Annotated in this window: 38 protein-coding genes and 1 pseudogene (1 of these 39 cut by a window edge); 14 read left to right on the forward strand and 25 right to left on the reverse strand. The window is 72.0% G+C overall.

The features are described from left to right. The 3 genes from ACH4B3_RS02820 to ACH4B3_RS02830 form a co-directional block, all read right to left on the reverse strand. Positions 1 to 691: the 5' portion of an ABC transporter substrate-binding protein gene (locus ACH4B3_RS02820; RefSeq protein ID WP_398460912.1), read on the reverse strand. The gene continues 974 nt to the left of window position 1, outside the view; the window shows 691 of its 1,665 coding nt (coding positions 1-691); it begins with the start codon at positions 689 to 691; its stop codon lies off the left edge, out of view. 263 nt (positions 692 to 954) lie between these two features. Further along, positions 955 to 1,593 (reverse strand): NAD(P)-dependent oxidoreductase, encoded by a 639-nt coding sequence (locus ACH4B3_RS02825; RefSeq protein ID WP_398460913.1) that lies wholly within the window; start codon positions 1,591 to 1,593, stop codon positions 955 to 957. Between the two features lie 41 nt (positions 1,594 to 1,634). Next, positions 1,635 to 2,621, reverse strand: a complete 987-nt coding sequence (locus ACH4B3_RS02830; RefSeq protein WP_398460914.1) for an EamA family transporter — start codon at positions 2,619 to 2,621, stop codon at positions 1,635 to 1,637. Between the two features lie 73 nt (positions 2,622 to 2,694). Here ACH4B3_RS02830 and ACH4B3_RS02835 point away from each other — a divergent pair, with 73 nt between their 5' ends. Continuing rightward, positions 2,695 to 3,192, forward strand: a complete 498-nt coding sequence (locus ACH4B3_RS02835; RefSeq protein WP_398460915.1) for a MarR family winged helix-turn-helix transcriptional regulator — start codon at positions 2,695 to 2,697, stop codon at positions 3,190 to 3,192. Between the two features lie 529 nt (positions 3,193 to 3,721). Next, entirely contained in the window at positions 3,722 to 3,871 is a 150-nt protein-coding gene (locus ACH4B3_RS02840; protein ID WP_398460916.1) for a hypothetical protein, read from the forward strand. Here ACH4B3_RS02840 and ACH4B3_RS02845 read toward each other — a convergent pair. The 3 genes from ACH4B3_RS02845 to ACH4B3_RS02855 form a co-directional block, all read right to left on the reverse strand. Then, a complete protein-coding gene (locus ACH4B3_RS02845) occupies positions 3,868 to 5,469 on the reverse strand; it encodes a transposase (protein ID WP_398461561.1) in 1,602 nt (533 codons plus the stop codon). The two genes, ACH4B3_RS02840 and ACH4B3_RS02845, sit on opposite strands and share 4 nt — an antisense overlap. After that, entirely contained in the window at positions 5,355 to 6,611 is a 1,257-nt protein-coding gene (locus ACH4B3_RS02850) for a DUF4158 domain-containing protein (protein ID WP_398460917.1), read from the reverse strand. The genes ACH4B3_RS02845 and ACH4B3_RS02850 overlap by 115 nt, the downstream gene beginning before the upstream one ends. Before the next feature lie 169 nt (positions 6,612 to 6,780). Continuing rightward, positions 6,781 to 7,383, reverse strand: a complete 603-nt coding sequence (locus ACH4B3_RS02855) for a TetR/AcrR family transcriptional regulator (RefSeq protein ID WP_398460918.1) — start codon at positions 7,381 to 7,383, stop codon at positions 6,781 to 6,783. Between the two features lie 113 nt (positions 7,384 to 7,496). Here ACH4B3_RS02855 and ACH4B3_RS02860 point away from each other — a divergent pair, with 113 nt between their 5' ends. After that, positions 7,497 to 9,131 (forward strand): protein kinase, encoded by a 1,635-nt coding sequence (locus ACH4B3_RS02860; protein ID WP_398460919.1) that lies wholly within the window; start codon positions 7,497 to 7,499, stop codon positions 9,129 to 9,131. A 210-nt stretch (positions 9,132 to 9,341) separates the two neighbouring features. Here ACH4B3_RS02860 and ACH4B3_RS02865 read toward each other — a convergent pair whose 3' ends face one another. The 8 genes from ACH4B3_RS02865 to ACH4B3_RS02900 form a co-directional block, all read right to left on the reverse strand. Then, positions 9,342 to 9,818 (reverse strand): cupin domain-containing protein, encoded by a 477-nt coding sequence (locus tag ACH4B3_RS02865; protein WP_398460920.1) that lies wholly within the window; start codon positions 9,816 to 9,818, stop codon positions 9,342 to 9,344. Positions 9,819 to 10,138: 320 nt separating this feature from the next. Next, entirely contained in the window at positions 10,139 to 11,296 is a 1,158-nt protein-coding gene (locus tag ACH4B3_RS02870) for an ABC transporter ATP-binding protein (protein WP_398460921.1), read from the reverse strand. Then, positions 11,289 to 12,347: an ABC transporter ATP-binding protein gene (locus tag ACH4B3_RS02875; protein WP_398460922.1), complete on the reverse strand. Its 1,059-nt coding sequence runs from the start codon at positions 12,345 to 12,347 to the stop codon at positions 11,289 to 11,291. The genes ACH4B3_RS02870 and ACH4B3_RS02875 overlap by 8 nt, the downstream gene beginning before the upstream one ends. Before the next feature lie 11 nt (positions 12,348 to 12,358). Beyond that, entirely contained in the window at positions 12,359 to 13,297 is a 939-nt protein-coding gene (locus ACH4B3_RS02880) for an ABC transporter permease (protein ID WP_398460923.1), read from the reverse strand. Next, the gene (locus ACH4B3_RS02885; RefSeq protein WP_398460924.1) at positions 13,290 to 14,213 is read right to left on the reverse strand and encodes an ABC transporter permease; all 924 of its coding nucleotides are present in this window, start codon (positions 14,211 to 14,213) and stop codon (positions 13,290 to 13,292) included. Before ACH4B3_RS02885 ends, ACH4B3_RS02880 begins: the two co-directional genes overlap by 8 nt. 125 nt (positions 14,214 to 14,338) lie before the next feature. Further along, positions 14,339 to 15,985, reverse strand: a complete 1,647-nt coding sequence (locus ACH4B3_RS02890) for an ABC transporter substrate-binding protein (RefSeq protein ID WP_398460925.1) — start codon at positions 15,983 to 15,985, stop codon at positions 14,339 to 14,341. A 923-nt stretch (positions 15,986 to 16,908) separates the two neighbouring features. Continuing rightward, the gene (typA, locus tag ACH4B3_RS02895; protein WP_398460926.1) at positions 16,909 to 18,810 is read right to left on the reverse strand and encodes a translational GTPase TypA; all 1,902 of its coding nucleotides are present in this window, start codon (positions 18,808 to 18,810) and stop codon (positions 16,909 to 16,911) included. A 545-nt stretch (positions 18,811 to 19,355) separates the two neighbouring features. Beyond that, on the reverse strand, positions 19,356 to 21,626 hold the full coding sequence (locus ACH4B3_RS02900) for an ABC transporter substrate-binding protein (RefSeq protein WP_398460927.1): 2,271 nt from the start codon (positions 21,624 to 21,626) through the stop codon (positions 19,356 to 19,358). Between the two features lie 329 nt (positions 21,627 to 21,955). Between ACH4B3_RS02900 and ACH4B3_RS02905 the strand changes: the two genes are divergently transcribed. The 4 genes from ACH4B3_RS02905 (at position 21,956) to ACH4B3_RS02920 (ending at position 26,061) form a co-directional block, all read left to right on the forward strand. Next, positions 21,956 to 22,267 carry a hypothetical protein gene (locus tag ACH4B3_RS02905; protein WP_398460928.1) on the forward strand — a complete coding sequence of 104 codons (312 nt, stop codon included), beginning with the start codon at positions 21,956 to 21,958 and terminating at the stop codon, positions 22,265 to 22,267. Between the two features lie 109 nt (positions 22,268 to 22,376). Beyond that, entirely contained in the window at positions 22,377 to 23,204 is an 828-nt protein-coding gene (locus ACH4B3_RS02910) for a hypothetical protein (RefSeq protein WP_398460929.1), read from the forward strand. Positions 23,205 to 23,221: 17 nt separating this feature from the next. Beyond that, positions 23,222 to 25,219: a fumarate reductase/succinate dehydrogenase flavoprotein subunit gene (locus ACH4B3_RS02915; RefSeq protein ID WP_398460930.1), complete on the forward strand. Its 1,998-nt coding sequence runs from the start codon at positions 23,222 to 23,224 to the stop codon at positions 25,217 to 25,219. After that, positions 25,216 to 26,061 carry a succinate dehydrogenase/fumarate reductase iron-sulfur subunit gene (locus tag ACH4B3_RS02920; protein ID WP_398460931.1) on the forward strand — a complete coding sequence of 282 codons (846 nt, stop codon included), beginning with the start codon at positions 25,216 to 25,218 and terminating at the stop codon, positions 26,059 to 26,061. The genes ACH4B3_RS02915 and ACH4B3_RS02920 overlap by 4 nt, the downstream gene beginning before the upstream one ends. 277 nt (positions 26,062 to 26,338) lie before the next feature. Here ACH4B3_RS02920 and ACH4B3_RS02925 read toward each other — a convergent pair whose 3' ends face one another. The 6 genes from ACH4B3_RS02925 to ACH4B3_RS02950 all read right to left on the reverse strand — a co-directional run bounded on the left by ACH4B3_RS02925 (position 26,339) and on the right by ACH4B3_RS02950 (position 33,526). Further along, positions 26,339 to 28,999 carry a SpoIIE family protein phosphatase gene (locus ACH4B3_RS02925; protein WP_398461562.1) on the reverse strand — a complete coding sequence of 887 codons (2,661 nt, stop codon included), beginning with the start codon at positions 28,997 to 28,999 and terminating at the stop codon, positions 26,339 to 26,341. Positions 29,000 to 29,222: 223 nt separating this feature from the next. Then, positions 29,223 to 29,651, reverse strand: a complete 429-nt coding sequence (locus ACH4B3_RS02930; RefSeq protein WP_398460932.1) for an ATP-binding protein — start codon at positions 29,649 to 29,651, stop codon at positions 29,223 to 29,225. A 292-nt stretch (positions 29,652 to 29,943) separates the two neighbouring features. Next, positions 29,944 to 30,345: a (deoxy)nucleoside triphosphate pyrophosphohydrolase gene (locus ACH4B3_RS02935; RefSeq protein ID WP_398460933.1), complete on the reverse strand. Its 402-nt coding sequence runs from the start codon at positions 30,343 to 30,345 to the stop codon at positions 29,944 to 29,946. Between the two features lie 108 nt (positions 30,346 to 30,453). After that, positions 30,454 to 30,639 carry an SPOR domain-containing protein gene (locus tag ACH4B3_RS02940; RefSeq protein WP_398460934.1) on the reverse strand — a complete coding sequence of 62 codons (186 nt, stop codon included), beginning with the start codon at positions 30,637 to 30,639 and terminating at the stop codon, positions 30,454 to 30,456. 191 nt (positions 30,640 to 30,830) lie between these two features. Beyond that, positions 30,831 to 32,534: an APC family permease gene (locus tag ACH4B3_RS02945; RefSeq protein ID WP_398460935.1), complete on the reverse strand. Its 1,704-nt coding sequence runs from the start codon at positions 32,532 to 32,534 to the stop codon at positions 30,831 to 30,833. Between the two features lie 242 nt (positions 32,535 to 32,776). After that, entirely contained in the window at positions 32,777 to 33,526 is a 750-nt protein-coding gene (locus ACH4B3_RS02950) for a GntR family transcriptional regulator (RefSeq protein ID WP_398460936.1), read from the reverse strand. A gap of 320 nt (positions 33,527 to 33,846) precedes the next feature. On the opposite strand from ACH4B3_RS02950, the gene ACH4B3_RS02955 reads away from it, so the two are divergent. Continuing rightward, positions 33,847 to 35,259, forward strand: coding sequence for a M1 family metallopeptidase (locus tag ACH4B3_RS02955; protein ID WP_398460937.1), 1,413 nt, complete (start codon positions 33,847 to 33,849; stop codon positions 35,257 to 35,259). Between the two features lie 438 nt (positions 35,260 to 35,697). Continuing rightward, a complete protein-coding gene (locus ACH4B3_RS02960) occupies positions 35,698 to 37,323 on the forward strand; it encodes an MFS transporter (protein ID WP_398460938.1) in 1,626 nt (541 codons plus the stop codon). Here the strand turns inward: ACH4B3_RS02960 and ACH4B3_RS02965 are convergent. Beyond that, on the reverse strand, positions 37,247 to 39,841 hold the full coding sequence (locus ACH4B3_RS02965) for a SpoIIE family protein phosphatase (RefSeq protein ID WP_398460939.1): 2,595 nt from the start codon (positions 39,839 to 39,841) through the stop codon (positions 37,247 to 37,249). The genes ACH4B3_RS02960 and ACH4B3_RS02965 overlap by 77 nt on opposite strands. A 376-nt stretch (positions 39,842 to 40,217) precedes the next feature. Between ACH4B3_RS02965 and ACH4B3_RS02970 the strand changes: the two genes are divergently transcribed. After that, positions 40,218 to 40,502 carry a hypothetical protein gene (locus tag ACH4B3_RS02970; RefSeq protein ID WP_398460940.1) on the forward strand — a complete coding sequence of 95 codons (285 nt, stop codon included), beginning with the start codon at positions 40,218 to 40,220 and terminating at the stop codon, positions 40,500 to 40,502. Positions 40,503 to 40,760: 258 nt separating this feature from the next. Here the strand turns inward: ACH4B3_RS02970 and ACH4B3_RS02975 are convergent, their stop codons facing one another. Then, positions 40,761 to 41,231 (reverse strand): Lrp/AsnC family transcriptional regulator, encoded by a 471-nt coding sequence (locus ACH4B3_RS02975; RefSeq protein ID WP_398460941.1) that lies wholly within the window; start codon positions 41,229 to 41,231, stop codon positions 40,761 to 40,763. 241 nt (positions 41,232 to 41,472) lie between these two features. On the opposite strand from ACH4B3_RS02975, the gene ACH4B3_RS02980 reads away from it, so the two are divergent. Next, entirely contained in the window at positions 41,473 to 42,198 is a 726-nt protein-coding gene (locus tag ACH4B3_RS02980) for a HEAT repeat domain-containing protein (RefSeq protein ID WP_398460942.1), read from the forward strand. Positions 42,199 to 42,251: 53 nt separating this feature from the next. Continuing rightward, on the forward strand, positions 42,252 to 42,833 hold the full coding sequence (locus ACH4B3_RS02985; RefSeq protein ID WP_398460943.1) for a Uma2 family endonuclease: 582 nt from the start codon (positions 42,252 to 42,254) through the stop codon (positions 42,831 to 42,833). A gap of 112 nt (positions 42,834 to 42,945) precedes the next feature. On the opposite strand, the gene ychF is transcribed toward ACH4B3_RS02985, so the two are convergent. Further along, positions 42,946 to 44,034, reverse strand: a complete 1,089-nt coding sequence (gene ychF, locus ACH4B3_RS02990) for a redox-regulated ATPase YchF (RefSeq protein WP_398460944.1) — start codon at positions 44,032 to 44,034, stop codon at positions 42,946 to 42,948. Positions 44,035 to 44,465: 431 nt separating this feature from the next. On the opposite strand from ychF, the pseudogene ACH4B3_RS02995 reads away from it, so the two are divergent. Then, positions 44,466 to 44,705: pseudogene (locus ACH4B3_RS02995) on the forward strand (DUF6542 domain-containing protein); the annotation flags it as partial. A 61-nt stretch (positions 44,706 to 44,766) separates the two neighbouring features. Here the strand turns inward: ACH4B3_RS02995 and ppgK are convergent. Both ppgK and ACH4B3_RS03005 read right to left on the reverse strand, forming a co-directional pair. Continuing rightward, positions 44,767 to 45,636, reverse strand: coding sequence for a polyphosphate--glucose phosphotransferase (gene ppgK, locus ACH4B3_RS03000; RefSeq protein WP_398460945.1), 870 nt, complete (start codon positions 45,634 to 45,636; stop codon positions 44,767 to 44,769). A gap of 139 nt (positions 45,637 to 45,775) precedes the next feature. Beyond that, entirely contained in the window at positions 45,776 to 46,777 is a 1,002-nt protein-coding gene (locus tag ACH4B3_RS03005; RefSeq protein WP_398460946.1) for a 4-hydroxy-3-methylbut-2-enyl diphosphate reductase, read from the reverse strand. A 103-nt stretch (positions 46,778 to 46,880) separates the two neighbouring features. Here ACH4B3_RS03005 and ACH4B3_RS03010 point away from each other — a divergent pair, with 103 nt between their 5' ends. Next, positions 46,881 to 48,248 carry an APC family permease gene (locus tag ACH4B3_RS03010; protein WP_398460947.1) on the forward strand — a complete coding sequence of 456 codons (1,368 nt, stop codon included), beginning with the start codon at positions 46,881 to 46,883 and terminating at the stop codon, positions 48,246 to 48,248. Positions 48,249 to 48,404 lie beyond the last annotated feature (156 nt).

Here is a 48,404-nt window from a genome sequence, read left to right on the forward strand (position 1 = left end):
TGTACGAGTCCACCAGGTACGGCCCGTTGCCGACCGGCTTCTTCACCCACGCGTCGTGGTCGTCGAAGAACGCCTGGGGCAGCGGGGCGAAGGCGTTGTACCCCAGTGTCTCGGGCCAGGTGGAGAACTTCTGGGTGAGGGCGACGGTGAAGGTCCGGTCGCCCGTCACCCTGAGGCCGGAGAGGGTCTTGGCGGTCGGCTTGCCCTCGGCGGGGTGGACCTTGTCGTAGCCCTGGATGTACTCGAAGAAGTAGGCGTTGCGCTGCTGGTTGTCGAGGTAGGCGCCGTAGTTCCAGGCGTCCACGAAGGACTTCGCGGTGACCTTCTCACCGTTGCTGAAGGTCCAGCCGGGTTTGACGGTGACGGTGTAGTTCCGCTGGTCGGCGGTGTCGATGCGCTCGGCCAGCATGTCCTTGGCCTCGCCGGTCTTCGGGTCGTAGCGCTTGAGCCCCCGGAAGATCATGTCGAGGACCTTGCCGCCCTGGACCTCGTTGGTGTTGGCCGGCTCCAGAGGGTTCTGCGGGTCGCCCCAGGAGGCCCGGACCGTGCCACCGTCTCCGCCGGAACCTCCGCCGTCCCCGCCCCCGCAGGCGGTGGCCGCCGCGGCCACCGCCACCGCGCAGGCGGCCCACTTGGTGCGCACGCTGGCACGTGGGCGGGTTCGTGCGCCGGTAGGCGTGGCTCCGCGCATGGAGTGCCTCCTCAGGTCCCGGGTTCGTACGGTGCTCAGAACCCACATGAGACCTTAAAAAGGTATGAAATGCACCCTTATCAGACAGGTGCGGCGGGTGTTGCCCCCGTTGGACCAGCAGACGGCCGGGGCGTCCGCCGCGACCGGTCCGCCGGGGCGGCGGTCCCCGGGAGGGGCGGACGACCCGCCCCTCCGGTGGCTCACGCGCCCCCGGCGGCGCTCACTCCCCCGGCGGACCGGCCGGCCCGCGGCCCCGGCCGGGGTCAGTAGCCGACCGTGAACCGGGTCCGGTGGTGACGGGGCCGCTCGGCCTCGTCGATCAGCGCGACCGCCAGGTCCTCCATGGATATGGACGAGTTGCCGTCCGCGTCGACCACCAGCTCATCGGCGCCCAGCCGGTACGCGCCGGTGCGCACCCCCGGCTCCAGGAGGGCGGCCGGGCTCAGATAGGCCCAGTCGGCCCGGGTGTCGGCACGGCAGGCCGCGAGCTGGTCGTTGCAGGCGAGCGCGATCCCCCGCCAGCTCGGCGGGAAGTCGGGGGCGTCGACCACGGTGGCTCCTCCGGTGCCCGGCACCACCAGGCTGCCGGCACCGCCGACCACCAGCAGCCGCGCCCCGGCCGTCGCCGCGCCGGCCAGCAGCGCCCCGGCGACCGCGACCAGCTCCCGCTCACTGCCGGGCGCCGGCCGGGTGGCCCCGATGACCACGTCCTGACCGGTGCTCAGTCCGGCCACCACCGCGGCGTCCGAGGCGTCGCCCACCCGGGCCGCGGCCCCGGCGGGCAGCTCGCCGAACCGGGCCGGGTCACGGACCACCGCGGTCACCTCGTGCCCGCGGGACAGCGCCTCGGCCACCACCCGGCTTCCCACACTTCCCGCCGCTCCGAACACGACGATACGCACAGCTCTCAGCTCCTCGATGACGATGCAGACGTTGCAGACGATTAAGTCGATGAAGTCGATGAAACGGACGGGGTGCCACCCGACGGACCGGCACCGGACGGCACCTCACCGGACGGCTCCGGGGCCGGCTCCGGGACGGACGCCGCCACCGGGACCGACTCCGGCGCCCGGGCCGGCTTCCTGCCGGTCTGCGCCGAGACCAGCGCCGCCAGCACCACCAGGCCGCCCAGCGCCTGCGGCACGGTCAGCCGCTGGTCGAGGGCGAGCCAGCCGAGCGTGGTGGCGACCAGCGGGCTGAGCAGCCCCAGGAAGGTGACGTCGGTCGGAGAGAGGGCGCGTATGCCGCGGAACCACAGCGCGTAGGCCAGGGCCGCGCCGATGGTGGCGAGGTAGGCGTATCCCGCGAGGTTCTCCCCGGTGAGCCCGGCCGGCGGCGGCCCCTCCACCAGCAGGGTGACCGGCAGCAGCAGCAGCCCGCCGGCGACCAGCTGCCAGCCGGTGGTGGCCAGCAGCGGCGCGGGCGACGTCCACCGCTTGCTCAGTACGACCCCGGTGGCCATGACGACCGCGCTGCCGAGCGCGGCCGCGACGCCGAGGGCGTCCATCCGGGCGTCGGCCCGCAGCACCAGCACGCTGACCCCCGCCACTCCGGCGAGACCGGCGAGGACGATGCGCCGGGTCAGCCGCTCACCGAGCAGACCGGCGGCGAGACCGGCCACCAGCAGCGGCTGGAGCGCGGTGATGGTCGCGGCGACCCCGCCGGGCAGCCGGTAGGCGGCGACGAACAGCAGGGCGAAGAAGACCCCGATGTTCAACGCGCCGAGCACCATGGCCCGCCACCACCAGGCGCCCTGCGGCAGCCGCCGGGTGAGCAGCACGAGCAGCAGGCCCGCCGGAAGGGCGCGCACGGTCGCGGCGAGCAGCGGCCGGTCCGGTGGCAGCAGCTCGGTGGTGACCAGATAGGTGGTGCCCCAGATGGCGGGCGCCAGCGCGGTCACCAGGATGATCCCGATCCGATTACTTAGCACTAAGATAAAGTACCTCATCGCTAAGACGTCTGACTAGTCCCTCATCGCTAAGACATCTGGTTAGACTGCGCCGATGACCGATCACGTCGACCGCGTACTGGAGCAGTGGCACGCGCAGCGCCCGGACCTGGATGTGTCGCCGATGGCGGTGCTCGGCCGGATGAAACGGCTCGCCCGGCTGGTCGACGCCGCGCAGCGCCGCACCTTCGCCGAGCACGGCCTCGACCCGGCGTCCTTCGACGTCCTGGCCACGCTGCGGCGCAGCGACCCGCCGCACGGGCTGACCGCCGCCGAGCTGATGCTGGCGTCGATGGTCACCTCGGGTGCGATCACCCAGCGGCTGGACCGCCTGCAGGCCCGCGGCCTGGTGACCCGCTCCCCCGGCGAGACGGACCGGCGGGTCGTCCTGGTCACCCTCACCGAGGAGGGCCGCGCGCTCATCGACGCGGCGCTGCCCGACCACGTCGAGACCCAGGAACGCCTGCTCGCCGCGTTGGGCGGCGCCGAGCGGGAGTCGCTCGCGGACGTTCTGCGCACGCTGCTGGAGTCGCTCGGCGACCGGCTGGACTGAACCCCGCGCCGCGGGCGGCGGGTGCCTCTGGACGGTCGCCGCCCGCGGGACACCGGGAGCCGGCCGCCCCCGGCCACCACCCGGTCACGGCGCCTGTTCACGACACCCGGTCACAGCGCCCGTTCACACCACCCGATCACGGCGCCCGTTCACACCACCCGATCACGGCGCCCGTTCACACCACCCGGTCAAGGCACTCGGTCACGGCACCCCGGGCGGCACCGGAGCGGACCGGGCGGCACGGGAGCGGACCCGGACGGCACCGGAGCGGACCCGGACGGCGGCCTGGGCCGACCGGGCGCCGCCCCGGGCCGGACGGGGGGTCCGAGTAGGAACGGACCAGGAAACCGGTGTTGCTGTCAGAAGTTTTGACAGGCCTTGATCCGGGCGGCCAGGGTGTGCGGGTGAGCAATGACCCGACGATCGGTTTCCTGAAGGCGGACGTGGCGCGGTTCTGCGCAGGTCTGGATGAGCTGGCGCCCCGATCCGGCTGCGGCTGGTCGTTCAGCTGCGGGAGGCGCTGGGCGAGGTGACGGACGAGGCCCTGGACAGTGGGATGGCCGCGGCGAAGGCGGAGGGCTGGGGGCTGCGGCAGATCGGCGCCCAGACGGGCCTGTCGCACGAGAAGGTCCGCTACCGGCTCGCCCGAGTGTCGGACGAGCCGGCCGGGCCTGCCTAGATCGTGGTGCTGGCGCCCTCGGGCTTGCGTGTGGAGCGGAGCTGTCCGTCCTGGACCTCGGTGGGCAGGGCGAAGCTGTAGCGGCCGTGGAAGTTGATGTGGGCGAACTTCAGCGGTGAGAGTCGGGCGACGTCCTCGTCACGGACGTGGATGCCCTCAGCCCGCATCTCTTCGATGATCTTCTGGAAGTAGACCGTGTTCCACAGGACGACGATGTTGAGCATCAGTCCCAGTGCCCCGAGCTGGTCTTCTGGCCCCTCCCTGTACGCCTGCCTGAGTTCGCCCTTCTGTCCGTGGAAGATCTTCCGGGCGAGTTCGTGGCGGGATTCCTGCCGGCTGAGCTGGGTGTTGACCCGGCGTCGCAGGAGTTCGTCGGTGAAGTACGAGGACAGGTAGGCGCTGCGGTCCAGGCGGCCGAGTTCCATGACGGCCCTGCCGGTGGGGGTGGGCTTGCCGCCGGGGGTGAGGACGCGCAGGACCTCGGAGGCTTTGATGGTGCCGGAGTGCAGGGAGCCGGCGACGCGCAGGACGTCGTCCCAGTGGCTGGTGATCTGCTTGAGGTTGACCTTGTCGCGGGTCAGCGGGTCGAGCGGTCCGTAGTCGGCGTCCGCATCCGCCCGGTACAGGGTGGCGCTGCCGGAGTCGGCCAGGCGCGGGGAGAACTGGTAGCCCAGGAGTCGGAAGAGCCCGAAGACGATCTCGGATGAACCGTGCGTGTCGGAGGTGATCTCGACCGGGCGCAGCGCGGTCTCCTGCTCCAGGAGGCCGTCGAGGATGTAGAAGGAATCGCGCTGGGTGCCGGGGATCAGGATGCCGTGCAGGCCGCTGAACTGGTCGGAGAGGAAGTTGTAGAACGTCACGCCGCGTCGGCGGGTGCCGAAGTATTTCGGGTTCGGCCCGGAGTTCAGGGTGCGGATCGGGGTGATGAAGCGCAGGCCGTCGGCGGAGGCGAGTTCCCCGCCGCCCCATGCCTGCACCAGCGGCAGGCGCATGTGGTACTCGACGAGGCGGGCGTTGGCCCGGGAGAGGGTCTGGGCGCGCAGGTAGTTCTGTTCGACCCAGAACAGCCGGTCGCGGCTGAGCGCGTCGACGCCGTCGTGGACGATCGGCTCGACTCCGACGTTCGTGGCCTCGGCGGTGAGAACGGCGGCCACAAGGCGATCGGTCCAGCCCTCCAAGATCCTGTCCGGCTTCACATCGAGGTCGAGCTCCTCGCAGACGCGGGAACGGGCCGCCTCCCACGCGGTGTCGTTCAGCAGCTGGGCGTTGGGGTCGCCCCACTTGCGCAGGCCCGGCACGTACACCTCGTGCCGGTGCAGGGCGGTGCGCAGGGCCTCGGTGGAGGCGACGATCAGGGCGCGCTTCTCGACGCTGCCCACGGGCATCGGCGGGGGCGGGAAGACCAGGCGCCGCCAGGCTGGGTTGAGGAACTTCGCCGGTACCTCCCGCCCCTGGATGGGGCGGCGCCGTCCCTTGAGGGATTTCACGAACGCGAGCGCGTCCAGCACCGGCTCGCCGGCCGGGCTGGAGGCGAACTCGAACGTCTTGAGCAGGTCGGGCAGGAACCGGGCGATGGTGTTGTAGCGGGCGGCCAGCATCTGCTCGGCGCCGTCGTCGGGCTCCTGCGCGAGGAGCTTGAGCGTCTCCGCGGCGGCGTGGAACGGGCCGACGTCCATGGTGTCGAGCATCGCCCGGATGTCGCCCTCGGGTCGGCGGCCGTCCCGCACACCGCGATCCACGCCTGGCGCAGCAGGATCCCGGCGGCGTCCAGGTCCTTCAGCGTCCGCAGCCGCTGCTTGGTCATCTTGGTACTGGACGAGCGGATCAGGTCGCCCATCACCAGGTCGAACACCTCGATCGCCTCATCCGCGGCGATCTGCGGCATCACCACGGCGAACGCCACCAGGGTGGCCAGACGCCGGTCCCCGGCGAGGTCGGAGACGGCCTGCGCGCGGGCCGCCCGCGCGAAGCGCACCAGCGCCTGGAGCCGTCCCGGGGGGATCGCGGACAAGTCCCACACGGTGCCGCCGAAGGCGTTCAGCGCCTCGTACCGCTCCAGGGCCTTGCCCACGCCGCGCGCGGTGATGTCCCTCGGTGAGCGCCGCAGCCGGTCCAGCTCGGACAGCCGCTTGCCCACGGGGACGATGACCAGTCCCTGCAACCCGGCGGCCTGCTCCTCGGTCGGGGCGGCGGCGAGCGTGGCCCACAGGCGTTTCTCGGCGCGTTCGCGCGAACCGGAGACCAGGCGTTCCAGCACCGTCACCCCGGGCAGCACCACCTTCTTGTCGACCAGCCGCTTGGTGGCCAGGTCGAAGAGCAGGGTAGGGCGCTCGGAGCCGATCCACGCCCGCTGGTACATCCAGCGGGCCAGCGCGAACCACTGGTCGAACTCGAACTTCGTGTACCCGTAGCCCTCGCGGATCTGCTCCTGGTGGTCCCAGCGGGTCTCTCTCGTGCCGTAGCCGACGAACTCGGCCGGGTCCAGGCCCAGCTGTTCGGCGACGTAGTCGACCACCACGGCGGGCACCTGTTCGGGGTTGTCCAGGAACGTCCCCAGGTACCGGACGGTTCCAAGCTGGACCGCCCAGCCAATCCTGTTCCGCGCGCCCTTGGCGGCCATCGCCCGGCGCCGGGCGGTCTGGTCGAGCAGGAAGGAACCGGCGAGCTGTCCCTCGTCCGAGTCTTCCGCGAACCGGCCGCAGCGCCGTCGTTGGTCCTCGCTCGGAAAGTTGGTGGGCACCGCGCGCTCCTTGATCGTTAACCTGCCTCGCGGGGCGCCCGCAAGCTCATCACCGCGCTGGGCGGCCCCTGACCTGAACTGACGGGGTGTGGGCTGCCGGTCCGGGACGGGGGCACTGGCCCGGCCGGCAGCCTCAGGTGGCCGGGCGGACGGAAGGACTTCGCCGACCTCAGCGCCCGTCCAGGCTCAGGGACCGCCAGATCAGTTCGGGCAGGACCCGTTGAGCCTCGTCGAGGTCGGCGTCGTAGGTGCTGGACAGCCAACGCCGCGCAACCTCGGCGATCGGCCCGATGACAACTGCCTCGATCAACGACTCGGGGATGGGTGCGATCTCCCCCGCCGCGATCCGCGGGCTCAGCCACGCGGTGATGGTCTGACGCAGGGGTTCTTTGACCGCGCGGATTTCCTCGGCGTGTGCGTTGAGGTAACCGGCGTACGCAGAGGCGTGGAGGAAAAGCGCGGCGTCCGCATGTTCCTCGGTGAAGCGCAGATAGGCTGTGACGAGCGCCTGGACGCCCGTTCGGCCGGTGTGTGAACGCGCCAAAGCGGTGGTCATCTGCTCGAACAACTGCTTCATGCAGCGGGCGTAGAGGGCCGCGGCCAGCCCGTCGAAGTTGCCGAAGTGGTGGTACAGGCTGCCGGCGCTGATGCCACTGGTCTTGAGGACGGCCTGCACCGTGAATCCCTCATGGCCGGACTCGGCGTACACGTTGAGTGCCGCGGAGAGGAGCCGGTCGATGGTGGCTTCGCCGCGCTGCTGCTTAGGGGGCACGCTCGAATCGTACGCCCGAGTCAGGAACACCGAGAGATCAAGTGGGAAATTTTTCTAGAAAAAATATCTACTACCTGTTACCGTGAGCGGCTCCGTGACCGTACGGGGGGCCGATGACTGGTAGATTCTCCGCGCTCGAGGCCGACGATCCGGACACCGTCGGCGGCTACGCACTACGGGCCCGGATCGGCTCCGGCGGCATGGGCCGCGTGTATCTGGCCTTCTCCCCCGGCGGCAGGCCGCTCGCCGTGAAGGTCGTACGGCCCGACTACGCGCACGACCCGGAATTCCGCCGCCGCTTCAAACGGGAAATCAAGGCGGCCCGCAGCGTCGAGGACCTCTACACCGCCCCCGTGGTGGACGCGGACAGCGAGGCGAGCCTGCCCTGGCTGGCCACCGCCTATGTACCAGGACCTTCGCTCGCCCAGGCCGTCGCCGAGCACGGGCCGCTCCCACTGGCCACCGTCTTCCGGCTGATCGCCGGCGTTGCCGAGGGCCTCATGGCCGTACACGCCTGCGGGTTGGTGCACCGCGACCTCAAGCCGGCGAACATCCTGCTCGCCGACGACGGCCCCCGGGTCATCGACTTCGGCATCGCCCACGCCGCGAACGCGACCTCCGCGACTACCACCGGCCTGCGGATCGGCACACCTGCGTACATGGCCCCGGAGCAGGTACGTGGCCGCTCCGCCGGCCCCCCGACAGACGTATTCGCCCTCGGGGGCCTCGCCGTGTACGCGGCGACCGGCCAGGCAGCCTTCGGAGAGGGCAACACCGAGGCGCTCTTCTACCGGATTCTGCACGAGGACCCCGAACTCGACGCCTGCCCGGCGCCACTGCGCGGTCTCGTCCGCCGCTGCCTCGCCAAGGAACCCCCCGAACGACCCACCCTCGACCGGATCATGGCTTACGCCGCCCGCCGCGCCGAGCGCGAGACCCTCGACCTCGCACGCGGCTGGCTCCCCGCCCCCGTGGTCAGCACTCTGGCGGCATACGACACGGCGAAGTACAAGAAGCCGGAGAAACCGAAGAAGTCCAGGGGCTCCGCAGAGCCCGAGAAGCACAGCGCGACGGCCACGACGGAGAAGCGTCCCGCGCCGAAGCCGACGAAGCAGCTCCCGGACGGCAAGAAGCCGCCGACGGCCGCGAAGCGGCCTCCGGCCCAGAAGAAGCCGTCCCCGAAGCCCGACACTGCCCCACCCCCGAGTTCCGGCTCGGACTACGCATGGCTCGGCTACCTCGCCGCGGCCGCCGCCGCTGTCGTCCTCGTGATCGGCCCGGCCAAGTTCTTCGACTGGCTCGAGTCGCAACTGGCCGAGAAGCCGACGGCGTCGGCGAGCGCGAGCAAGACACCTTCGTCCGAAGGTGCGCCGGCTCCTCGTCAGCCGACCCGCGCCCCCGAACCCGCGTACACCCCTGAGCCTGAGGAGACACTGCCGGCGGGATGCGAGGACGCACTGGCCGCCATCACCGAGTTCGGCAAAGCTCCGGCCGTCGGCACCAGCGCGTTCATCGACCTGGAGGTCGACCTCGAATCCGCGGCGTCCGACGCCGACGACGCGGAGGTCTCCAGGGCGATCAACGATCTAGCCGACGACACGGAGGAGTTGAGAAGCACACTCAACGACATCGAGTACGCGGACAACTCCGGCGACACCTGGCGTGGTGACCAACTGCGCGACTACTACAAGACGGTCAGCGACCGAATGGGTGACAACCTCGCCCTGGTGCAGCAGCTATGTTCCTGACCGGAAGGAGCGCACCAGCCTTCATCGAGTGGAACTCGACATCCCTGCGGCTCTCCACCGCGCTCATCCAGGGGGAGGCCGGTGCCTCACCACTCCCACTCGAAGGCTTCGTCCTCGCGTCACCGGCCTGGCATGACCCGGATCACCGCCTGTCAAAACTTCTGACAGCAACACCGGTTCCCTGGTCCGTTCCTACTCGTCCCCCGACGGCTACCCGTCGTACGAGGTGGTGCGGAAGCGGCCCCGGAACTCGGCGAGCAGTTCGTCCGTCACCTCGGCGCCGGCCGCGACCGCGGCGTGCACCTCGCGGAAGTAGCCTTCGTAGCCCGCGGGCGTGTAGAGGCACAGGGCGCGTACCGGTTCGGTGCCGGCGTTGCGGAACCCGTGCGGGGTGCCCCGGACCGCGGCCAGCAGGTCCCCCGGACCCGCCGTCACCTCCCCGTCCCCGTGGTGCAGCGTCAGTTCCCCCGCCAGGACGTAGAAGTACTCGTCGTGCGCGTGGTGGACGTGCGGCCGGGCGCCGACGATGCCGGGGTCGAGGGTGAACTCCTCGCAGGCGAAGCGGCCTTCGGTGTGCTCGGCGGTGAGCCGGAAGAAGTGGGCCACCCCGGCCACGTCGATCAGCTCGCCGTCGCCGGCGCGGCGCAGCAGCGGGCGCGGCCCGGTGGGGTCGGATTGCTCGGTCATGCCGTCAGTCTGCCCGCAGGCGCCGGACCGGCGCCGGGAAATACCGCGCCCCACCCGGCGGAGCGGCGGTGCGCCGGCGGCCTCCGCGCCGGTCACGGTCGGAGCGGGCCAGCCGCGGCCGGCGCGGAGGAGGCCGGCCCGCCAACGCCCAGCGCGCGAGGCCGGCCCGACGATGCACGGCCCGCGCGCGGCCGGCCCACCGACGGACGGCCCGCGCGCGGCCGCCCCCAGAGGCAGACGGCGGAACGCGGACGGCGCCCGGGACCATGGTCTCCCATGGCCCCGGGCGCCGTCCTCGGGTCGGTCCTCGACGGAGGGCGTCAGGCGTGCACGACGTCCTTCTCCTCCGCGAAGTGGCACGCCGACTCGTGCGCCGCCGGGGTCTTCTTCCCCTTGAAGCGCTCCGGCACCGCCAGCAGCGGCACCTCCTCGGCGCACTTGGCCTCCGCCTTCCAGCAGCGGGTGCGGAAGCGGCAACCGGACGGCGGGTTGGCCGGGCTGGGCACGTCACCGGTGAGGATGATGCGCTCGCGGCCCTCGCGCGACTCCGGGTCGGGAACCGGGACCGCCGACAGCAGCGCCTGGGTGTAGGGGTGCGTCGGGTGGTCGTAGATCTCGACGTCGGTACCGATCTCGGCCATCTTGCCCAGGTACATCACGCCGACCCGGTCGGAGATGTGCCGGACGATGGACAGGTCGTGGGCGATGAAGATGTAGGAGAGGTTGAACTCGTCCTGCAGCTTCTCCATCAGGTTCACGACCTGCGCCTGGACGGAGACGTCCAGCGCCGAGACCGGCTCGTCGCAGATGATGATCTCCGGGTTGAGCGCCAGGCCGCGGGCGATGCCGATGCGCTGCCGCTGTCCGCCGGAGAACTGGTGCGGGTACCGGTTGATGTACTCCGGGTTCAGGCCCACCACGTCCAGGAGTTCCTGGACCTTGCGGACCCGGTCGCCCTTCGGCGCCACCTCGGGGTGGATGTCGAAGGGCTCCCCGATGATGTCGCCGACCGTCATCCGCGGGTTGAGCGAGGTGTAGGGGTCCTGGAACACCATCTGGATGTTCCGGCGGACCGCCTTCAGCGCCCGCCCGGACAGCCTGGTGATGTCCTGGCCCTTGTAGAAGACCTCGCCGGCGGTGGCGGTCTCCAGGGTCATCAGCAGCTTGGCGACGGTGGACTTGCCACAGCCGGACTCGCCGACGATGCCCAGGGTCTCGCCCTGGTAGAGGTCGAAGGAGACACCGTCGACGGCCTTGACCGCGCCGATCTGCTTCTTGAACAGGATGCCCTGGGTCAGCGGGAAGTGCTTGACCAGGTTGCGGACCTGGAGGATCGGCTCGCCGCGCTCGACCGGGGCGTCGATGGCCGCGACCGCCTCCTCGACGGTGGCGGCGTCCACCTCCTCGACCTCGGTCGTGTTCGGAGTGGCGTCGACCTGCTCGTCCACGGCCTTGTCGTTCTTCTTGAGCTCAGCCATGGATCGTCTCCTTCCAGAAGTGGCACGCGCTGCCGCGTCCCGGCAGCTCCGCGCCGTCCCGCTCGGTGACCTGGTGCAGGACCGGCACGTCGGAGCGGCAGATGTCCTGCGCCTTGGTGCAGCGCGGGTTGAAGGCGCAGCCCGAAGGGATCTTGAGCAGGTTCGGGGGCAGACCCTTGATCGCGAAGAGTTCCTGGCCCTTCTGGTCCAGCCGCGGGATGGAGTCGAGCAGGCCGCGGGTGTACGGGTGCGCGGGCCGCTTGTACAGCTCGTGCACCGGCGCGGTCTCCACGATCCGGCCCGCGTACATCACCGCGATCTTGTCGGCGACGTCCGCCACCACACCCAGGTCGTGGGTGATCAGGATCAGACCCATGTTGAACTCGCGCTGGAGCTCCGCGAGCAGGTCCATCACCTGGGCCTGCACCGTCACGTCCAGCGCCGTGGTCGGCTCGTCCGCGATGATCAGGTCCGGCTCCAGGGCCAGCGCCATCGCGATCATGATGCGCTGCCGCATACCGCCGGAGAACTGGTGCGGGTAGTCGCTGACCCGCTCCTTGGCGGCGGGGATGCGCACCCGGTCCATCAGCTCGATGGACTTCGCCTTCGCTTCCTTGCGGGACAGGCCCTGGTGGACCCGGAACATCTCGCCCAGCTGGTAGCCGACGGAGAGCACCGGGTTCAGCGAGGAGAGCGCGTCCTGGAAGATCATGGCGATCCGCCGGCCGCGGATCTTCCGCCGCTGCTCCTCGGACATCTTGAGCATGTCCTCGCCGCGGAAGAGGATCTCGCCCTGCGGGATCTTTCCGGGCGGCATGTCGAGGATGCCCATGATGGCCTGCGCCGTCACCGACTTGCCGGAGCCGGACTCGCCGAGCACGGCGAGCGTCTCGCCCGCGTTGACGGTGTAGTTCACGCCGTTGACGGCCTTGGCCACGCCGTCCCGGGTGTGGAACTCCACGTGCAGGTCGCGGACCTCCAGCAGCGGAGTGTCGTTGTCACCCCCGGCACGTGGCGCCGGGACCGCACTGGTCTTCTCGATGGTGGTCACGTACGCCTCCCTCAGCGCAGCTTGGGGTCGAGGGCGTCGCGCACCGCGTCGCCGAGCATGATGAAGGACAGCACCGTGACGCTGAGCGCGCCGGCCGGCCACAGCAGCATGTGCGGCGCGTTGCGGTACTGCTGTGCGGCCGCGGAGATGTCCTGGCCCCACGAGACGGTCGGCGGCTTGAGACCCACGCCCAGGTAGGACAGGGTCGCCTCGATCGAGATGTACATGCCCAGGGCGATGGTGGCCACCACGATCACCGGGGCGACCGCGTTCGGCAGGATGTGCCGCAGCAGGATCCGGGTGGTGCCGGCGCCGAGAGCGCGGGCGGCCTGGACGTAGTCCTGCTGCTTGACGGTGATCACCGAACTCCGCGCGATACGGGCGATCTGCGGCCAGCTCAGCGCGATCATGAACCCGATGACCGTCCAGACGCTGCCGCCCTCGATCACCGAGAGGAAGACCAGGCCGCCCAGGAGCAGCGGGATACCGAAGAAGATGTCGGTGATCCGGGACAGGATGGAGTCCCACCAGCCGCCGAAGTAGCCGGCGAGGCCCCCCAGGATGCCGCCGAGCAGCGCGACGCCGATGGTCACGCAGATGCCGACGGTGACCGAGGCACGGGCACCGTAGACGGTGCGCGCGTACACGTCACAGCCCTGCAGGTCGAACCCGAAGGGGTGCCCGGACTCGCTGCCCTGGCGCGACTTGCCGAGCACGCACTCGCGCGGGTCGGTGGAGGTGAACAGCCCCGGCCAGATCGCCATGGTGACGAGCACCAGGATCATCAGCGTCGAGATGACGAAGACGGGGTTCCGGCGCAGCTGACGCCAGGCGTCGTTCCACAGGCTGCGCGGCTTCTCCCAGTCGGAACCCGGCTTGGCGGCGCCGGGAACGGCCGCGGTGGCGGCGTCCGCCTTGGCGACGGGAGCGATCTCGATCTGGTCAGGCATACCGGATCCTCGGGTCCAAGACCGCGTAGAGCAGGTCGACGAGCAGGTTGGCCAGGAGGAAGACGAGCACCAGGATCGTCACGAAGCCGACCACGGTGGGCGAGTTGCCACGGAGCACGCCGTTCCAGAGCTGGAAGCCCACACCCTTGATGTTGAAGATCCGCTCGGTGACGATGGCACCGCCCATCAGCGAACCGACATCGGTTCCGATGAAGGTGACCACCGGGATGAGCGAGTTGCGGAGCAGGTGGACACCGATCACCCGGCGCTTCGGCAGACCCTTGGCCTTCGCCGTGCGCAGGTAGTCGGCGCGCAGGTTCTCCGCGACCGAGGCTCTGGTGAGCCGGGTGATGTAGGCGAGCGAGAGACCGGCCAGCACGAAGCCGGGGACGATCAGCTCCGAGTACGTCGCCTCGGACGACACCGCCGGATCGATGATGTCCCATTCGACGGCGAGGAAGTACTGCGCCAGATAGCCGATGACGAACACCGGGATCGAGATCACGACCAGCGTGGCGAGCAGCGTCAGGGTGTCGACCAGCTTGCCGCGGCGCAGACCGCCGACGAGGCCGAGACCGATGCCGAGGACGATCTCGATGGTGACGGCGACCAGGGTGAGCCGCATGGTCACCGGGAACGCCTCACCCATCAGCTCGGTGACCGGCTGGCCGTTGAAGGCCTGGCCGAAGTCGCCGCTGAAGATGTTGCCCATGTAGAGCAGGTACTGCTCCACCAGTGGCTTGTCGAGGTTCAACTCCGAGCGGATCCGGGCGAGCGTCGCCGGGTCGGGCGCTCTGTCACCGAACATGGCCGCGACGGGATCGCCCAACGCGTAGACCATCGCGAAGATGAGGAACGTGGTCCCGAGGAAGACCGGGATCATCTGGAGCAGTCGTCTGATGACGTAGCGCCCCATGGGAACTCCTTCAAGGTTTCCGAAGACGGCAGCCGAGGTCTACGGATGTGAGCCGTGTGGGCTGCCGTCTCCTGCTGGGCATGGCTGACGGGCCCTCCGGTGGTGCAGGAAGGCCCGTCTGCCACTTACTTGACGGTGATGTCCTTGAACACCGGGACGCTGAACGCGTCCAGGGTCACGTTGTCCACCTTGTCGGAGTAGGCACCGCTACCGTTCTGGTACCACAGCGGGATGCCCGGCATGTCCTGGATCAGGACCTTCTCGGCGTCCTGGTAGAGCTTGATGGCCTTGGGGATGTCCGCCTCGCCGTTGGCCTGGGCCAGCAGGTCGTCGAACTTCTTGCTGGAGTACGAGCCGTCGTTGGAGCTGGCACCGGTCTTGTAGATCGGGGTCAGGAAGTTGTCGATGAGCGGGTAGTCCATCTGCCAGCCGGAGCGGAACGGACCCTTCATCTCGTCCTTGGTGATCTGGTCACGGAAGTCCGCGAAGGTACCGACCGGGTTGACCCGGCAGGCGTCCTTGTCGTCCAGCACCGTGTTGATGCTGTTGCAGACCGCGTCCATCCAGTCCTTGTGCGAACCGGTGTCGACGTTGGACGAGAGCACCATCTGGCCGCCGGGGATGCCGCCGCCCTCTTCGATGAGCTTCTTGGCCTTCTCCGGGTTGTACGTGCAGAACTCGCCGCAGATGTCCTTGGAGTAGCCGCCCGCCGCGCCGAGCACCGGCGAGGTGAAGTCGGTGGCCGGGGTACGGGTCTTCGAGAAGATCTTGTCGGTGATCTCCTCGCGGTTGATCGCCATGGAGATGCCCTGGCGGACCTTGACCGCGCCCTTGGCGTTCCAGCCCTTGTCGTACAGCGGGAAGGTGATCGCCTGCATGATGCCGGCCGGCTGGTTGATGTAGCGGCCGTCCATGTCGGTCTCGACGTTGGCCAGCTGGCCCGCCGGGACGTCGTCCAGCACGTCCAGGTCGCCGGAGATGACCTCGTTGTAGGCGGTGTTGAAGTCGGTGTAGACCTTCAGGTAGACGCCCTTGTTCTTGGGCTTGCCCTCACCGGCGTAGCTCTCGTTCACCGAGAGCTTCATCCCGGTGCCCTTCTTGTACGAGTCCACCTTGTAGGGGCCGTTGCCGACCGGCTTCTTCAGCCAGGCGTCGTGGTCCTTGAAGAAGAGCTCGGGCAGCGGGGAGTAGGCCTTGTAGCCCAGGCGCTGCGGCCAGGTGGAGAACTTCTCCTTCAGCTTGACCGTGAAGGTGTGCTCGTCCACGACCTTCAGACCGGACATGGTCTTGGCCTTGGCCTTGGCGCCTTCCTCGGCCGGGTGGACCTCGTCGTAGCCCTCGATGTCCGAGAAGAAGTACGAGTTCAGCTGCGCGTTGTCGATGTGCGCGCCGTAGTTCCAGGCGTCCACGAAGGACTTGGCGGTGACCGGGGACCCGTCGCTGAACTTCCAGCCCTTCTTGATCTTGAAGGTGAAGTTCTGCTGGTCCTTGGTCTCCACGGACTCGGACATGGCCGGCTTGGCCTCGCCCGTCTTGGGGTCGTACTCCATGATCCCTCGGAAGATCATGTCGAGGACCTTGCCGCCCTGGACCTCATTGACGTTCGCAGGCTCGATCGGCTTCTGCGGGTCCGTCCAAGAGGCGCTCACGATGCCTTCGCCGGAGCCGCCCTCCCCCTTGCTGTCCTTGTCGTCGCTGCCGCCGCAGGCGGTCGCGGCCATCGCCACGACCGCAGCCATCGCGACCCACTTGGCGCTCTTGGCACCGCGCATGGGTTTGCCTCCTCAGGAGTCACTGTCACTACGAGAGAGGGCACCGGAAGCACGCTGACACCCCTGACAGCGACGAGACCTGGCACCCCCACGTGCGCTCGTAGGCCAGCGCTCCCCACAGCGCGTGACCCATTGACCCGAGCTCAATGGACCCCATGATTGAGCACCCCAGCCGCGTAAACCACACTTAAAGGGTCTCGCTTTGGTCACATCATCTACGCGCGGAGCCTCGAAATCCGGACAAAAGTGCCGCAGACAGACACACGCGAAACGGACTGTTAACGCATCATCCGGATCTCCGACACCGATATCCGGACGGCCGTTTGCGCTAAACCCATTGACTGACAGGTTCCGGACATGAGAAAGCGTCAGCCAACAGGCCGGAAGTCATCGCTCTCGTCCCCTCCGGTTCCCGCCGGCGGTCGTCGCCGTGCGTGAGCACCCGGCGCGCCGACGAGAGCCGCCCGGCCGGCGGACGATAGGCGATCAAGACCGAACAATACGCGCGTCGGGCGCGGGAAGCGCAGCGGTCGCACCAAGAATCCCCGGGAATTGCCGCCGAAGCCCCCGCCGCAGGGCCGCGGACCGGCCTTTCCGGGGACCACCGGGCGGACGCGCGCACCGCCGCCCTCGGCCCCCGGAGCGGTCTCAGGGCGCGGCGACGGAGGCAGCGGCGGCGGGGCGCAGGCCAGCCACAGCGGCAGCGACGGCGGGGCGCAGGCCACAGCGGCAGCGGCAGCACGGCACAGGCCACGGCGGCAGCGACGGCAGGGCCCGGCCGGAGCCGGCGCGCCCAGGGGGGGCCAGGGCCGGGGCCGGTGCCGGGGGCCGGGAACACGACGGCACGGCGCCCACCGCAGTGGGACACCGTGCCGTCGGGCGTCCAGGCGCCCGCCGCGGCGGGCCGGGCCGTCGGGAGAGCGTCAGCCGTGCTTGGCGCGGGAGGCCGCGCGGGCGCGCTCCCGCGCGTCCAGGTTCACCTTGCGGATGCGGACCGCCTCCGGGGTCACCTCGACGCACTCGTCGTCGCGGCAGAACTCCAGCGACTGCTCCAGCGAGAGCTTGCGCGGCGGGACGATCGACTCGGCCACGTCGGCGGTCGACGACCGCATGTTGGTGAGCTTCTTCTCCTTGGTGATGTTCACGTCCATGTCGTCGGAGCGCGAGTTCTCACCGACGATCATGCCCTCGTACACCTCGGTGCCCGGCTCGACGAAGAGCACGCCGCGCTCCTGGAGGTTGGTCATCGCGAAGGCGGTGACGGCACCGGAGCGGTCGGCGACCAGCGAGCCGTTGTTCCGGGTCTGCAGCGTGCCGAACCACGGCTCGTGGCCCTCGTGGATGGAGTGCGCGATACCGGTGCCGCGGGTGTTGGTCAGGAACTCGGTGCGGAAGCCGATCAGACCGCGGGAGGGGACCACGAACTCCATGCGGACCCAGCCCGAGCCGTGGTTGGACATGTTGTCCATCCGGCCCTTGCGGGTGCCCATGAGCTGGGTGACGGCGCCCATGTGCTCCTCGGGCACGTCGATGGTGATGCGCTCGACCGGCTCGTAGACCTTGCCGTCGACGTCCTTGGTGACCACCTGCGGCTTGCCGATGGTCAGCTCGAAGCCCTCCCGGCGCATGGTCTCCACCAGGATGGCCAGCGCCAGCTCACCGCGGCCCTGCACCTCCCAGGCGTCGGGGCGCTCGGTGTCCAGCACGCGGAGCGAGACGTTGCCGATCAGCTCGCGGTCCAGGCGGTCCTTGACCTGGCGGGCGGTGACCTTGCGGTCCTTGACCGCGGCCTTGTTGTCCGCGCCCTTGCCGGAGCCGCCGCGGCCGACCAGCGGCGAGGTGTTGGTGCCGATGGTCATGGAGATCGCGGGCTCGTCGACCGTGATCAGCGGCAGCGCGACCGGGTTCTCCGGGTCCGCCAGGGTCTCGCCGATCATGATGTCCGGGATGCCGGCGACCGCGCAGATGTCACCGGGGCCCGCCTTCTCGGCCGGCTTGCGGGTGAGCGCCTCGGTCATCATCAGCTCGCTGATGCGGACGTTGGCGATGGAGCCGTCACGCTTGATCCAGGCGACGGTCTGACCCTTCTTCAGCTCGCCCTGCTCCACCCGGAGCAGCGCGATACGGCCGAGGAAGTTGTCCGCGTCCAGGTTGGTGACGTGCGCCTGGAGCGGCGCGGACTCGTCGTACGCGGGGGCCGGGACGTGCTCCAGCAGGGTGGAGAAGAACGGCTCCAGGCTGTCGCTGTCGGCCGGGACGGTGCCGTCCTCCGGCTTGGTCAGCGAGGCGACGCCGTCGCGGGCGCAGGCGTAGACGATCGGGAACTCGATCTGCTCCTCGTCCGCGTCCAGGTCCAGGAACAGGTCGTAGGTCTCGTTGACGACCTCGTCGATCCGGGAGTCCGGCCGGTCCGTCTTGTTGATGCACAGGATGACCGGCATCCGGGCCTGCAGGGCCTTGCGGAGCACGAAGCGGGTCTGCGGCAGCGGCCCCTCGGAGGCGTCCACCAGCAGCACGACCGCGTCCACCATCGACAGGCCGCGCTCGACCTCGCCACCGAAGTCGGCGTGGCCGGGGGTGTCGATGATGTTGATGGTGACGGGGTCGCCACCGCCCTTGGGGTGGTACTTGACCGCGGTGTTCTTCGCGAGAATGGTGATGCCCTTCTCGCGCTCCAGGTCGTTGGAGTCCATGACCCGGTCGTCCACCTGCTGGTGGGCGGCGAAGGCGCCGGCCTGCTTGAGCATGGCGTCGACGAGGGTCGTCTTGCCGTGGTCGACGTGGGCGACGATGGCGACGTTACGGATGTCGTGGCGCGTGGGCACTTGCGGCGCTTCTCCCGGAATCGTGGATGGCTGCGCGTCCGGTCGGGTACGCGCGCCTGCCGGGCAGATCACGCCACGGCCTCACCCCATGGTACGGGGCCGCCGACGAAGTGGCTGCCCCGGCAGCTGTGAGCTGGCCGACCCCCGCCCGCGGCCCGGTGGGCGCGGGGGTGCCGGCGCCGGGCCGCCGCGGACCGCGCGGAGGCCGGGCACCCGGGGCCCGGCCGGGCGGTGCGGCGCCGTCCTGAGGAGGTGACGGGGCCCGCCGCCCGGCCGGGCCGGGTGTACGGGGTGTGACGGGCGGTGCCCGCGGTGTGCCGGATGCTGCTGTTCCCCCCGGTCGGGGTGCTTGTCCCGGGACGTCGTCGTCCCGGCGGGTGGGCCGGCGGAGCCGGCGGGCGGGCCCGGGCGCCGTTGCGCGGGCTGCGGGGGGCCGAGGGGGCGGCCCGTGACCTGGTCGGAATCATCCACACACGCCGGGGGCCGCCCGGGCAAGCTTCTTGAGTAACTTCTGAGGTCCGCGGTCCCGTTCGGGCCGCTTCCCGCTACTTCCGGAACCCGATGTCCTGGTACCGGGGGGTGGCGAAACCGAAGGCCCCGGCGTTGGCGACGTCCTTGCGGACCGCGACGAGCTGCGGGCGCTGGAACAGCGGGATGGATCCGGCCACCGCCCAGATCCGCGCGTCCGCCCGGCTGACCAGGTCCCGCGCGGCGCCGTCGTCCAGCTCGGCCGCCGCCTTCTCGAAGAGCTGGTCGATCTGGTCGGTGCCGACCCGGGTGTAGTTCTGCTCCACGACCAGCGACCCGTCGGCCGCGGGCTGCGGCTTGGCGAAGACCGGGCGGGCGTCGGTGGCCGGGAAGGCGGTCGCGGGCCAGGAGTAGAGCGCCAGGTCGAAGTCGCCGGCGGCGATGTGGTCGGTGAAGTACCCGGCGTCCCGGACCGTGCTGATCTCGGTGCCGATGCCGACCTGCTCCAGCATCCGGGTGATCCGGTCGGCCACGGTCCGCAGCGGGGCCGAGCCGGGGCCGGCGGGCAGCACGAACCGCAGCGTCAGCGGCCTGCCGTTCTTGGTGCGCGGCGGGAGGCCGCCCCGCGCCCCCGGCTTGGCCTCGGGCTCCCGCCCGGCCTCGGCGCCGGCGTCCGGGCCCGGCTCCCGGCCGGTGTCCGGGCCGGGCTCGGGCGACGGCTCGCGCCGGGCCGCGTCCGGGTCCGCCTGCGGCCCGTACTGCCGCTCGGCGCCGGGGTCCGCGGGGCCCGCTCCGGGCGACCCCGCCGGCGCTCCGGTGTCCTCCGGTCCCGCCCCGGGCCGGTGCTCGGGTCCGGTGCCGGATCCGGTAGCGGTGCCGTCGCCGCTCAGCGGGCCGGAGCGGGCCGCGGCGTCCTCCTCGGCCCGGTCGCCGGTCCCGGACCGGGCCGGGCCGGTGCCCTCCTGCCAGCCGGCGTCGGCCAGCAGCGCCTGCGCCGCGCGCGGGCCGGACTCGCCGAGCGCGCCGCTGTGGTCCCGGTAGCCCTGCTGCCCGGCCATCAGCAGATGGCTGCCCAGCGGCCTGGCCGGCAGGCCGAGCGGCTTGAGGACGGCGTCGGCCAGCTCCTGCCGGTCGATGGCGCGGGCCACCGCGCGGCGGACGCGCTCGTCGGCCAGCGGCCCCTGGGTGCCGTTGAGGGCGAGCTGGGTGTAGGCGGGCTCCAGCGCCTTGCGCACGGTCAGCCGGCCGAGGCCGACCGGTGCGCGGTGCCGGCCGTCCGGACCCGGTGCCGGCCGGTCGCCTCGCGCGCCGCCGGGCGCGTCGCCCGGCCGGCCGGCGGCGTCGGCTCCGTCCGGCCGGGCGGCCTCCTCGGCGCGCAGCCGGTCCGCCTCGGCGCGCCGGTCCGCGGAGCCGGGGACGGCCTCGTCCGCGGGGCCGTTCCGGCCGGCCGGGGGGCGGTCCGCGGCGGTGGCCCGGTTCCCGGGTCCGGCGGCGCCCCGCACCCGGTCCGCGACCGCCGGGTCGACCTCGGCCAGGTCGACCGTCCCGGCGGCCAGCGCCGCGCTGCGCCGGTCGCGCGGTACGGCGCGGAAGACCAGCCGGTCCAGCCGGGCCCGGTCGCCCCACCAGCGGGGGTCGCGGGTGAGGGTGACCGACCGGCCGGAGGTGCCGCGGAGGGTGAAGGGGCCGGCGGTGGCCGGGAGGGCGGTGCGGGAGGCGTCGTTGAAGGAGTCCGGGTCGGCCGTCACGGCCCTGGGGTACAGCGGGGTGAACAGCGCCCGCCAGTCCGCGTAGGGCTTGGCGAAGACGACCTTGACCTCGTCCTTCCGTTCACCGGCCGTGACCTTGGCGATGCGGTCGTAGCCGGCGTTGTGGGCGCTCCAGAACGCGTGCTCGGTGCCGCGCAGCGCCTTCCACTGGGCGGCGAAGTCGCGGACCCCGATCGGCCGGCCGTCGTTCCAGGCCGCGTCGGGGTGGAGCCGGTAGACGACGGTCTGCCGGGGCTCCCGCTCGACGATCTCGGCGCTGCGCAGGTAGTCGGGGTTGCGCTGCGGGCGGCCCCGGCCGTCCAGCGTGAACAGCGCGGGCAGCACCGCTCCGGCGATCCGCTCGGTGCCGGTGTCCGCGTCGGCGTGGAAGGTGTTGAAGGTGGTGGGCGCGGCGTCCAGCGCCCAGCGCAGGGTGCCGCCGGCGCGCAGCTGCGAGCGGGCGGCGGGGGCCACGTCCTGGACGGCGGCGGACAGGGACCGGGAGTCGTTCTCACCGGTGCTGCATCCGGCGAGCACGGGCAGCGGAAGCATCACCCCCAGGGCGAGCAGCGCGGCGCGGCGTCGCGTGTCGTGGGGCATGGCTGGTACCTCCGGAGCTATGACTCGCTTGTGAGCCTTTGTCATGTTTTGCCGCTCATCGCATATACTGCTCACACACTGAAAGCGATCGGTCACCCTTCCGCACGGCGACACGGCGACCGCCGGTCCAAGGCCACCTATACGGACCAGCACGGTCGGCGCGCACTCCGGCGCGCGGCGGCGCATTCACGCCCATGACTCGCCGCAATCACGGCGGATCCCTTCCCAACCACGACTGTGACGCGCGACACTCGCTGTCGCATGAGCGTCGCCACGCCCTCCCCGGCCCGGCCGCGGTGGGGAGGCCCACGCGGAGGTGAGGACACGTCATGTCCCTCGACGACGAGTTGACAGCTGCTCAGCGCTGCCTGGACGACCTGGACCGCGCCGTCTCCCGGCTGGAACAGCGGATCGGCCCCGGCCTGGACATCCGGAGAATCCGCAGCGACAGCGGCCATCTGCGGGAGAGCCTGGCCCTGCTCGGCGAGGCCGCGCCCGCCGGGGCGCCCCCGCGTGGCACCCCGCCCCGGACCACCCCGGTCCCGGAGCTCGTCACCATCCCCGACACGCCGTACGACAGCGCGCTGTGGTCCGACGCGGACGACGAGGGGCTCGGCGCCCGGGACCGGCGCGCCCCCTGACCCCCGGCCGGCCGGGCCGCGGCGTCCGGCCCGCCCCGGCCCCGCCACCACCGCCCGCCCCGCCCGACCCGTCCGACCCGATGACGACCCCACGCCCGCGGAGCCCGCCTTGGCCACTGGTACCGACCCCGGAGCCCGTCCGCGCACACGCGGCGTGCACGATCCGTCGCGCGCCGCGATCCCCCGGCGCCATCTGCGCACCGACCGCTGGTGGCTGGCGCCCGCGAGCACCGCCGCCGGGCTGCTCGCCTTCGTCGTCTACTCGACCTGGCGCGCCTTCGCCGACACCGACTACTACGCGGCGCCCTATGTGTCGCCGTTCTACTCGCCGTGCCTGGCCGACCGCTGCGAGCCGATGCGCGACGGCCCCAACTGGGAGATCTTCGGCGGCTGGTGGGGGCTCTCCCCCGCGCTGCTGATCCTGATCTTCCCGCTCGGCTTCCGGCTGACCTGCTACTACTACCGGAAGGCCTACTACCGCGGCTTCTGGGCCTCGCCGCCCGCCTGCGCGGTGGCCGAGCCGCGCGGACGCTACACCGGCGAGACCCGGTTCCCGCTGATCCTGCAGAACCTCCACCGGTACTTCTTCTACGCCGCGATCCTGGTCGCCGGGATCCTCACCTACGACACGGTGCTCGCCTTCCGCGACGAGGACTACGGCTGGGGCCACATGGGCCTGGGCACCCTGGTCTTCCTCGCCAACATCGTGCTGATCTGGGCGTACACCCTGTCCTGCCACTCCTGCCGGCACATCGTCGGCGGACGGCTGAAGCACTTCTCCCGGCACCCGGTGCGCTACCGGCTGTGGGGCTGGGTCGGCCGGCTCAACGCCCACCACGCCAAGCTGGCCTGGGCCTCGCTGATCAGCGTCGCCCTCGCCGACTTCTACGTCTACCTGCTGGCCTCCGGTGCCTTCGACGATCCGCGATTCTTCTGACTGAGGGGCTGCAACCCATGACGCAAGTCGACCGGCAGACGTGGGACGTCGTGGTGATCGGCGCGGGCGGGGCCGGCCTGCGCGCCGCCATCGAGGCCCGCGCGGCGGGCCTGCGCACCGCGGTGATCTGCAAGTCCCTGTTCGGCAAGGCGCACACGGTGATGGCCGAGGGCGGCATCGCGGCCAGCATGGGCAACGTCAACGAGGGCGACAACTGGCAGGTGCACTTCCGCGACACCCTGCGCGGCGGGAAGTTCCTCAACGACTGGCGGATGGCGGAGCTGCACGCCCAGGAGGCGCCGGAGCGGGTGTGGGAGCTGGAGACCTGGGGCGCGCTGTTCGACCGCACCCCGGACGGCCGGATCTCGCAGCGCAACTTCGGCGGCCACGAGTACCCGCGGCTGGCGCACGTCGGGGACCGCACCGGGCTGGAGCTGATCCGCACCCTCCAGCAGAAGATCGTCTCGCTCCAGCAGGAGGACCACGCCGAGTACGGCGACCACGAGGCCCGGCTGAAGGTCTTCCAGGAGTGCACCGTCACCCGCGTCCTGAAGTCCGCGGACGGGCCCGGCGGACCCGGTGGACCGGCGGACCGCGGCTCCGCGGGGCGGGTGGCCGGGGTCTTCGCCTACGAGCGGGAGTCCGGCCGGTTCTTCGTGCTCCAGGCCCCGGCCGTGGTGCTGGCCACCGGCGGCATCGGCAAGTCCTTCAAGGTGACCTCCAACTCCTGGGAGTACACCGGCGACGGGCACGCCCTCGCGCTGCTGGCGGGCGCGCCGCTGATCAACATGGAGTTCGTGCAGTTCCACCCGACCGGGATGGTCTGGCCGCCGTCGGTGAAGGGCATCCTGGTCACCGAATCGGTGCGCGGCGACGGCGGGGTGCTGCGCAACAGCGCCGGCAAGCGGTTCATGTTCGACTACATCCCGGACGTCTTCAAGGAGAAGTACGCCGAGTCCGAGGCCGAGGGCGACCGATGGTACGAGGACCCCGACCACAACCGCCGCCCGCCCGAGCTGCTCCCCCGGGACGAGGTGGCCCGCGCCATCAACGCCGAGGTCAAGGCCGGTCGCGGCTCCCCGCACGGCGGGGTGTACCTGGACGTCTCCACCCGGATGCCGGCCGAGGTGATCAAGCGGCGGCTGCCCTCCATGCACCACCAGTTCAAGGAGCTGGCGGACGTCGACATCACCGCCGAACCGATGGAGGTCGGCCCCACCTGCCACTACGTGATGGGCGGGGTGGGCGTCGACCCGGACACCGCCGCCGCGCTGGGGGTGCCGGGGCTGTTCGCCGCCGGGGAGGTGGCCGGGGGCATGCACGGTTCCAACCGGCTGGGCGGGAACTCCCTGTCCGACCTGCTGGTCTTCGGGCGCCGGGCCGGGCTGCACGCGGCCCGGTACGCGGCCGCACTGGCCGGCCCGGACCGCCCGGTGCCGGACGACGCGCAGGTGGCGGCCGCGGCGGCGGAGGCGCTGCGGCCGTTCGGGGCCGCGGACCGGCCCCTCGCCGCGGACGCCCCGTCCGCCGCCCCGGCCGAGAACCCGTACACCCTCCACCAGGAACTCCAGCAGGCGATGAACGACCTGGTGGGGATCATCCGGCGGGCCGACGAGATGGAGGAGGCGCTGCGCCGGCTGGCCGCACTGCGGGCCCGGGCCGCCCGGGCGGGCGTGGAGGGCCACCGCCAGTTCAACCCCGGCTGGCACCTGGCGCTCGACCTGCGGAACATGCTGCTGGTCAGCGAGTGCGTGGCGCGTGCGGCGCTGGAGCGCACCGAGAGCCGCGGCGGGCACACCCGGGACGACTTCCCCGAGATGGACCGGCAGTGGCGGCAGGTGAACCTGGAGTGCCGGCTGGCGGATCCGGGCGGCGACCTGGCGGCCGCCGAGGGCCGGCCCGGGCGGATCCGGCTGCGCCGGGTCGGCACCCCGCCGATCCGGCCCGACCTGCTGCAGCTGTTCGAGAAGGACGAACTGGTGAAGTACCTGACCGACGAGGAGCTGAGCCGGTGAGCGAGACGACCACGGGCACGGACGCACGGCCGGCCCCCGAGGCCCCGGACGCCTCGGGAGGTCCCGGCGCCTCGGGGGCGTACCAGGCGCACTTCCGGGTGTGGCGCGGTGACGCGGCCGGCGGGGACCTGGCGGACTTCCGGGTCGAGGTGCACGAGGGCGAGGTGGTCCTGGACATCGTGCACCGGTTGCAGGCCACCCAGGCCCCGGACCTGGCGGTGCGGTGGAACTGCAAGGCCGGCAAGTGCGGCTCGTGCAGCGCGGAGATCAACGGCCGGCCGCGGCTGCTGTGCATGACCCGGATGTCGGTGTTCCGGCCGGACGAGACGGTCACCATCACCCCGCTGCGGGCCTTCCCGGTGGTGCGGGACCTGGTGACCGACGTGTCGTTCAACTACGCCAAGGCGCGCGAGGTGCCGTCGTTCGTCCCGCCGGAGGGCCTGGGGCCGGGCGAGTACCGGATGGCCCAGGAGGACGTGGGCCGCTCCCAGGAGTTCCGCAAGTGCATCGAGTGCTTCCTGTGCCAGGACACCTGCCATGTGGTGCGTGACTTCGAGGAGAACAAGGCGGCGTTCGCCGGCCCCCGCTTCCTGATGCGGATCGCGGAGCTGGACATGCATCCGCTGGACGCCGCGGCGGAGGCGGGCCTGGACCGCAAGCGGGCGGCCCAGGAGGAGCACGGCCTGGGCTACTGCAACATCACCAAGTGCTGCACCGAGGTGTGCCCGGAGTCCATCCGGATCACCGACAACGCGCTGATCCCGCTGAAGGAGCGGGCGGTGGACCGCAAGTACGACCCGCTGGTCTGGCTGGGGAACAAGATCCGCCGCCGCACCGGGTGACGACGGCGACGTGGCCGGCCGGGTGACCGGCGCGCGGGCCACCACACCGGCCACGTCGCACCGCCCCCGGCCCGGCCCACCGGCCGGAACGGCACGTCGCACCACCGTGCGGAACGCGTCGTCGCACCACCGTGCGGAACGGCACGTCGCACCACCGTGCGGAACGCGTCGTCGCACCACCGGCCGGAACGGCACGCCGCGCCGCCCGGCACGGCACCGCCGCCGGGCCCACCGGCCGGAAGGGCACGTCGCGCCGCCTCCGGCCCCGGCCCGCCGGTCAGAACAGGCTGAGCAGGGCCTCCACCGAGTCCGGTCCGGTGGACCCGCCGTCGGGCAGGGCCAGCTCGAACCAGACGGTCTTGCCGTGCGGGGTGCGGCGGCTGCCCCAGGACGCGCTGAGCAGGCCGACCAGCTGGAGCCCGCGCCCGCCCTCGTCGGTGTCCCGGGCTCGGCGGCGGCGCGGCTGCACCAGGCCGCCGTCCCACACCTCGCACACCAGGGTGCGGTCCAGCAGCAGTCGCAGCCGTACCTCCCCGCCCTGCTGGGAGGGCGGGACGCCGACCTCGCCGTACCGCAGGGCGTTGGTGACCAGTTCGCTGACCAGCAGTTCGGTGGTGTCGACCAGGGCGCCCAGGCCCCAGGCCTCCAGCTGCTCGCGGGCGAGTTCGCGGGCCCGGCCCACCGAACGGGCGTCGCCGGACAGCCGCCAGTCCCCCACCGAGTCGGTGGGCAGCCCCTGCACCCGCGCCATGAGCAGCGCGATGTCGTCCTCCCCGTGGTGGGTGCCGAGGGTGTCGAGGACGTGGTCGCAGATGTCCTCCAGGGACCCCTCGGAGCGGCCCGCACCGGGCCCCGGGCGGTCCCCGCCCCGTCCCCCGGCGTCGCCCGCCGCCCGGTCCGCGGGCGTGGTGAGCGCGGTGCGGAACGCCTGCAGCCCCTCGTCCAGGGCGTGGTCCCGGGACTCCACCAGTCCGTCGGTGTAGAGGGCGAGCAGGGCACCGTCGGGGAGTTCGACCTCCAGCTCCTCGAAGGGCTCGCCCCCGACGCCCAGCGGCATGCCCGGCGGTACCTCCATCAGCGTCGCGGGCTTGCCCGGTTCGACCAGGACCGGCGGCAGGTGCCCGGCGTTGGCGAAGGTGCAGCGCCGGGTCACCGAGTCGTAGACCGCGTACACGCAGGTCGCCAGGTACACCTCGGACAGATCGGCCGGGCTGCCGTCGGAGCCGGTCCGGGGCCGCTGGGCGCGGGCGGCCCGGGCCCCGGCATGGGTGCCTCCGGGGGTGCCCAGCCCGCGCGCGATCTCGTCGAGGGCGGACAGCACCTCGGCGGGTTCCAGGTCCAGCAGCGCGAGGGTGCGCACCGCGGTACGCAGTTCGCCCATGGCGACGGCGGCGCGCAGTCCCCGGCCCATCACGTCGCCGACCACCAGCGCGGTGCGGTGGCCGGGCAGCTGGATCACGTCGAACCAGTCGCCGCCGACCTCGGTGGCCTCGTTGCTCGGCTGGTAGCGGCAGGCGATGTCCAGTCCGGCCGCCTCCGGGTCGCCCGGGGGCAGCAGGCTGCGCTGGAGGATCAGGGCGCGTTCGTGCTCGCGGCGGTAGAGGCGGGCGTTGTCGATGCACACCGCGGCGCGGGCCGCCAGTTCCACCGCGAGCGCGGTGTCCCGCTCGCCGAACGGTTCGCTGCCCTTGGTGCGGGAGAACTGGACCAGGCCGACGACGGTGTCGCGGGCGACCATCGGCACCACCAGGGTGGACTGGAGCACGGCGCCGAACTCCGGCGCCTCCCCGGCGTCGCGGCCCGCCACCACCCGGGGCTGGGCCGACCGCAGGGCGTCCGCGCAGGGCGAGTTGAAGGGGTAGCGGTGGACCTCGCCGACCTGGATGGGCTTGGTGTCGGGGCCGAGGTCCGGACTGTCGGCGCGACAACAGTCGAAGATCGCCACCGGGCCGTCCGAGACGGCGCTGGCGAAGGCGACCCGGCGCAGCTCGGCGCTGCCGTCGGCCAGCCCGGGCGGCGCCTCGTCGCCGGCCAGCAGCCCCTGGTACAGGTCGACGGCGGCCAGGTCGCAGAACTGCGGCACCGCCACGTCCAGCAGTTCGCGGGCGGTGGTCTCCAGGTCCAGGGAGGTGCCTATTCGGGTGCCGGCCGCGTTGAGCAGCGCGAGGTTGCGCCGGACGCCGGCGGCCTCCATCTCGGCGCGGCGGCGGCCGGTGACGTCGGTGCCGATCCCGGCGACCCCGATCGGCCGGCCGGATCCGCTGTGCAGCCGGTACAGGGAGATCGACCAGCGGCGCCGTTCGGGGCTGGCGGGCACGCTGCCGACCAGTTGCATGTCGTTCAGCGGCTGGCCGGACTCCAGGACCTGGCGGATCGCGGCGCTCAGCCGGTCGGCCTCGCCGCGCGGCAGCAGGTCCTCGGGGAGCAGGCCCCGGTACTCCTCGGCGGGGCGCCCGAAGACCGTCGCGAACCGCTCGTTGACACGGAGCATCCGCTGGTCCGTGCCGCAGAAGAAGAAAGCAAGGGGAGATTGACCGAAAACGGCCTGCGAAGCGGCAAGATCGGTCTCAAGGCGACGCAGCGTGCCCACGTCCACCGCGAGGCAGAGCGCCGCGCGCTCCTCGTCCTCGTCCCGGGAGGGCATCACGTAGATCTCGGCGAGGCCGTGCCCCCGCGGGTCGGCGGGGGTCCGGTAGGGCACCTGCCCGGTCCACTCCCTGCCGTCCAGGATCTCGCGGACCTTGCGCTGGCCGGCGTCGCGGAACTCCGGCGGAACGAGAGCGTCCACCAGGTCCTTGCCGACCGCCTGGCGAGCCGTCAGCCCGAAGAGCAGGGCGGCACGTTCGCTCCACTGACGGATGCGGCCGTCCGGCCCGAGGGCGAAGGAGGCGACGCAGATGTGTTCGTAGATCGATCCCGGGGGGCTGCTCTGCCACATCGGCGTAGCAATGATGTCGTCGGGCATCTGCGCCCCCGATGGCTTCTCGCTCACGCGCCCGTCCCCTCCGGCTCAGGTCTCGGACCGGCCTCAGACAGCTGAGTATCCTGCACTTCGGCTATCCGGAGCACGCCCTTCACGATCACAGCACGGTCTCATCCCACACTCAGGTTCCCGTGTTATGCAATCGCTTCCCCGCAACAGCACAACGTTCGACAGTCTCCTAACCAGGGAGCGCCAGTTCGAACCAGACCGTTTTGCCGGTTGTGTCGCAGCGTGCCCCCCAGCGCCGGGAGGCGCGGGCCACCAGTTGCAGGCCGCGGCCGCCCTCGTCGTCGGGGGCGGCGGAGCGCTCCCGGGGCGGCTCCTCCAGCGGGTCGGAGACCTCCACCACGAGCAGCGCGCGCCCGGGGCCGGGGCGGTGGCGCAGCCGGACGCCGATCGGGGCGCTGGCGTAGCGGAGGGAGTTGGTGACCAGTTCGCTGACGAGCAGCACGGTCACATCGCTGACGCACTCCAGGTCCCAGTCACCGAGAGTGGCGCGGACCAGCTCGCGGGCCGCCCGCACGGTGTCCGGTTCGGCGGGGAAGGTCCACTCGGCGAAGCCAGGGGTGGGCGCCACCGCCTTCGCACCGTCGCTCACGCCGATCACTTCCCGCACCAGAGAGTGAGCCCCGCCGGGATTATCCGGCTTCAGGGAGGTTAATCAGCACATACCCGATATTCGGGTTGAAATACCGTTCACCCGGGGTCGCGGTGACACGTTCGGCGTACCCGTGCCCCGGCTGCGGAACCCGCACACCCCGGCGCGCGGCGCGCCCCCGCCCGACGGCGCCCGGCCCGGCGGCGCCCCCACCGGATCAGCGCCCCGGATCGGCGCCCCGAGGTCAGCGCCACCGGATCGGCGCCCCGAGGTCAGAGCCCGCCGGATCGGCACCCCCGGGTCAGCGCCCGCCGGCCGTCAGCCGTCGTACCGCCTCGGCGACCGCGGGGCGGTCCGCCTCCAGCCAGTCCACCTCGTGGACGGTCTCCGGGGTGAGCCAGCGGAGTTCGTCGTGGTCCTCCAGCGGGCGGGGGACACCGGACCGCAGCGCCGCGGTCCACACCTGGAGCACGTACCCGGGCTTCAGCGGCCACTCCCCCGGCAGCGCCTCCAGCGGCTCCACCTCGACGCCCAGCTCCTCGCGCAGCTCCCGGACGAGGGCCTGCGGGGGCGTCTCCCCCGGCTCGGCCTTGCCCCCCGGCAGCTCCCAGCGGCCGGCCAGCTCCGGCGGGGCGCTGCGCCGGGCGGCCAGCAGCCGCCCCCGGTCGATCACCGCTCCGCCCACCACCACACGCACCGTCATGCGCCGCACCCTACGACAGCCCGGCCCGGGCCCGGCGCGGGCGGCCGGGCGGTGCGGCACGGGCGGTGCGGCACAGGCGGTGGCCGCCGCTGCCGGCCACCGCCCGTCTCAGACCCCCGGGCGGGGCGCCCCGGTGCGTTCCACCAGGTACAGCTGCTTGTGGCCGCGGGCGTCGAGCCGGTCGGCGACCTCCTGCGCCTCGCTCCTGGTGGCGTAGCGCCCGACCCGGTAGCGGTTGCCGTTGTCGTCCTGGCGGATGACCAGCCATGGCAGAACGGCGCCGCTGTCACTCATCGCTATGTCCCCTCCGCTGAATACGCGCGCCCGGCGTGCGCCCCCCGGGGCTCCCGGAGGGAAACCCCGATCCGCATATGCCCGAGCGTACGCCCTACCTTCACTCAGCGGATACGACTTTTCACAAAGAGGCACGCTTCCCGGCCACCGGGGCGGTGGCGCGGGCCGCCGGGACGCGCCGGCCCGGCGGTTCAGACGGCCGTCGGAGCCTTCTCCCTGGCCTCCCCGGCCGCCTCGCCGGCCGCCGCGGCGGACCGCTCCATCTCCCGCTCGACCTCGACCAGGGACGGATTGCGCCATGCGCTGCGCACGCCCCAGACGTAGAACAGCAGGGCGATGCCGGAGACCACCAGGATGTCCCAGCCCTCGGCCAGGTAGCCCTTGCCGCCGAACTCGGTGCCGCCGGCCCACGAGACCAGCGCCATCACCAGCAGATAGGCCACCATCCAGGTGCCGGCCAGCAGGTGCGGCCGGAGCTCGGCCCACGGCTTGCGCAGCTCGTACCAGGCCCAGACCGGCAGACCGATCGCCATGATCAGGATGACCTTGCCGGTCAGCGGCCAGCGGGCCCAGTACATGACCAGCGACCCGAAGATCATCGCGATCGGGGCGATGACCGGCATCGCCCGCAGCTTGACCGGGCGCGGCATGCCGGGCGCGAGCCGGCGCATGGCCATCACCGCGACCGGGCCGGTGATGTAGGAGATCACGGTGGCCACGCCGACGATCTCGGCGATCGATCCCCAGCCGCGGAAGACGGCCAGGAAGATGAAGGCGATCACCAGGTTGAGCACCAGCGCGGGGCGCGGCACACCGGTCTTGGGGTCGACCTTGCCGAAGACGCCCGGCAGGTGGCCGTTCTCCTGGACACCGTGGATCATGCGCGAGGTGGTGGCCGCGTAGATCATGCCGGTGCCGGAGGGGGAGACGAAGGCGTCCGCGTACAGCAGGATGGCCAGCCAGTTCAGGCCCCAGGCCATCGACAGGTCCGCGAGCGGCGAGTCGAAGCCCAGGCCGGACCAGCCGCCGTCGGCCAGATCGGCCGCCGGGACGGCCATCAGGAAGGCGACCTGCAGCGCGATGTAGATGACCAGGGCGATCAGGATCGACCCGATGACCGCCTTGGGCATGGACCGGCCGGGGTTGCGGGCCTCGGCGGCCATGTTGAGCGGGGACTGGAAGCCGTTGAAGGCCCAGACGATGCCCGCCACCGCGACGGCGCTGAAGACCGCGCTCCAGCCGTTGGGCGCGAAGCCGCCGTTGTCGGAGACGTTGCCGGTGTCGAAGTGCGCCAGCATCAGCGCGCCGGCGGTCAGCACCGGCACCACGACCTTGAAGACGGTGATCGCGGTGTTGGTCTTGGCGAACAGGGTGATCGCGAACCAGTTGAGGAAGAAGTAGAAGACCAGCAGCACGGAGGAGAGGGCCAGACCGGTGCCGGTCAGCTCCTTCCCGTCGTACAGCCCCTCGCACCAGGCGAAGTCCCAGCTGCTCATGTACTGGATGGAGGCGGTGGCCTCACCCGGGATCACCGAGACGATGGCGATCCAGTTGGCCCAGGCGGCGAGGTAGCCGGCGAGCGAGCCGTGCGAGTACTGGCCGTACCGGACCATGCCGCCCGCCTTGGGGAACATGGCGCCGAGCTCGGTGTAGGTCAGGGCGATGGTCAGCGCCACCACGGCGCCGATCACCCAGGAGAGGATCGCCGCGGGGCCGGCCAGAGCGGCCGCCCGCTCCGCGCCGAACAGCCAGCCGGAACCGATGATCGATCCGAGGCCGACGGCGGTGAGCGCCACCGTGCCGAGTGATCGTCGGTAATTCGAGTGGGAACCCTGCTCGGTGCTCAACGTCCCTGCACTCCCTTCGCCCCCCGCGACCGGAACAAACCGCGCCATCGTACGAGCGATCCGAGTGATCGAATTCCGATAATCGGTGCTGAGCAGGGGTTCTGTGAGGTTTCCAACACTTCCCGACCCCGGTCTGGCGCCGATATACGGACAGGGGTCGAGGAGGTTCGCGTATCGGAGACCGGGAACAGGACATGACAAGCCGCCCGCGCCGCCGCGCCGCGTACCGCGTGCCGCAGTGCCGCGAGCCGCCGGGGCGTCACCGGGTCCGGCAGCCGGTCAACTCACGGTCACTTCACCGGCAGCCGGTAGGAGATGCGGTTCCGGTCCGCGAGGGTGACGACGTCGGCGGTCTCCACCGGCCGGCCCCCCGCGTGGAAGGTGCGCGAGACCACCAGTACGTAGTGACCGGGGACGCCGCCGAGCGCCAGGGTCTCCTCGGCGAGCCCGGGCCGCGCCCCGACCTGCTCCGCGACGTTGTCCACCACCAGCCCGATGGCCGCCATCCGTTCGACCACTCCCCGGCCGGCCAGCGGGCCCTCCTCGGGCAGCATCACCGGGGTCCGGCCGGTGAGGGCCAGCGGCTCGAAGGACGTGGACAGCATGGCCACCTCGCCCCCGGTCCGGAAGACGTAGCGGGTGCGCATCACCGCGTCCCCCGCCCCGATGGCCAGCCGAGCGGCGACCAGCGGATCCGCGGCCTCCCGCTCGCTGCTGGACTCCCAGGAGCCGCGGAGCTCCTCGTCCGCCTGCTCCTGCCGGAACGGCGTGCAGACCGGGCCGCGGAAACCGCTGCGGACCAGGGCGCGCTGCTCGGGCCGCGCGCGTACATAGGTGCCCGAGCCGGAACGGCCCTCCACCAGCCCCTCCGCCATCAGTACCTTGCGGGCCTCCAGGGCCACGGTGTCCGAGACCCCGTACACCTCGCGGATCCGGGCCTGGGAGGGCAACCGGGTGTGCGGCGGTAGCTCACCCGCGACGATCCGCTTCCGCAGGTCACCGGCGACGCGGAGGTATGCGGGCTGTTCGCCAAAAGCCACGTCCACTCCCAGTGTTCGACTGTCGGCAACAGCTTGACAACCGCCGTTTGGCCGCCGCAACTACAGGCCAGAGCATCACCAGAAGTGGTGAACTGCAGCTCAGCGAGGTTTAAGCCGCGGACACGGCGTCCCGGGGTCCTGGAGCCATTCGACAAGCGACGGCCACCACAGTTGAATACCGGTCAGGCGATCATCAGTCCGAACAGTCCGACACCAGCAGGTCCCCGCTCGCCACCCCCCACCGGTACCACCGACCACCTCACGACTCCGCGCCGTACCCGGGCCGAGTCCCCGCCGACCGACCCGAGGAGCGTCCGCCCGTGTCCCGTCGTCCTTCGCTGCGAGCCCTGTGCGGCGTTGCGCTGCTCCTCGCCTGCACGGCCTGTTCCGACGACGGATCGTCCGACAAGACCCCCAAGGGCAGGGCGGGTTCGGCCGGGGTCGGCGACCCGCTCTTCCCCACCCTGGGCAACGGCGGCTACGACGTCACCCACTACGGACTCACCCTCGACTACGGGCCCGGCACCCGGCGCCTGAAGGCGACCGCCGACATCACCGCCCGCGCCACCGCCACCCTGCGCTCCTTCAACCTCGACCTGGCCGGACTGGACGTCCGGGAGGCCAGCGTCGACGGCAGGGACGCCACGTTCACCCGGCGCGGCACCGAGCTCACCATCACCCCCAAGTCGCCGCTGGCCAAGGGCCGTATCTTCAAGGCCACCATCCGCTACGACGGCGCGCCGAAGACCATCACGGACCCGGACGACTCGATAGAGGGCTGGGTCCCGACCGACGACGGGGCCGTCGGGCTCGGCGAACCGACCGGGTCGATGGCCTGGTTCCCCGGCAACCACCACCCCTCCGACAAGGCCGCCTACGACATCTCCGTCACGCTGCCCAACAACGGCAAGACCGCGGTGTCCAACGGGGTGCTGGAGAGCCGGGAGGAGACCGGCGACCGCCGGACCTTCAAGTGGCACTCCCGGGAGCCGATGGCCAGCTACCTGGCCACCGTCGCCATCGGCGACTTCGAGGTCACCGACACCACCACCGACGGCGGCGTGCCCGAGTACGACGCCGTCGACCACGACGAACTGGACGGCAGTTCGAAGATCACCGCCGACGTCAGCGAGGTCCTCGACTGGCAGAGCAAGACCTTCGGCCCGTACCCCTTCGCCTCCACCGGCGTCATCGTCGACCGCAACCCGGACCTGGGGTACGCGCTGGAGACGCAGACCCGGCCGTACTTCGACTCCGCCCCCGACACCCTGCTGCTGGTCCACGAGTTCGCCCACCAGTGGTTCGGCAACTCCGTCACCCCCCGGTCCTGGAAGGACATCTGGCTCAACGAGGGCTTCGCCACCTACGCCGAGTGGCTGTGGCAGGAGCAGCACGACGGACGCGACGCGGACCAGATCTTCCGCGGCCTGTGGACCGGGAAGGACCGGGCCGCCACCGGAATCTGGGACTTCCCGCCGGCCGCCCCGCCGAACGCCGCGCGGCTGCTGGACGCCCCGGTGTACCAGCGCGGTGCGATGGTGCTGCACAAGGTGCGCCGGGCGGTCGGCGACGACACCTTCTTCGACATCCTGCGCACCTGGGCCAAGACCCACCGGCACGGCAACGCCGACACCGAGCAGTTCATCGCGCTGTGCGAGAAGAAGTCCGGCAAGGACCTCGGCCCGCTCTTCGACACCTGGCTGTACGGGAAGGGCAAGCCCGCCAAGCCGTGACCGCGGCGGGCCCGCGGGCGTCCGCGTCCGCCGGCGCCCGCGTCCGCCGTGGCGCGGCAGGCCGCCCTGGCGCGGGCCGGTGGGTGGCCGGTGGGTGGCCGGTGGAAGGCAGCCGGACCGCCCCGTTCCGGGTCGTGCCGGGCGGCGGCCCGTGGCGGGCCGGGCCACGTCGGCGTGCCGTGCCAAGGCGGCCCGCGCCGTGCCATGCCGAGGAGCCGTGCCCAGGCGGGTAGCCGTGCCGTGGCGAGGAGCCGTGCCCAGGCGGGTAGCCCGTGCCATGGCGACGGGCCGTGCCATGGCGGCCCGCACCCCGGCCCGGGAATGCCTCCACGGCATACCACCATGCCAAATACACATGGCCTTCGATTCTCCTCGACCCGCCTGCCGCAAAGCAGTTGAATAACACGGCCAGCGCCCGCAGCGGACCTACGGAGAGCAATGGCCGACAGCAGCACCGGCGCGGACCGGAAATGGTGGGCATTCACCGGGGTGGGAATTCTCAGCTTCCTCGGCTGCATCGACCTCACGATCGTCAACACCGCCGCGCCCGACATCCAGAGCCACTTCGACGCCACCGTCACCGAACTCCAGCTGATCGTCAACATGTTCATCGTCGCCCTGTCGATGTTCATGGTGACCATGGGCAGACTCGCCGACCTCCACGGCCGCCGCCGGGTGCTCTACTGCGGCACCGTGGTGTTCGGCGCCGCCTCGCTGGGCGCCGGGTTCGCCGAGGACGTCACCTGGCTGGTGATCTGCCGCTTCGCCCAGGGCGCGGCCTGCGCGGTCCTCTACACCAGCACCGGCGCCATCGTCTCCGCCACCTTCCCGGAGCACGAGCGCGGCAAGGCCATCGGGGCGCTGTACGGCGTGAACGGGCTCGGGCTGGCCATCGGGCCGATGCTCGGCGGCTTCCTGGTCAGCTGGCTGAGCTGGCGCTGGGTGTTCTGGCTGAACGTCCCGCTGATCGTCGTCGCCCTGCTGATCTGCGTGCCCACGGTCCGCGAGTCGCGCAGCGAGGAACGCGGCGGGGTCGACCCCGTCGGGCTGTGCCTGCTCACCGCCGGACTGCCGGCCGTGGTCCTCGGACTCACCCTGGGCGACAGCTGGGGATGGGCCTCGGGCCGCGTCCTGGGGCTGCTGATCGGCGGCGGCGTCGCGCTCGCCGCGTTCTGCCACGCGGAACGCAAGGTGCGCCATCCGATGATCCAGTTCCGGCTCTTCGCGCACCGGGATTTCCTCAGCGCCATCGTCGCCGATTTCTCCCTCGCCTTCTTCTACTGCACCGCTCTTTTCCTGATCCCGCTGTATCTGCATTCCGTACGCGGCTACGAGGGTCATGTCACCGGATTGCTGCTGCTGCCGTGCACCGCCGTGGTCGCGGTACTCTCCCCGCTCGTCGGACGGCTCGTCGACCGGTACCGGCCGCACCGCCTGCTGTGCGCCGGATTCGTGGCCTTCGCGGTCGCCGCGCTGCTGCTGGCCCATCTCACCCCGGACCGCGGCACCGGCTATCTGATCACCGCGTTCACCGCGATGGGCGTCGGCTGGGCCCTGGTCCTCGGACCGGCCACGGTCGCCTCGCTCTCCGCGGTCCCGCCGCGGCTGGCCGGCACCGCCGTGGGCTCCTCCTGGACCTTCCACAACCTCGGCGGCGCGTTCGGGCTCGCCGCCGGCATGGCGGCGTACCGCTGGTCCGCGGAGGACGCGCTCCACCAGGACCTGGCCGACCGGGGGATCCCCGACGGCGACTGGGTCGACGAGGTCGTCGCCGCCCCGGACGACGGCCCCGAACTCCTCGCGGACCACACCGAACTGACCGACGCGGAGATCTCCCAGGTCTTCGGGGACTTCTTCACCAGCGGGAACCGGTCCGCCATGTGGCTGCTGTTCGCGGTGTCCCTGACCGCGCTCGCCGTGATCGCGGTGGGCCTGCGGTCCCGGGGCGGCCGGCCCGCCGAGCGGCGGGAGCCCGCGGACCCGCCGCTCACCGACCCGCGCAGCGCGCCAGCAGCAGTGCCATGTCATCCGGCCGGTCCGCCGTCCGGCGGGCCACCTGTATGACGCTGTCCGCCAGGTCCTCCAGCGAGTCCACCGGGGTGCGGGACAAGCTCTCGCGCAGCGTGCGGACGCCCTCGTCGATGTCCTGGCCCGGCTGCTCCACCAGACCGTCCGTGTACAGCGACAGCACCGCGCCGGGCGGCAGTTCCACCGGCGTCACCGGGTAGTCCTCGTGGGCGTCGACGCCGAGCATCAGGCCCCCTTCGACGTCGAGCACCTCGGTGTGGCCGCCCGGATGCCGCACCATCGGGGAGGTGTGCCCGGCCCGGACCGCCAGTCCCCGGCCGGTGCGCGGGTCCAACTCCAGGTAGCAGCAGGTCGCGCAGACCCCGGCGTCGAGGTGGGCCAGCAGGCTGTTGGTGCGGCCCACCACCTCGGCGGGGCCCGCGTCGCTGGTCGCCAGCGCGTTCACCGCGCTGCGCAGCTGGCCCATCACCGCGGCGGCGGCCACGCTGTGGCCCTCCACGTCCCCGATCACCAGCGCCACGCCCCCGGCCGTCTCGATGACGTCGTACCAGTCACCGCCGATCTCCATCCCCTGGGTGCCGGGCAGGTAGCGCGCGGCGGCGTGCAGCCCGCGCACCGGGGGCAGCCGGTGCGGCAGCAGCGCGTCCTGCAGCCCCCGGGCCAGGGTGAACTCCGCGTCGTACAGCCGCGCCCGCTCCAGCGCCTGGGCCACCAGACCGCCCAGGGCGGTCAGCGCGGCCCGCTCGTCGCTGGTGAACGCGTGCGTCGCGTCGTAGCCGAGGATGCACGAGCCCACCGGATGGCCCGAGGCGATCAGCGGCAGGAACGCCCAGGACCGCATCCGGTCCATGGCGATGCCCGGGTAGGCGCCGGCCAGCTGCTCGGGGGACTCGAAGAAGATCGGCACCCCGGAGGTGAGCGCCTCCACCCCCGGCAGCCGGACGTCCAGCCCGACGCCCTCGAACCGGTCGAGGAAGCCCTCCGGGTAGCCGGACTCCCAGGCCAGGTACATCCGCCGGTCCCGGACCAGGTAGAGCGCCAGCTCATGGCCGCCGAACATGGGCAGCAGCTGGTCGGCCACCGCCCGGCAGACCTCCCGTACGGTGACCGCCTCGGTCAGCACACTCGCCATGTGCACCACGTGGTAGAGGGCGCCCGGGCGGGTTACCGCCACCGGCGTGGAGATCTCCGCCCCGGTCTCCGGCACCGGGGTCTCGGCCGCCGCCCGGTCCCGCGGTGGCGGGCTGCTCGGCACCACCCGGCCGGTGAGCCCGTGCACGTCGGGGTAGAGCAGGAAGCCGAGCCACTCCCCCACCGGGTGCCGCACCAGGAACGACGTGGCCTGCTGGGAGAGCATCGCCGCCCGGTAGCGGTCCTCGTACGCCGGGTCGGAGAGCCAGGTCATCACCTGCCACGGGTAGCGGCCCAGCAGATCCTCGCGGGCGCAGCGCAGCAGCTGCTCGCAGCGGCGGTTGGCGTAGCTGACCCGGCCGTCCTGGTCGAGGGAGAACACCCCGTCCGGCAGCCGCTCGGCGGCCTCGGCCGCGGTGGTGCCGGAGACGGCGTCCACCACCACCCCCACCAGGCGCCGCCCCGCGCCGCCGGGGGGCGGCGGTCCCTCCTCCGGAAGCTCCACGGTGCGGCCCCACAGCTCGACGGGCCGGTACCGCACATCGTCGTACTCGGTGTCCGCCCAGCTCACCCGGCCCGCCGCGGCGTCGGCCGCGGCCGGGCCCGCCCCGTACACCGGGCCGCTCTCGGCGACCCGGAACATCCGTCCCCGGATCAGCCCCTCCGCCTCCGCGTCCTGCTCCGCCGCCCGCAGCTCGTGCCGGTCCTCCGGGCAGAGCCGGTCCTGCAGGTCCGCGATGGTGCCCCCGAAGCTCTCCGGGTCGGTGCCGAGCACCGCGCACGCCTTCTCGTCGGCCCGGAACTCACCGGTGTCGAGGTTCCAGTCGACCAGCCCCACCCGTACGCCGGGGACCTCGCCGGGCAGCCGCACGCTCACCGGCTCACCGTCGTACTCGACCGGCCCGCTCCGCCTCGCCCGCGCGGCCAGCGACGTGCCCAGCGCCTCCGCGGCGGCCATCGGGGCCCGCACGCCGTCACCCGTCGCGGACTCCACGGCGACCGACCACAGCACCACGATCACGCCCACCACCTCGCCGCCGACCCACACCGGCTGGTAGTGCGAGGCGAACCGGTACGGCAGGCCGACCAGCATCTGCGGATAGCGGCGCATCGTCTCGCCCTCGTCGGCCAGGTGGACCGGGCGCCCGGTCCGGAACGCCTCCGGCGCGGGCAGCGCGCCGCCGACCGGGAGACGCCACCACAGCTTCACCACCGACCGGGGCAGACCGGTGACCATCGCCATCACCAGCGACCGCCGGTCCGGGGAGCGCAGATAGACCGCGCCCCCGTAGGCACCGGCGTGCTGCACGGCGTCGATGAGGTGCGCGGCCAGGACGTCCTCGAGCTCGGAGCCACCCGGGCCGCCGACCCCATCGCCGTCGGCCCACGGTGCCCCGGTAGGCCCCCGTGTCGCCTCACCCATCTCGCGCCCTCCCGGCACGGACGCCCAACGGTCCTCCTCACCAGCATGTGCCAAGCCCGCCGGGTCGGCGCGCCGGGCCGCCCCGGCCGGCCCGGCTCACCGGGCACCCGGCAGGCGCCGGCCGTACCGTAGGAGCGGCGCGGCGCTCCGTGCGAACGGCGTGCCCTGGGAGCGGCGCGGTGTTCCCTGGGAGCGGCGCGGTGTTCGGTGCGAGCGGCGCGGTGTTCGGTGCGAGCGACGCGGCGCTCCGTGCGAACGGCGCGGTGTTCCGTGCGAACGGCGCGGCGTGCCCTGGGAGCGGCGCGGTGTTCGGTGCGAGCGGCGCGGCGGCGGCCCGCGCACCGCCGCGGTGGCGACCCGGAAGGAGCCCCTTGCGATGGCAGTGCTGATGGAGATCGAGTACTCCGGTGTGACGGCCGAGCAGTACGACCTGCTGCAGCGCCGCGCCGGCACCCGCTCCGGCCGGGCCATCCCCGGGCTGATCAGCCACGCAGCGGTGATCAGCGAGGACGGCCTGCGGGTCGTGGACGTCTGGGAGTCCGCGGCCGCCATGGAAGCCTTCCTGCCGGCCCTGCGGCCCGCCCTCGCGGAAGCCGGCTTCCCCGACCCCGCCGGCCCGCCCCGGGTGTCCCCGCTGCACCACGTGCACGTGGGGGCCTGACGGGCCAGGGCGTCCGGGCCCTGGATTCCGGGTTCCGAGCCCCCTGGGAGGGTGCGGCCCCGACGGTCCCGGACGCCGGGAGGGCGGGGACCGGGAGGGCACCGGGGCCGGAGGGCCTGAGGACTGCACCGGACCTCAGGGAGCGTGCCGCCCCGGGCGGCCTTGGGTGCGGGGATGCGGCCCCGGACCCCGAGGAGCGCGGAGCCCGGACGGCCTTGGGCCGGAGGTGAGCGGCCCCCGGTCCCAGGGAGAAGGCGGTCAGCCCTCCCGCACCGCCTCGGGGCCGGCGTCCAGCACCGGCCGCTCGAAGAAGCTCTCCAGGACGACCGTCGCCTGCGTACCGCTGACCCCGTCGATCGCGTAGAGACGCCGCAGCACGTCCTGGAGCTGCTCGGTCGTCGCCGTGCGCACCTTCACCAGCACCGACGCACTGCCCGCGATGACGTGCGCCTCCTGGATCTCCGGAATGGCCGCGAACGCGTCGGCCGAGTCCCCCATCCAGGACGTCGACTCCACCATGACGAAGGCGAGCACCCCCCGGCCCACCGCCGCCGGGTCGACGTCGACGCCGGTACGCCGGATCACCCCGCGCTCGCGCAGCTTCCGCACCCGCTCATGGGTGGCGCCCGCCGACAGCCCGACCGCCTTGCCGAGCGCGGCATAGGAACTGGTGGCGTCCCGCTGGAGCAGCGCGAGCAGTTCGAGGTCGACGTCATCCACCTTCTTCATGGCGCCACCCTAGGGCCACCCGCCCAGGGCCGGTCCGGCCCCGCGGCGGACCCGGCCGGGGCGGGAGGCCGCTGCCCCGGCGGCTGACCGGCCGCGGCGGAAATGCGTGGCACAGCGCCCCGGCGGTCCGTGAGACTGCGCGGGTGAGTCACCGCCACCCCTGCCCCCGCTGCGGGCACCGCGTCACGGACAAGACACCCGGGCTGCCCACCTTCCGGCGCCGCGACCTCCGCACGGCGTCATGACCTCCCGCATCGAGGAACTCGTCCGGCAGCTCGACGGTGAATCCGGCGCCTCCTACGACGCCCGCGCGGAGCTGATCTGGATCGGCCCCGACGTCATCCCCGCCATCGTCGACGGGCTGCACTCGCTCGGCGGCTTCGGCCGGCTTACCGCCATCGAGGTCTTCGAGGAGCTCGCGGACCCCCGGTGCGGCCCGGCCCTGATCGGCCTGCTGGAGGGCGACGACCCCACCGTCCGGCAATGGGCGGCGACGGCCCTGGCGGGCCTGGAGATCGAGGAGGCGGTCGAGCCCCTGCGCCGTGCCTACCGCGCCTGCCTGGCACGGGCGACCCCGCCCGACTGGGCCGAGCCGGCCGAGATCCGCTGGGCGCTGACCGCGCTCGGCGCCCGCACCCCCGTGGTCCCCCCGTTCACCGCCCGCCTCCAGGACGTCGCCCCGGCCGGCACCCCCGGCTGGCCCTCGGCCCACTTCGCCGAGATCGTCAACGACCTCGCCGACCATGCCCAGGTGGTCCTGTGCTCCCAGTTCTGGCGGGTGGACGCCGGGCGCACCTACGGTCTCCCCGACACCGGCGTGGACTGGGAACCCGACTGGTCCGCACCCTGGGACCAGCTGGTCGAAGAGGCCCGCACCCGGTCCCTGCTGGAAGCCTCCGCGGCCCCCGTAGCCGACGACGTCTTCGTCGCCATCACCTGGATCGACCGCACCGACCCGCAGCCCTGACGGATCACCGGCGCAGGGCCCCTCTCGTCGGCATCAATCGCTAGGGTTGGCTCATGACCGCTCTGCCCGACTGGATGCGCCCGCCGCGCGCGGAAGGCTGGTTCGCGGAGGACCTGGACCGCCTCCCCGAGGCGCCCCGCCACACCGAGCTCATCGACGGAGCACTCGTCTTCATGATGTCGCCCCAGCGGTCGTGGCATGGCCGCCTCGTCACCGCCCTGACCACCACGCTCATGGCGCAGGCTCCGACTGGCTTCGAGGTCGAGCGTGAGATGACGATCCGCCTCGATGCCCGCAACCGCCCGGAGCCGGACCTCCTGCTGACGGACCTGCCCTACGACCCCGACCGCACCTGGTACGCCCCGGAGGCCGTGAAGCTCGTCGTCGAGGCGGTATCCCCCGAATCCGCCCATCGCGATCGCACCGTGAAGCTTCGCAAATACGCAGAGGCCGGCATCCCGCATTACTGGTGCATCGAAGACGAGGACGGGGCGCCCGTCGTCCATGTCTACGAACTCGACGAACCGACCGGCGCCTACGCGCCCGCCGGCATCTTCCGGGGCACCCTCCGGCGCCCGGTGCCCTTCGGAATCAGCATCGACCTGGACGGGCTCACGCCGCCCCGAAGCAAGTGAAAAGTCAGCACCACGTCAGCACGGGAATGTGGAAGGGGCCGGACTCAGCAGAGTACGACCCCTTCTGAACTGCACGTTGAAGGAAACCATCTCACGTGCGGCAACGAACTGGTCAGACGTTGAAGCGGAACTCCACCACGTCCCCGTCCTGCATCACGTAGTCCTTGCCCTCCATGCGGGCCTTGCCGGCCGCGCGGGCGTCGGCGACGGAGCCGGTCTCGACCAGGTCGCCGAAGGAGATGACCTCCGCCTTGATGAAGCCCTTCTGGAAGTCGGTGTGGATGACACCGGCGGCTTCGGGGGCGGTGGCGCCCTTCTTGATGGTCCAGGCCCGGGACTCCTTGGGGCCGGCGGTGAGGTAGGTCTGCAGGCCGAGGGTGTCGAAGCCGACGCGGGCGAGGGTGGCGAGGCCGGGTTCCTCCTGGCCGACCGACTGGAGGAGTTCCAGGGCCTCGGCCTCGTCCAGCTCGGCGAGGTCGGATTCCAGCTTGGCGTTGAGGAAGATCGCCTCGGCGGGGGCGACCAGGGCCCGCTGCTCGTCCTTGAAGGCGTCGTCGACCAGCTCGTCCTCGTCGACGTTGAAGACGTAGAGGAAGGGCTTGGTGGTGAGCAGGTGCAGGTCGTGGAGGATGGCGGCCTGCTCGGTGCCCTGGACGATGCCGGCGGAGAACAGGGTGCGGCCCTCCTCCAGGATGGCCTTGACCTCCTCGACGGCCTTGACCTTGGGCGCCACGTCCTTCTTGATGCGGGCTTCCTTGGTCAGGCGCGGCAGGACCTTCTCGATGGTCTGGAGGTCGGCGAGGATCAGCTCGGTGTTGATCGTCTCGATGTCGTCCTTGGGCGACACCTTGCCGTCGACGTGGACCACGTTCTCGTCCTTGAAGGCCCGGATGACCTGGCAGATCGCGTCCGACTCGCGGATGTTCGCCAGGAACTTGTTGCCCAGGCCCTCGCCCTCGCTGGCGCCGCGCACGATGCCGGCGATGTCGACGAAGTCGACCGTGGCGGGGAGCTTGCGCTGGGAGGAGAAGATCTCCGCGAGCTTGTCCAGCCGGGGGTCCGGGACCCCGACGACGCCGACGTTCGGCTCGATGGTGGCGAACGGGTAGTTGGCCGCCAGCACGTCGTTCTTGGTCAGGGCGTTGAACAGGGTCGACTTGCCGACATTCGGCAGACCGACGATTCCGATCGTGAGCGACACGTGGCGACTTCCCGTAGCGAGAAAATGGAGTAAAGGGACCGGGCCCGGTCAGGGCCGGTCCCCCAGTCTACGGGGCGGGCCCGGGAGGGCGGCGCGGCGGCGGCGCCCCTGTCCGACGATCGTTCGAACGCACCGCCAAGGTGGATCAAACTGCGTGTCCATCGCCCGGTTCCGCACACCTGTGGGCCTACGTTGGTGGGGTGGAGTCACACAGCACGCGCACCCCCCGCCGTACCGCGGCCCCCTCGCCGCGACCCGCCGCCGACGACGCCCACGCATCCCACGCCCCGCACGCCGCCGAGGGCGGGCGGGGCCCCGGCCACCCGGCGCACCGCCCGGCCACCGCGGCGTCCTCCGTGCTGACCGCCGTCCGGCGGTTGCCCAGTCCCCGGCTGACCGGCTTCGGCATCGCCCTGCTCGCCGGGCTGGCCATGGTCGCCACCGGCTGCCTGGACGCCCTGCTGCTGTCCGGCTCCCCGGTCGCGTACGGGGTGCTGTACATGCTGGTCAGCGCGGTCTGCGGGCTGTGGGTACGGCCCGCGGACCTGGCGATGGCACCGGTGGTGGTGCCGATCGCCTTCCTGCTGGGTCTGGTGCCGATCAACGACGGCGAACAAGGGGTGGCCAGCCAGGCGATGGGCGTGTTCACCTCGCTGTCGCTGCACGCGGGCTGGCTGTACGCGGGGACCCTGGTCGCCGGGCTGATCGTGCTGGTGCGCCGGGCGGCGCTGGTCAACCGGCGCCGGCTGCGGCGCCGTCGCCAGGAGTCCCGCCGGCCGGGGACGCCGGGCCGGCAGGGCCGGGAGCGTCGTCCGGGCCGGCTCCGGCGGGCCGGGGACCAGGAGCGTTCCGGGCCGCCCGGGGATCCGCGGCGGCAGCCATCCCCGCCCCCACGATCCCCGCGTTGTTCCGCAGCTCGGCAGGGACGATCTCAGCCCTGATGCCCTCGATCAGCGGCAGGAACTTCGCGGCCTTGCGGCTCACTCCGCCGCCGATGACGAACAGCTCGGGTGAGAAGAGCATCTCGACGTGGGCGAGGTACTTGCGGACCCGGTGCGCCCACTGCTGCCAGTTCAGGTCGTGGTCGTCCTTGGCCTTGCTGGAGGCGCGTTTCTCCGCCTCGTGACCGGCCAGCTCCAGATGGCCCAGCTCGGTGTTGGGCACCAGCCGCCCGTCGACGAAGACGGCGCTGCCGATGCCGGTGCCGAAGGTGAGCAGGATGACGGTGCCGGTACGGCCGCGCCCCGCGCCGAAGGTCATCTCCGCGAAACCGGCCGCGTCCGCGTCGTTGAGCACGGTGACCGGCGAGCCGACCCGCTCGCCGAGCATCCGGGCCACGTCGACCCCGATCCAGCCCTTGTCGACGTTGGCCGCGGAACGGGCCGTGCCGTGCGTGACCACGCCGGGGAAGGTGACCCCGACCGGCCGTCCCGACCAGCCGAAGTGCTCCGTCACCTCGCGCACCCGGTCCGCGACCGCGTCCGGGGTGGACGGCTGGGGGGTGAGCACCTTGAAGCGCTCCTCGGCCAGCTCGCCCCGTGCCAGGTCCACCGGGGCTCCCTTGATCCCCGACCCGCCGATGTCCACACCGAGTACGTCCATAGGGTCCAAGGCTAGGGCCCGGCGCCCCGCGCCACCCGCCGATCGGCCGTCTTTCCTGCGGGGCGGGGGCGGTGGACGGCGGGGACGCGGGCCGGCCGGCCGCCGCGGGGCGGCGCGGCCGCGGCCCGGGCCGCGGGGGTCACTCCCCGGCCGCGGCCGCCGCCTCGGCGCGCAGGTCCCGGCGCAGCTCCTTGGGGAGCGAGAAGGTGATGCTCTCCTCGGCCGCGGTGACCACCTCGACGTCCTCGAACCCGCGCTGGGCGAGCCATTCCAGTACGCCCTGCACCAGGATCTCCGGCACGGAGGCGCCGGAGGTGACGCCGACGGTGCCGACCCCGTCCAGCCACGCCTCGTCGATCTCGTCGGCGAAGTCCACCAGGTGGGCGTCGCGGGCACCGGCGCCCAGGGCGACCTCGACCAGCCGGACCGAGTTGGAGGAGTTCTTGGAGCCGACGACGATCACCAGGTCGGCCTCGGCACCCATCTGCTTGACCGCGGTCTGGCGGTTCTGGGTGGCGTAGCAGATGTCGTCGCTGGGCGGGCTGAGCAGCTGGGGGAAGCGCTGCTTGAGCGCGTCGACGGTCTCCATGGTCTCGTCCACCGAAAGGGTGGTCTGGGAGAGCCAGACGACCTTGGACTCGTCTCGGACCTTCACGTTCTCCACGTCGCCGGGGCCGTCGACCAGGGTGATGTGCTCGGGCGCCTCGCCGCTGGTGCCGATGACCTCCTCGTGGCCCTCGTGGCCGATGAGCAGGATGTCGTAGTCGTCCTTGGCGAACCGGACCGCTTCCTTGTGGACCTTGGTGACCAGCGGGCAGGTCGCGTCGATGGTCGCGAGCTTCCGCTCCCTGGCCTCCTCGTGCACCACCGGGGCGACACCGTGCGCGGAGAAGATCACGATGGAGCCCTCGGGGACGTCCTCGGTCTCGTCGACGAAGATCGCGCCCTTCTTCTCCAGGGTCTGCACCACGTACTTGTTGTGCACGATCTCCTTGCGCACGTAGACGGGCGCGCCGTACTGCTCCAGCGCCTTCTCGACGGCGATCACGGCACGGTCGACTCCCGCGCAGTACCCGCGGGGGGCGGCGAGCAGGACCCGACGGGCGGAGGCGGACGAGGGGCGGCCTGTCGTAGCAGTCATGCCCTCCATCGTAAGGCCGTGGCGCAGACCGGAAAGCGCGGAGCGGTGGCCCAGACTGGGGGCGGAGCGCCTGGATCCGCCACGTGAGGCACGAGGAGGCACGATGGCCACGGTGTCCGAGCGCGGCGCGGACACCGGCGGGCTGCGCCGTACGCTGACCTTCCGCGACCTGGTCGTCTACGGTCTGCTCTTCATCGCGCCGATGGCCCCGGTGGGCGTGTTCGGCACCCTGGACGCCAAATCGGACGGCGCGGTCGCGCTGGTCTACGTGGTGGCGACCGTCGCCATGGCGTTCACTGCGTACTCCTACGCCCAGATGGTGCGGGTGGCCCCGCAGGCCGGGTCGGTCTTCACCTACGCCCGGCTCGGGCTCGGCGAGGGCGCCGGGTTCATCGCCGGGTGGATGGCGATGCTGGACTACCTGCTGATCCCCGCGGTGGCGTACCTGTTCTCCGGGATCGCGCTGGAGGCCCTGGTGCCGGACGTGCACCGGTGGGTGTGGACCGCGATCGCGGTGGTGGTGACGACCGGGCTCAACCTGTGGGGGGTGCGGGCCGCGGCCCGGGTCGGCTTCCTGGTGCTGGCGATGGAGATCGTGGTGCTGCTGGTGTTCGTGGCGGCGGCGGTGGTGGAGCTGGCGGCGAGCGGCCCGCAGCGCGACTGGTGGTCGCCGTTCGGCGGCCAGGGCGACTTCTCGACCGGCGCGGTGTTCGGCGCGGTGTCCGTGGCGGTCCTGTCCTATCTGGGGTTCGACGCCATCGCCTCGTTCGCCGAGGAGACCGCGGGCGGCGCGGGGCGGGTGGCCCGGGCGGTGCTGACCTGCCTGGTGCTGGCGGGCGTGCTGTTCGTGCTGCAGGCGTACCTGGCCGCGCTGCTGTCGCCGGCGTCGGCGGACGAGCTGGCGGACGACCCGGCGAAGCAGGGGCCGGCCTTCTACGACGCGGTGGACTCGGCCGTGGGTTCCTGGCTGCACGACCTGGTGGCGGTGAGCAAGGCGATCGGGGCGGCGTTCGCGGCGCTGGCCGGGCAGGCTGCGGCCGGCCGGCTGGTGTTCGCGATGGCCCGGGAGCGGCGGCTGCCCGGGGTGCTGGCGAAGGTGGACCCGCACAGCGGGGTGCCGCGCCGGGCGGTCCTGCTGTCGGCGACGGTGACGCTGGTGGCGGCCGTGTGGGCGGCCCGGCGCGACGACGGGCTGGACCGGCTGGTGTCGGTGGTGGACATCGGCGCGCTGACCGCGTTCACCCTGCTGCACGCGTCGGTGATCGGCTGGTTCTGGGTGCGGCGGCGGGCGGCCGCGCCGCACCCGGTCCGGCATGTGCTGATCCCGGTGGTGGGCATGGGGGTGACGGTCGCGGTGATCGTCGAGGCGTCGGAGACGGCGCAGCTCATCGGCGCCGTGTGGTTCGCGGTGGGGCTGGCGGTGCTCCTCGCCGACCTGCTCCGGGCACGGGCAAGGGGCGGCCGGACCTGACGCGGGACGGTTTCACCGGGCCGGGTGCGCGGAGCGCGCAGGCGCGGGGCGCCTGGGGGCGGCCGGGCGTGGGTGCGCAGGTGTCTGGGGCCCGGGCGCGGGTGCGGGCGCGCGGGTGTCCGGGGCCGGGCGCGACGGGCGGTGGCTCGCAGGTCG

This window comes from Streptomyces sp. NPDC018031 (assembly GCF_044327625.1).
In the GTDB taxonomy this organism is placed as follows: Bacteria; Actinomycetota; Actinomycetes; order Streptomycetales; family Streptomycetaceae; genus Streptomyces.

Bases quoted from the DNA above. Each gene is read 5' to 3' on its own strand.
- ACH4B3_RS02835 (WP_398460915.1), top strand. From the start codon at position 2,695: ATGACCGATCACGTCGACCGCGTACTGGAGCAGTGGCACGCGCAGCGC.
- ACH4B3_RS02845 (WP_398461561.1), bottom strand. From the start codon at position 5,469: ATGCTGGCCGCCCGCTACAACACCATCGCCCGGTTCCTGCCCGACCTG.
- ACH4B3_RS02860 (WP_398460919.1), top strand. From the start codon at position 7,497: ATGACTGGTAGATTCTCCGCGCTCGAGGCCGACGATCCGGACACCGTC.
- ACH4B3_RS02865 (WP_398460920.1), bottom strand. From the start codon at position 9,818: ATGACCGAGCAATCCGACCCCACCGGGCCGCGCCCGCTGCTGCGCCGC.
- ACH4B3_RS02870 (WP_398460921.1), bottom strand. From the start codon at position 11,296: ATGGCTGAGCTCAAGAAGAACGACAAGGCCGTGGACGAGCAGGTCGAC.
- ACH4B3_RS02880 (WP_398460923.1), bottom strand. From the start codon at position 13,297: ATGCCTGACCAGATCGAGATCGCTCCCGTCGCCAAGGCGGACGCCGCC.
- ACH4B3_RS02885 (WP_398460924.1), bottom strand. From the start codon at position 14,213: ATGGGGCGCTACGTCATCAGACGACTGCTCCAGATGATCCCGGTCTTC.
- ACH4B3_RS02890 (WP_398460925.1), bottom strand. From the start codon at position 15,985: ATGCGCGGTGCCAAGAGCGCCAAGTGGGTCGCGATGGCTGCGGTCGTG.
- ACH4B3_RS02900 (WP_398460927.1), bottom strand. From the start codon at position 21,626: ATGCCCCACGACACGCGACGCCGCGCCGCGCTGCTCGCCCTGGGGGTG.
- ACH4B3_RS02905 (WP_398460928.1), top strand. From the start codon at position 21,956: ATGTCCCTCGACGACGAGTTGACAGCTGCTCAGCGCTGCCTGGACGAC.
- ACH4B3_RS02915 (WP_398460930.1), top strand. From the start codon at position 23,222: ATGACGCAAGTCGACCGGCAGACGTGGGACGTCGTGGTGATCGGCGCG.
- ACH4B3_RS02925 (WP_398461562.1), bottom strand. From the start codon at position 28,999: ATGTGGCAGAGCAGCCCCCCGGGATCGATCTACGAACACATCTGCGTC.
- ACH4B3_RS02935 (WP_398460933.1), bottom strand. From the start codon at position 30,345: ATGACGGTGCGTGTGGTGGTGGGCGGAGCGGTGATCGACCGGGGGCGG.
- ACH4B3_RS02940 (WP_398460934.1), bottom strand. From the start codon at position 30,639: ATGAGTGACAGCGGCGCCGTTCTGCCATGGCTGGTCATCCGCCAGGAC.
- ACH4B3_RS02945 (WP_398460935.1), bottom strand. From the start codon at position 32,534: ATGGCGCGGTTTGTTCCGGTCGCGGGGGGCGAAGGGAGTGCAGGGACG.
- ACH4B3_RS02960 (WP_398460938.1), top strand. From the start codon at position 35,698: ATGGCCGACAGCAGCACCGGCGCGGACCGGAAATGGTGGGCATTCACC.
- ACH4B3_RS02965 (WP_398460939.1), bottom strand. From the start codon at position 39,841: ATGGGTGAGGCGACACGGGGGCCTACCGGGGCACCGTGGGCCGACGGC.
- ACH4B3_RS02970 (WP_398460940.1), top strand. From the start codon at position 40,218: ATGGCAGTGCTGATGGAGATCGAGTACTCCGGTGTGACGGCCGAGCAG.
- ACH4B3_RS02975 (WP_398460941.1), bottom strand. From the start codon at position 41,231: ATGAAGAAGGTGGATGACGTCGACCTCGAACTGCTCGCGCTGCTCCAG.
- ACH4B3_RS02980 (WP_398460942.1), top strand. From the start codon at position 41,473: ATGACCTCCCGCATCGAGGAACTCGTCCGGCAGCTCGACGGTGAATCC.
- ACH4B3_RS02985 (WP_398460943.1), top strand. From the start codon at position 42,252: ATGACCGCTCTGCCCGACTGGATGCGCCCGCCGCGCGCGGAAGGCTGG.
- ppgK (WP_398460945.1), bottom strand. From the start codon at position 45,636: ATGGACGTACTCGGTGTGGACATCGGCGGGTCGGGGATCAAGGGAGCC.
- ACH4B3_RS03005 (WP_398460946.1), bottom strand. From the start codon at position 46,777: ATGACTGCTACGACAGGCCGCCCCTCGTCCGCCTCCGCCCGTCGGGTC.
- ACH4B3_RS03010 (WP_398460947.1), top strand. From the start codon at position 46,881: ATGGCCACGGTGTCCGAGCGCGGCGCGGACACCGGCGGGCTGCGCCGT.